Consider the following 57,671-nt stretch of genomic DNA (forward strand, 5'->3'; position numbering starts at 1 on the left):
AAATAAGTTTTTCGGTTTAGATACGAAAGAAGATTGTATTTGGTTTTACGGTTTTTATGGAGTAGCTGTAAGTATTTTATTATTTATGGTGTTCACATCAAATATTTTCGATACTCTCTTCGCGTAAGAAATATGCTATATGGACATTGCCACCGAATACATATATAAGGAAGAAAGGTAATTTTTTAGAGCGGAGTTGATAGCGATGGCGCTGTTCCCTATAGAGCGCAACTATATTGGATACGGAAGTTCACGACCAGGAATTCCTCTTTCAAAGGTAAGATTTATTGTTAGTCATGATACCGGGAATCCTGGTAGCAATGCGATAGGAAATCGGGATTACTTTAATGAAATACAGCCGAAAGCTTCAGCGCATACATTTATAGATGACAAAACAATATTAGAAATTATTCCGATAAATGAAGTGGCATATCATGTTAGGTATAATGCACCGACTGATAATGATTTGTATGGTTATGATGCGAATAAGGTTGCTATTGGAGTTGAACTTTGTTATGGGGGAGAGATTAACTTTTGGGAAGCGTATAACCGTTTTACATGGTATCACGCTTATTTATGTCAAAATTTCGGTTTGAATCCGAAAAAAGATATTGTGTCACATAAAACACTTGATCCTACTCGGGAAATTGACCCTGAAAATGTATTAGGGCAACAAGGAATAAAATTTCAGCAGTTTTTAGCAGATGTCTATCGGATGTATGTTTCGTTTAGATGACAAATATAAGAAAAATGAATACAATAAAGATAGGTGCCTACTGCTGTAAGTAGGTTTTTTCTTGTTTATATAAATAGAGTAGAGGCAGAAGACTAGGAGTGAATCGAGTATGCAAAAAGAAACAGCTATTATTATTGGAGGCGGCCCATGTGGATTAGCAGCGGCAATTTCGCTACAAAAGGTAGGGATAAATCCATTAGTAATTGAAAAAGGAAACATTGTAAATGCAATTTATAATTATCCAACCCATCAAACATTTTTCTCTTCTAGTGAAAAATTAGAAATTGGTGAAGTTGCTTTCATTACAGAGAACCGTAAACCAGTTCGTAATCAAGCACTTGCATATTATCGTGAAGTAGTAAAACGTAAGTCGGTGCGTGTAAATGCATTTGAACGCGTGGAACAAGTCCAAAAAGATGGTGATGTTTTTAAAGTTGAAACGACGAAGCGTGACGGAAGTAAAAAAATATATGTGGCGAAGTACATTGTTGTAGCGACTGGATATTATGATAATCCGAATTATATGAATGTACCTGGCGAGCAGCTAGAAAAAGTAGCGCATTATTTCAAAGAAGGGCATCCTTATTTTGATCGAGATGTCGTTGTAATAGGTGGTAAAAATTCAAGTGTAGATGCGGCGTTAGAACTTGTTAAATCGGGTGCACGTGTAACGGTGTTATACCGTGGTGGGGAATACTCACCGAGTATTAAGCCATGGATTTTGCCGGAATTTGAGGCATTAGTACGAAATGGAACAATTCAAATGCATTTTCATGCGCATGTAAAAGAAATTACGGAACATACGTTAACATATACAGTAGAGGGTAAGGCGCATACAATTCAAAACGATTTTGTATTTGCTATGACTGGTTACCATCCGGATCACAGCTTCTTAACAAAAATGGGAGTTCGGATTGATGAAGAAACAGGGCGCCCGATTTATACAGAAGACAGTATGGAAACAAACGCTGAAAATATTTTTATTGCAGGTGTAATTGCTGCGGGAAATAATGCAAATGAAATATTTATCGAAAACGGAAGATTCCATGGAGATGCGATTGCGCAAACCATTGCATCAAGACAATAAAAAGAAGCTGTCGAAAACCTCGACAGCTTCTTTTTATTCGTGCATAAACATGTTTTGGATTGTTTCGTGAGAATTTGTATTCTCTAGTGCGACTAGTAATTTAATTCGTGCTTTTTGAGCGTTTAAGCCATATGTGAAAACAATGCCCATATCTTTTAATTGTTTTCCGCCACCTTCATAAGAGTATACGTCTTGAACGATACCGTTGAAGCAACGAGAAACTAATACAACCGGAATTCCTTTGTCTATTAATCGTCCTAGACTAGGGAGTGTTCTTGGAGGTAAATTACCTTGTCCGAGCGCTTCGATAACAATTCCGTCTACTGGTAGTGATTCGATTGCTGATAATAATGTATCATCCATACCTGCGTATGCTTTTAGAACGACAACGTTTTTAGAGATTTGTCGTATTGTATATGTTTCGTGATGCACTAAAGCATGATGGAAAACAACACCACGTTTCGTTACCATACCGATTGGTCCGTATTGCGGGCTTTGGAATGTCGCAACATTACTTGTATGTGTTTTTGTTACATTTGTTGCGCAATGTATTTCATCATTTAATACAACTAGAACGCCCTTTTCAGCAGCTTCATTACTACTAGCAACTTTTACAGCGGATAAGAAGTTGTATAGACCATCAGCACCTAATTCGTTACTAGAACGCATTGCCCCTGTCACAACGATTGGAATAGTTGCTTGCACTGTTAAATCAAGAAAATAAGCTGTCTCTTCTAATGTATCCGTACCATGCGTAATGACTACGCCATGAATATCGTCTTGTTTTGCTCTTTCGTCAATGATGACTTGTAGTTGTAGCATTTCGCTAGGAGTCATATGAGGAGATGGAAGATGGAACACATCTTCAACAATTAAATCAACATCGCCTTCTAAATCAGGAATAAATTTCAAAAGAGGATTTTTTTCGCCTGGTTGTACGACCCCAGTTTCTTTATCTTCCTCCATTGCAATTGTTCCACCTGTGTGTAAAACTAGGATTCTTTTCAATGCTTATACCCCTTTCGAGTTAAAAAATACATTTAGAACATAACATGTTTTGAGTAAATTCGACAATGAAAATGTATAAAAGTACGCTTAGAAAATGACAATAAACTTAATTACTTCATGTGCGTTGCGCGAAGTGGCTATTAGGTGGAGTTTTATTTATATAAATTTATGAAATTAGATGCGTGAGTATAGAGGGGAAAGGAGCGAGTGTTTTGAAAAAAGTGGAGAAAATATTTATTCGTATATTGCTAATTCAATTTATTTGTCTTTCTGTTGTACAGCTACTCTTTATACATAAATCTTCAGTGAAATATTTATCAAAAATTGTTTATTACGAAGGTGTCGTCACGAAAAATAAGACGGAAATTTTAAAGGTGAATAAGTAGTTTTCATTTTCTTCTATGATGGATTATGCTACAATAATTGAGGATTTAATGACGTGAAGCAAACGAGAAGAAGCAGGGGGCGAATACCTGCTTTTCGTTTTGTATTATAAGTAAAAAATGAGGTGTTACAATGGATAAACGAATTTCGATTGCTATAGATGGTCCAGCGGCTGCTGGAAAGAGTACAGTTGCAAAAGTTGTTGCAAAAAAACTTTCATATGTTTACATTGATACAGGTGCAATGTACCGTACTATTACATATGCAGCCCTTGAACAAAAAGTGGATATTGAAAATGAAGAAAAGTTAATGGAAGTTGTAAAAAATGTGAATATTGAATTTCAGCAAGGAGAAAATACGCAACTTGTATTTTTAAATGGACAAGATGTTTCTGAGGTTATTCGTACGCCTGATGTGACGAATCGAGTATCTATAGTGGCAAAACATCGTCTTGTTCGTGAAGAAATGGTACGTCGCCAACAAGAATTAGCTAAAAAAGGCGGTGTAGTAATGGATGGCCGTGACATTGGTACACATGTACTACCAGATGCTGAAGTGAAAATCTTTATGCTTGCTTCTGTAGAAGAAAGAGCGGAAAGAAGACATTTAGAAAATATGAATAAAGGTTTCGATTCTAATTTAGAGCAGTTAAAAGAAGAAATTGCTCAGCGTGATAAATTAGATTCAGAGCGTGAAGTGTCTCCTCTAAAAAAAGCCGATGATGCATTGGAATTAGATACAACTTCTTTATCAATTGAAGAAGTTGTCCAAAAAATTATGGGGATTGTTTCAGGGGTGTTTGCAAAATAAAGAAAGAGGATAATCCTCTTTCTTTTTTGTTTGTTTAGAATTGTAAAGGATAAGTGAATTATGAGTCGCTTGTCTTGACAAATGAGTCGATTTATAAGAAGTTAGTTAGAGAGGAATAAAACTGTCAGAATATATTCGCTATTATATTTCAAAACATACTTTATTCAAGACGATTTTGCTGTATACTATTTATATAGGTTTAATAGATTTTCTTGTAAAATGTATTGAAAATGAGTATGTGATGATAAATTCTTATAACATGCAAATGAAAACATTAGTTTTCATTTCGTATATACATAAAAATGCTTTGTCAATTCTGTAGGGAGGTATTTCCATGGTAGAAAAAATGAATGAAGAAGTTATGAATTCAAAAGAATTACAAGTTGGTGACGTTGTTACAGGTTCTGTAACGAAAGTTGAAGAGAAACAAGTTCTTGTAAATATTGGATACAAAACAGATGGTGTGATTCCAATTAGTGAATTAGCTAACGTTCATATTGAAAAAGCAAGCGATGTTGTAGAATTAGATCAAACTCTTGAATTGAAAATTATTAAATTAGAAGATGATGATCTTGTATTATCTAAGAGAGCTGTTGATGCAGAAAAAGCTTGGGTAGAATTACAAGAGAAATTTACTTCAGGTCATGTATTTGATGTTACTGTAAAGGATATCGTGAATGGTGGTTTAGTTGTGGATCTTGGTGTTCGTGGCTTTATTCCAGCTTCACTTGTAGAAGTGCATTATGTAGAAGATTTTACTGAATATAAAGGGAAAGCGTTAGCGGTGAAAATTGTTGAATTAGACCGTGAAAAAAATCGTGTTATCCTTTCGCATAAAGCGGTAGTAGAACAAGAACTAGATTCTAAGAAAAAAGAAGCGATTTCTTCGTTGAAAGAAGGGGATATCGTAGAGGGAACAGTACAACGATTAACTGATTTTGGTGCATTCGTAAATGTAGGCGGTGTGGACGGTTTAGTTCACATTTCACAAATTTCACACGAACGTGTGGAACAACCTTCTGAAGTATTAGAGCAAGGTCAAAAGGTAAAGGTGAAAGTGTTATCTGTTGATGCAGATACACAGCGTATTTCTTTATCAATTAAGGCGGCTCAGCCAGGACCTTGGGAAAATGTTGCTAGTGAAATAAAAGCTGGAGATATTCGCGAGGGAGTGGTAAAACGTCTTGTTACATTCGGTGCATTCGTTGAAATTTTACCTGGCGTTGAAGGTCTTGTGCATGTATCTCAAATTGCAAATCGTCATGTGAAAAATCCAAATGAAGTACTAGAAATGGGACAGGAAGTAACGGTTAAAGTACTTGAAGTACACGTGGCAGAAAAACGTATTTCTTTAAGCATAAAAGAAGCGCTTGAAGAAAATAATGTAGTAGAAGATTATAGCCAATACGAGCCGAATTCTGATTCTGCAACGTTCCAATTAAGTGATATTATCGGTGAACAACTGAAAAAATTAAAGAAATAAAGAGGGGTACAAGTGGTAAGGGCAAAACGTAAATTAGATCATATTGAATACGCTCTTTCTACTGGACAGTCTCGTACACATGGCTTTCATGACATTGAGTTTGTGCATCAAAGCTTGCCAAACTCAAGTGTTGATAGTGTAACATGTGAAACAAAAATCGGCGAACTTTCACTAAGTTCGCCGATTTTTATCAATGCGATGACTGGTGGTGGTGGAGAGCAAACGTTACATATTAATGAGCAATTAGCATATGTAGCGAAACATCACAAACTTGCAATGGCTGTAGGTTCGCAAATGGCAGCGTTAAAAGATGAAAGTGAGGCGGCCTCTTATAAGATCATCAGAAAGGTAAACCCAAATGGTATTTTCTTTGCTAATTTGGGTAGTGAGGCAACTGTTGAACAGGCAGAGCGTGCCGTTGATATGATTGAAGCAAACGCACTGCAAATTCATTTAAATGTTATACAAGAGTTAACGATGCCTGAAGGAGACCGTGATTTTACGGGGGTACTTCAGCGAATTGAGCAAATTGTTTTAAAGAGCAAAGTTCCTGTCATTGTAAAAGAAGTAGGTTTTGGGATGAGTAAGGAAACGGTGCAACAGTTAGTAAATATAGGGGTTACAGCGGTTGATATCGGCGGACAAGGTGGTACGAACTTTGCTGCTGTTGAAAACGAAAGAAGACAGCGAATGCTTTCTTATTTTAATAACTGGGGCATACAAACAGCTACCTCGATCATTGAAGCATCCTCTACAAATAATAACCTCTCTCTTATTGCATCTGGAGGCATACAAACAGCGCTTGATGTCGCAAAAGCAATCGCATTAGGGGCGAATACAACGGCGTTTGCTGGATACTTTTTACGTATTTTAATGCAGGACGGTGTCGAGAAGTTAATTGATGAAATCGATCTATTCCATACGGATTTGAAATTTATCATGACGGCACTTGGTGCGAAGACGATAGAAGCTTTACAATCTGTACCTCTTGTTGTAAAAGGTGAAACATATCATTGGTTAATGCAGCGTGGTATTGATACTGCGCGTTATAGTAGGAGATAAAAAAATCAACCGCTTGGTTGGTTTTTTTCTTTTTATAAAATGAAGAGGTCAAAAATAAAAGTATTATTATTTCTGAGAATGAGGTAAAGAAAGATTTAATCGCGTATGCTGGACTTATTGAAAGTGGTGCAAATGAAAGGAAAAGTGTTGCCGAGGAATTAATCGCGTATTTTATAGATGCGAATCAAGATGAAGCATATAAAGGTTTAACTGCTTATATAGAATTGTGTAACGAGAGAAAGGATTTTAAATCGGTAACATTAGACGTTAAGATAGATGATACTAAAGAGATCGAAGATAAACAGTATGAATTAACGTATTCAATGATGTATAAAACGAATTATACGAATGGGAAAGCAGAACGAGTGCTAACTTTTCAATATAACTGGTTAGCGATAAAACAAGATAAGAGATTGCTATTTAATGGTCAAAAAAAACAGAAAAAACTTACGATAATTTAGGAGAGGAGGATGTTAACAAAAAAGGAGAAAATATATCTTCAAATAGTAAAAATACAATAGGACGTATTACGTATAATAGTGAAGATGTTAATATCCATGCACGGAATATAAGAGAAGATACAGCGATTTTTGGATATAATCAAAAAGTTGAAATTTCACTAACTTCAAATGTAAGAGAAGGGGGTTCTAGTTCAACAACAGTACAATCGACAATTAAAACGGCGAATATTGCAATCGCAGTCGGGAATAAATTGTATAGGAATCCATTGGTGAATGCAGGAAGTGGAATGGAAGCGCTAATTTTTCCGAGGGAATTAGGAGGAGACAAAAATAACCCATCGGAAGATTTGTATGTAAGTTATTATTTTAATATACCAAATGAAGTGAGTTTAAGTGATGCTTAAGTGGTATTACTTTCTGATCAAGGAAATACCATTGCGAGTAGGAAAATTAAAGAAGAAAAAGAAGATATTACAGGCGTAAAAAAGATATTGAACGAAAGTTAAAAGAAATAGGGGAGTCGCATTATGTACGTGTAGAAGTGAAGAGTAAAGATTCATCTCTTCATACGTATTATGTTGTTACATATCCTAAAAAACAACAGACATAGTTACGATTGATGCCACGTCAAGTAATCGAGTTTATAATGCGAAAACAAAAGAATTATATTATGAATAGAATTTATTAAAATAATTACGCAAAAAGACGGTTTCATACAACGCTGAAACCGTCTTTTTGTATTTTTAGTGCTGATTCTGCTTTCGAGCTTGCTCCGGTGTATCAAGACTTGTTGCACCTGGATATTGAAGTGATTGGTCGCGATCCGATTCAACACGGCGTGACTCTCTTAGTTTTCGTTCTTGGCGATCTTTACCCATAATGAATAGCACCTCCTTACTTAAAAGTGTTGCTGTTATGAGAAAAACTATGCACAAAGAAAAGAAGGATTAAGTTTTATAAAAAGTTCCCATAATGGAAAACATAGGAGGTGTAACGATGGATGGGAGTTCTTTTTATTTTGTGGCTTGGATAGGCTGGATTGTCGTGACGTTTTTTATGAAAAAGGAATCTATTCGCTGGAAGTTAAGTGCTGCTATATTGCTGTTTATTATTTGTTCTCCATTAAATGTAACGATCGCTTCTTTCACGGTATCAGTAAATGCTCTTTTACTTTGTTTTATCTCTTTTGTAGGAATCGTGCAATATTCTATTTGGAAAAAATTACATACCTTACTTTCGGCACTTATTATTGCAATGTTATATACAAGTTTTCATTTGTTAGAAGTATATGATCCGATTTGGATCGTGGTTGATAGGTTGTTTTTGTTAAGTAGTGCTCTTGTGTATGCATCGGTTTTATTACATGGGGATCGCATATTACGATTATGCTCCTTATATATAGGGATGTTACAAGGGGAATTGCTAGTGACACTTATTTTTCGGAAACTAAATTTTCCCTATGATTACGGTAGTTTAGCATTTTTTGATATCGTCGCCGTTTCTACATTATTTATGGCAATTTTATTTTGGATTGCAAAAGCATCAGTATACATGGAACAGTTTAAGCGGAAAACACGTAAAAGAAAGACGAGGGTAATACATGACTGAATATACACCAGCCATTTTATGTGGCGTAATTGCAGGGACAGTAACCAGGGTGTTAATGCTTCGCACAGATACGAGGCAATATCCGACGAGGCTTCATGGAAAAATTATTCATATTGCGATGGGTTTAATTGCAGCGGCTTTAGGAGCGATTGCTATCCCGTCTATTTTGAAAAAAGATTTTTCTGCAATTACATTTCTTACATTAGCAGCGACGCAATTTCGTGATGTGCGCAACATGGAAAGAAATACACTTCAACAATTAGATGGATATGAGCTCGTACCGCGTGGCAATACATACATTGAAGGAATTGCATTAGTATTTGAAAGTCGTAACTATTTGGCGATGTTAACGTCGTTTGTGACAACGTTTGCGTATATAGGATTCCATTCGTGGATTGCCGGGATAATAACTGGTATAATAGCATTTTTTATCTCGAAAATACTAATGTCTGGTAAAAGGCTCCATGATCTTGTAGAGATTGAGCATGTTCCACTCCATTTTGAAGGGGCGGGACTTTATATTGATAATATTTATATTATGAATATTGGATTGCCAGCAAGGCAAGAAGAAATTATGAAATATGGAATGGGCTTTATTTTAAAGCCGAAATCGATCGATGCGATGGTTACAATCGCGAATTTAGGACAACGTCAAGCTATTTTACATGATGTTTCTGTTGCTTTAGGGGTATATAAAGATTCTGGTACACCGGCACTTGTGCCGTTAGCGAAGCGTGATTTAGAGGATGGGAGAGTCGGGATTTTTGTTCTTCCGCAAGATCAAGATGCAGAGAAAGCGATAGGGGTAATTGGAAATGTCCCAACATTAGAGAGTGCTGTTCATATGTCATCGGAAGCTCCGAAGGGAAGGGGAGATAAGAGATGATGTTAGAAAGTGTTATTCTCGCAGTTATTACAACAACGCCGGGAAAATTTGCGGGTGGTGCCCCTTTATTTGTTTGTGAGTCGACAGAGGAACTAGAATTTGTTGCAAATAATTTAGAAGCCATTTTAGATGGTATTGCGCATCGCTTACAAGAGAATGTATATATTATTGTGAAACATTAGCAACGTGTGGTATAATGTGAGGTGTTTTGATACGTTGAGAAATATTCTGGAATGCAAATCCCTTCTTGCACAAAGAAGGGTTTTTTACATAATAAACAGAAGCAAGATGAAAGGATGAAAGTATATGCCGAAACCAGTAATAGCGATAGTAGGCCGCCCGAACGTAGGGAAATCTACTATTTTTAATAGAATTGTTGGAGAAAGAGTTTCAATCGTAGAAGATATTCCAGGTGTAACACGAGACCGTATTTATAGTGCGGGAGAATGGTTAAATCATGAATTTAACATTATTGATACAGGTGGAATTGATATTGGAGACGAGCCGTTCTTGACACAAATTCGTCAACAAGCGGAAGTAGCGATTGATGAAGCAGATGTTATCATTTTTATGACAAATGGTCGCGATGGTGTAACTGCAGCTGATGAAGAAGTTGCTAAAATTTTATATCGTTCGAACAAACCTGTTGTACTTGCGGTAAATAAGGTTGATAATCCAGAAATGCGTAGTGATATTTATGATTTTTATGCATTAGGATTTGGCGAGCCATTCCCAATTTCAGGTACGCACGGTTTAGGACTAGGTGATTTGTTAGATGAGGCTGCGAATCATTTTCCAAAGATTGAAGAAGAAGCGTATGACGATGAAACAATCCGTTTCTCTTTAATTGGACGTCCAAACGTAGGGAAATCATCACTTGTAAATGCACTTCTTGGTCAAGAACGTGTAATTGTAAGTAATGTAGCGGGAACGACACGTGATGCTGTCGATACACCATATAGTAAAGATGGTCAAGATTATGTAATCATCGATACAGCTGGTATGCGTAAAAAAGGAAAAGTATACGAAAGTACAGAAAAGTATAGTGTACTTCGTGCACTTAGAGCGATAGAACGTTCTGACGTTGTCTTAGTCGTTTTAGACGGAGAAGAAGGAATTATTGAGCAAGATAAAAAAATCGCTGGATATGCTCATGATTCAGGACGAGCTGTTATTATCGTCGTAAACAAATGGGATGCAGTTAAGAAAGATGAGAAAACAATGAAAGCATTTGAAGAAAACATTCGTGCTCATTTCCAATTTTTAGATTATGCGCCGATTGTATTCTTATCTGCGAAAACGAAAAAACGTACACAAACATTATTACCGGTTATTAATGAAGTAAATGAAAGCCATAGTATCCGTGTACAAACGAATGTATTAAATGATGTAATTATGGATGCGGTAGCGATGAATCCAACGCCGACTCATAATGGTAGCCGTCTGAAAATCTTCTATGCGACACAGGTTGCGGTAAAACCACCAACATTTGTTGTGTTTGTAAACGATACAGAATTAATGCACTTTTCATATGAGCGCTTCTTAAAGAATCGTTTACGTGAAGCGTTCGGTTTTGTAGGAACGCCGATTCACATTATCGCTAGAGCAAGAGACTAATGGAGAGGATGTGATTTTATGACAAAAATCACAGTAATTGGAGCAGGTAGCTGGGGAACAGCGTTAGCGATGGTATTAGCTGACAATGGGCATGATGTACGTATTTGGGGAAACCGTTCTGAACTCATGGATGAAATTAATACAAAGCATGAGAACAGTAGATATCTTCCAGGGATTACATTGCCAAGCACAATCGTAGCCTACTCTTCTTTAGAAGAAGCATTAGTAGATGTAAACACAGTACTGCTAGTAGTACCGACGAAAGCGTACAGAGACGTATTGCAAGAGATGAAAGAAATTGTTACAGAACCAATTACTTGGATTCATGCAAGTAAAGGAATCGAACCAGGCACGTCAAAACGTATTTCGGAAATGATTGAGGAAGAAATTCCAGAGAACTTGATCAAAGATGTTGTTGTACTGTCTGGACCGAGCCATGCTGAAGAGGTAGGTTTACGTCAAGCGACAACTGTCACGTCCGCAGCTAAACGTATGGAAGCGGCTGAGGGAGTACAGGATTTGTTTATGAATAGCTATTTCCGTGTATATACAAATCCAGATATCGTTGGAGTTGAACTTGGTGGTGCTTTAAAAAATATTATTGCACTAGCTGCCGGAATAACTGACGGACTTGGATTAGGTGATAATGCGAAAGCGGCATTAATGACACGTGGTTTAACGGAAATTGCTCGTTTAGGAAGAAAGATGGGCGGAAATCCACTTACATTTGCTGGCTTAACTGGTATGGGTGACTTAATTGTAACTTGTACAAGTGTGCATAGCCGAAATTGGCGTGCAGGAAATATGCTTGGAAAAGGACACTCTTTAGAAGAAGTGTTAGAAAGCATGGGTATGGTTGTTGAAGGTGTACGAACAACGAAAGCTGCCCATGAGCTGGCAGAGAAAATGGAAGTTGAAATGCCGATTACAGCGGCTTTATATGACGTGTTGTTCAATGAGAATAATGTAAAATATGCAGTAGGCTCATTGATGGGACGTGTTCGAAAACATGAAGTTGAAGCGATACCTGATTTGTTATAAAAAAAGCGGTAGAAGTACATTTCGTACTTCTACCGTTTTTTTATTTTTTATGGGTCTTTTCACCAATTTTTCATTTTTGCATAGGATGAAGAGTAACTTGAGGAGAGGGTGAAAAGAATGGATAACAACATTTTTAGTAACATTGAAAAAGAAGCGAAAGTGAACAAAGAAGATATTTTTAAATTAGCGTCGTCTGTTCAAAATGCGAACTTACGTGATGAGAAAGTGCTTCGCCAATTGATTCATCAAGTTGCTCTAATGGCAGGACGTGAAGTGCCAAAAGAGCAAGAGGATCAAATTGTAAAAGCAATCATTAACAATAATATGCCAGCGGATTTTAGCTCGTTAAGTAAAATGTTTAAAAAGTAAAATATGAGAAACAAAGAGTTTAGAGAATGCATATGATAGTCATGAAAGAATGGGAATAGAGCTGTTAAGGGCATATTTGGTCAACCGAAGCGCGAAATAACGTGCTTCGGTTTTATTATTTTATTTAAATTTTGTTAATTCACGGTAAAATGCAGATTTCTATTTGTTTAAAGATTTTAATTTGTTAAAATAGTATAAAAATAGTTAAAAAGTAAAGGGGTGTATATATGTCGGAAGGGCTTATAAAAATGTGGTTTGCTTTAGGTTCAATTGGATTTATGTTTCTTGCGGTAAGTTTTATTTTATTAAGTAGGCATAAAATGAAGAATAAATTTTTGAAAGGGATTACAGCGTTAGTAGCGTACACCCTCATGATTGTATCTGGAATTGTTATTTTTCTTGTTGTATTTAGTGGTCCTATTGAGCAATAGAGGATGTGTAGTTGATAAATGTTACAAAAGGAACAGTCCATACTAGCATGAAAAGGTGATTGTCAGTGAAAAAAATCTATATTATTTTAATATTTTGTTGCATAAGCATTTTAACAGGGTGTATGTATCCAAAAGAAAATATGAAACAAAATGCTATTCCTTATGAAGATCAGTTACAAGTTGTACAAAAAGCCATTACTACATATAGGGAACAAACTGATGGTTTATTACCAATTAAGACACGTGATATGAGTACACCGATTTATCAGAAGTATCCAATTGACTTTCAAAAAATTGCTCCTCGATACATACAAGAGGCACCAGGGAATGCATATGAAAGTGGTGGCGTATATCAATATGTATTAATAGATGTTGAAACAAATCCAACAGTAAAGTTAATTGATGTTAGGATGGCGGAACAAATTCAAGAAGTGACATTAAAGCTTAAGATGTATCGTGATGAACATCAATATCCACCTTTTAAAAAAGTAATTACAGATGGTGTTTATGAATTGGATTTCAAAAAACTAGGATATAAAGATGTACCACAAGTGACAAGTCCATATTCTGGAAAGGGACTTCCTCTTGTAATCAATGAAAAAGGTGAAGTGTTCGTTGATTATAGAATTGACTTATATGAAGCGTTGAAAAAAAATGAAGGGCAATTTAAGGAAGGGGAAGATATTCGGAATATACTATCGAAAGATTCCCCATTTGTTCCTGCATATTCTTTACCGTATACAGTAAAGGACGGAGAACCAATTTTTTTTAAATCATAAGTCATGAACCTTTCTTTTAGCGAATAAGTTCTAGAAGAAAGGTTTTTTATGTTATACAACTTGCGATGCAAACAAAAGGTATTTTTTAAATAGTCATATGAAATTGGACAAAATTATATGATATATTGTCCGGATTTCTAGAATACCATTATATTATATCAGATATTATAGGCAACGTTAGAGAAGGTATTAGTTGACTATAAATGTGGAATTATTCCCAAAAATTTCGAGGGAGGGAATCACTTGGAAAAGGTAGACATTTTTAAAGATATTGCGGAACGCACAGGCGGTGATATTTATTTTGGAGTTGTAGGAGCTGTTCGAACAGGGAAATCAACGTTTATTAAAAAATTTATGGAACTTGTTGTTATTCCAAATATTGAAAATGAGTCAGACCGTCAAAGAGCGCAGGATGAACTGCCTCAAAGTGCTGCTGGTCGTACAATTATGACGACGGAACCGAAGTTTGTTCCAAACCAAGCGGTTTCTATCGAAGTAGATGAAGGTCTTGAAGTGAATATTCGATTAGTAGATTGTGTTGGATATACAGTTCCAGGAGCAAAAGGCTATGAGGATGAGAACGGCCCGCGCATGATTAATACTCCTTGGTATGAAGAGCCTATTCCATTCCATGAAGCTGCAGAAATTGGAACGCGTAAAGTAATTCAAGAGCACTCAACAATTGGTGTAGTTATTACAACAGATGGAACGATTGGTGAAATTCCAAGGAGAGATTATATAGAGGCAGAAGAACGCGTTGTAAATGAGTTAAAAGAAGTAGGAAAGCCTTTCATTATGATTATCAACACAGTGCAGCCATACCATCCAGATACAGAGCAGTTACGTCAAAGTTTATCTGAAGAATATGATATCCCAGTAATTGCAATGAGTGTTGAGAGTTTAAGAGAAACAGATGTGTATAATGTACTTCGAGAAGCACTATTTGAGTTCCCGGTTTTAGAAGTGAATGTAAACCTTCCAAGCTGGGTTATGGTGCTAAATGAAGGACATTGGTTACGCCAAAGTTATCAAGAAGCAGTTCAAGAGACTGTGAAGGATATAAAACGTCTTCGTGATGTGGATCGTGTCGTTTGGCAGTTTAGTCAATATGAATTTATTGATCGAGCAAGTTTAGCTGGCATTGATATGGGGCAAGGGGTAGCGGAGATTGATTTATATGCACCAGATGAATTATATGATCAAATTTTAAAAGAAGTAGTAGGAGTGGAGATTCGAGGGAAAGATCATTTATTGAAACTTATGCTCGATTTATCTCATGCGAAAACAGAATATGATCAAGTGGCAGATGCTTTACGTATGGTAAAACAAACAGGATATGGAGTAGCGGCGCCTGCGTTAGCTGATATGAGTTTAGATGAACCGGAAATTATTCGTCACGGTTCAAGATTCGGTGTTAAATTAAAGGCTGTTGCCCCGTCTATTCATATGATTAAAGTGGATGTAGAATCAACATTTGAACCGATTATTGGTACTGAAAAACAAAGTGAAGAACTAGTTCGTTATTTGATGCAGGACTTTGAAGATGATCCGCTATCAATCTGGAATTCTGATATATTTGGGCGCTCTCTCAGCTCCATTGTTAGAGAAGGAATTCAAGCGAAGTTATCTCTAATGCCAGAAAACGCTCGATATAAGTTGAAAGAAACGCTAGAAAGAATTATTAATGAAGGATCTGGTGGATTAATTGCGATTATATTATAAGAAAAAAATCCCTCTAATTGTAGAGGGATTTTCTTTCTTTTTGATTATGTAATAGAAAAATAAACAGTCATTATCTAATACTTTGTTGTAATTTGTCAAGTTTCATCAGATTTTCACATTTTAAGAGTAACAATTTCCTTAAAAATATTGAATTATAAAGGAGAATCGTATAATATAGGCGTTGATAATGATTTATCTACATCTTTGTAGTATAGAATTTGCAAAAATTGCCTACAAATGAAAGTAAGACTCATTTTATGATCATTATACAGTCTTATCTTTGGGAGGAGGTGAATGGCATGAACAAGACAGATTTAATCAATGCTGTTGCAGAAGCAAGTTCCCTTTCTAAAAAGGACGCAACAAAAGCAGTGGACGCTGTTTTTGATTCTATCTTAGAAGCTTTAAAACAAGGTGATAAAGTACAACTAATCGGATTCGGTAACTTCGAAGTTCGTGAGCGTGCGGCTCGTAAAGGTCGTAACCCACAAACAGGTGAGGAGATTGAAATCGCTGCAAGTAAAGTACCTGCATTCAAACCTGGTAAAGCGTTAAAAGATGCGGTTAAATAATCCTTACATATTAACAGGGAAGAAGAGTTTCCTTTTTGGAAACTCTTCTTTTTGCTTTTAAAAACATAAATATGCTAGAATGTGTTCGTATCACTTTTAGGTTTTTCGGGAGGGCTAGCGGATGGCAAAAGTTAATTTAGAGCAAATTGAACATGCAGTACGTCTTATTTTAGAGGCAATCGGAGATGACCCAAATCGTGAAGGAGTACTTGATACACCGAAACGTGTTGCGAAAATGTACGCAGAAGTATTCTCGGGCATGCATGAGGATCCAAAAGAGCATTTACATAAAGTGTTCGGAGAAGATCACGAAGAGCTTGTACTAGTAAAAGATATACCATTTTATTCGATGTGTGAGCATCATCTTGTTCCGTTCTATGGAGTTGCTCACGTTGCATATATTCCGCAAGGTGGAAAAGTAACGGGGCTAAGTAAATTAGCTCGTACTGTAGACACAATTGCACGTCGTCCACAATTACAGGAACGTATTACATCAACAGTAGCGAATTCTATTATGGAAGTATTAGAGCCGCATGGTGTAATGGTAATCGTAGAAGCAGAGCATATGTGCATGACAATGCGTGGTGTGAAAAAACCTGGTGCGAAAACAGTGACAACAGCAGTACGTGGCGTGTTAGAAAAAGATGCAGCAGCACGCAATGAGATTTTATCGTTTATTAAGACGAAGTAAAGAAAAGCGGGAAACTGCTTTTCTTTTTTTTTTATGTAAATAAATGATATAGTTTTAGTATGAAAGAGAAAGAATATAAAGGTTACGTGTTACATCCTCCTTTTCTGAAAATGAATGTTTGTAGTTGTTAGAGAAGAAGATAACTCGTATGAATGAAAGCTGTTACTTAATTCGGTGGCAGTTTGGCAGAAGTAGCCAAGTTTTGATTATAGAAAATAGAATGTATGTGTTATAATAAGTTTTATGAATTAGAAAACAAGGGTGATTTTTTGTGTGTGACATCTACGGAGGGTATGCGGATATTAAAGAGAATTTGATGGAGAAATTACGCCATCCTTATTTTATAAACTATATTGAAGAACCATTTATTGATGAAGAAAAAATAGCGCTGTTATATGGCGCATTAAAGAGCGCAAATTTACATAAAGAACAAATTGATCATTATGTAGTAACGATTATGCTTGTACAAATTGCTCTTGATACACATGAAAAAGTATCAAATAAAGCAAATGAAGAGACGAGTGGTTTCCATAAGCGTCGTCAATTGACAGTTCTTGCGGGTGATTATTATAGTGGGCTATACTATTACTTATTGTCAATGAATTGTGATATTGTCTTAATTCGTGCACTTGCTGAAGGAATTAAGGAGATTAATGAACATAAAATTATGTTATATCAAAAAGCACATGTGACGATTGAAGACATAATGGAAAGTATAGTAATGATTGAATCTGCACTTTTGCAAAAAACATGTGATCATTTTCATTTATCCAATTGGAAACCATATATAACTTATGCGTTAGGAAAAAATCGTCTTCAAAAAGAGTGTCAATTGTATGCTGATGAACAAAATTCACCTGTTTTTCAAGCAGTTCAAGCAATCTCATTGGATGATGATAAAAATGTAAAAAAAGTTATTAATGAATGGCTTATGGAAATGAGAAAGCAGGAAAATAATTTTTTAGAAAATCATACAGAAATTAGTGAGATAATTTCTACGTTAAGAGATAAATCAAGAACATAAGCAATTTTACATTGGAAGAAGGTACGAGCATGCAACAATCAAAAGAAGAAAGAGTACATGACGTATTTGAAAAAATTTCTGATAAATACGATGTTATGAATTCTGTAATTAGTTTTCAAAGGCATAAGGCATGGCGCAAAGAGACAATGCGAATTATGGATGTAAAACCTGGGAGTAAAGCACTCGATGTGTGCTGCGGGACGGCAGATTGGACAATTGCGCTAGCGGGAGCTGTAGGAGAAAATGGAAAGGTTTACGGTTTAGACTTTAGCGAAAATATGCTAGCTGTCGGTAAACAAAAAGTAGAAGCTTTAGAGTTAAAGCAAGTAGAACTTATGCATGGAAATGCAATGGAGCTTCCTTTTGAAGATAATACGTTTGATTATGTAACGATTGGCTTTGGTTTACGTAATGTTCCGGATTACATGCAAGTATTGAAAGAAATGACGCGTGTAGTAAAGCCTGGTGGAAAAGTAATTTGTTTAGAAACATCTCAACCAACAATGATAGGTTTTCGTCAAGGGTATATCTTATACTTTAAATATATCATGCCGTTATTTGGAAAGATGTTTGCAAAAAGTTATAAAGAATATTCATGGCTTCAGGAATCTGCTAGTACTTTCCCAGGAATGAAAGAGCTAGCGAATATGTTTGAAAAAGCTGGGCTGGAACATGTGCAAGTGAAACCATTTACTTTTGGTGTAGCAGCTATGCATTTAGGTTTTAAACCAGAATCAAAATAGAAAAAAGACGTTTTAGGTTAAGGTGAACAATATGAAGTTACAACTTATGTACTCTTTTTTACGATCGGATATTAATGTAATAGAAAAAGAATTGAAGAAGACGGTTGCATCCGAGCAACCGTTAGTAGAAGAAGCTGCATTACAGCTTATCGAAGCTGGTGGGAAGCGAATTCGCCCTGTTTTTGTTTTGCTGGCTGGAAAATTTGGTGATTATAAGCTAGATGCAATTAAGCATGTGGCAGTTGCATTAGAACTTATTCATATGGCTTCTCTTGTTCACGATGATGTTATTGATGCCGCGTTTTTACGACGCGGTAGTGCAACAGTGAATGCGAAATGGGGAGATCGTATTGCAATGTATACAGGAGACTACTTGTTTGCGAAGTCTCTTGAATGTATAACGAACATAGAAATTCCAGAGGCACATCAGGCGCTGTCTCATACAATTTTAGAAGTTTGTAAAGGCGAAATTGAACAAATTAAAGATAAATATAACTATGATCAAAATTTAAGAACGTATTTAAGAAGGATAAAACGAAAAACAGCATTGTTAATTGCCGCAAGTTGTCAGTTGGGAGCGATTGCTGCTGGTGCCAATCGTGATACAGTAAATCGTCTATTTTGGTATGGATATTTTGTTGGTATGTCTTATCAAATTATTGATGATATTTTAGATTTCGTATCGACAGAAGAGAAGCTTGGAAAGCCTGCTGGTGGCGATTTATTGCAAGGGAATATTACATTACCTGCTTTATATGCCATGGAAGATCCGGTGCTTCGTGCGAAAATTACATCTGTGCACGAAAATACAACATCAATTGAGATGAAAGAAATTATTGATGATATTAAAGCGAGCGAAGCTATTGATAAAGCATTTTCGTTTAGTGAACGTTATTTACATAAAGCATTAGAAATAATAAAACCACTCCCGCGTGGGCAGGCAAAGTATGCATTACAAAATGTTGCAAAGTATATTGGAAAACGAAAATTTTAGTGTTTTTTCTAAAAAATAAAATAATCTCTCTATTTCAAAACTATTGCACAATTGTGATAAGGGTGTTAATATGTGTGTGGGGATATACAATTACATACATAATTCAGAAGTGGAGAGATTTTTTATGGAAAAAACATTTCTAATGGTAAAACCAGACGGTGTACAACGTGCCTTCATTGGGGAAATTGTAGCTCGTTTTGAGAAAAAGGGCTTTCAATTGGCTGGTGCAAAATTAATGCAAGTCACTCCGGAAATTGCTGGACAACACTACGGTGAGCATAAAGAAAAGCCTTTCTTTGGTGAATTAGTAGACTTTATTACATCTGGACCTGTATTCGCAATGGTATGGCAAGGTGAAGGTGTAGTAGATACAGCTCGCAATATGATGGGTAAAACAAGACCACATGAAGCTGCTCCTGGAACAATTCGTGGAGATTTCGGTGTAACTGTTGCGAAAAACATTATCCACGGTTCTGATTCTTTAGAAAGTGCAGAGCGCGAGATTGCTATTTTCTTTAAGGAAGAAGAATTAGTAGACTACTCAAAATTAATGAATCAATGGATTTACTAATTATTTTAAAATAATTTGTAAACGCTTTAATAACTGTGATAATAGTAAAAAGTGCAAGAAGAATAGGGGTATTCTTCTTGCACTTTTTTTATTTTGATTTGTTACGAAGCTAGAGCTGTTATGATATATTGGTATGTAAAGTAAAAGGTTTACCGTTATGAAAATGATAGAATGATTACAAGTAGGATAAAGCAAGTAGTTGATTTTCTATATAATTTCAATGTTTTCTTATAGAATGATGAAAGGCACAATTGCTACTTTATGTAGCGGGATAAATACATATACGAAAAGAGGAATAACGTATGCGATATATTACAGCTGGTGAATCCCACGGTCCACAACTTACGACAATTGTAGAAGGTGTTCCGGCAGGGTTATCTTTAGTAGCGAATGATATAAATGAAGAATTAGCTAGAAGGCAAAAAGGATACGGACGCGGTAGACGCATGCAAATTGAAAAAGACCAAGTGCAAATCGTAAGCGGTGTTAGGCATGGGAAGTCGATGGGCTCTCCGATTGCGCTCGTTGTTGAAAATCGTGATTTCACCCATTGGACAAAGGTTATGGGTGCAGAACCGTTAACTGAACAAGAAGAGAAAGAAATGAAAAGACAAGTTACGAAGCCGAGACCTGGACATGCTGATTTAAATGGTGCGATTAAATATGGTCATAGAGACATGAGAAATGTATTGGAACGTTCCTCTGCACGTGAAACGACAGTTCGTGTTGCAGCTGGTGCAGTAGCGAAAAAAATATTAGCAGAGTTAGGAATACAAGTTGCAGGACATGTTGTCGAAATTGGTGGTGTGCAGGCAGAAAATATTACATATAACTCTATTGCGGAATTACAAAGTATTACAGAGGCATCTCCTGTACGTTGTTTAGATGAAGAAGCAGGTAAAAAGATGATGCAAGCAATTGATGATGCAAAGGCAAATGGTGATTCTATCGGTGGCATTGTTGAAGTAGTTGTAGAAGGAATGCCAATTGGGGTAGGTAGCTATGTACATTATGATAGAAAATTAGATGCGAAATTAGCAGCGGCAATTATGAGTATTAATGCTTTTAAAGGTGTTGAAGTTGGAATTGGTTTTGAAGCAGCGCATAGACCTGGAAGTGAAGTGCATGATGAAATTCTTTGGGATGAAGTGCAAGGATACAGAAGAAGAACGAACAATGCGGGTGGATTAGAAGGTGGTATGACAACTGGTATGCCGGTTGTTGTGCGCGGTGTGATGAAACCGATACCGACATTATATAAACCTCTTCAAAGTGTCGATATTGACACGAAAGAATCTTTCACAGCGAGTATTGAGCGCTCAGATAGTTGTGCTGTTCCAGCAGCTAGCGTTGTTGCAGAGGCGGTTGTGGCCTGGGAGTTAGCGACAGCCTTAATTGAACAATTTGGATCAGATCGTATGGATCTTATACGTGAAAATATTGAGAAACATAATGAATATGCGAGGGGATTTTAATGGAGAACATACATATTCAAACGAAGTCAAAAGAATATGATGTACATGTTGGAAAAGAGGCGTTGTCACATATAACAACGCTTATTCAAAATATGAAACCGGCTGTATCTAATATAATGATTATTTCCGATGAAGCTGTTGCATCATTACATTTAGAGACAGTTGTGGATGCCTTGCAAGTAGAGCAAAAAGTGTTTTCGTTCGTTGTTCCGAGTGGTGAAAAAGAGAAGTCTTTTGAGAACTTTTATGCAGCACATACGTCTGCTCTTGAAAACAAATTAGATCGAAACTCTTTAATCATTGCACTTGGAGGCGGAATGATAGGAGATTTAGCTGGCTTTGTTGCTGCATCATTCATGCGTGGCATTCGCTTTGTACAAGTTCCGACGACTTTATTAGCTCACGATAGTGCAGTAGGCGGGAAAGTGGCAATTAATCATCCGCTAGGAAAAAATATGATAGGAGCGTTTCATCAGCCAGAAGCGGTTGTATATCATACACCATTTTTACATTCACTTCCTGAAAAAGAGTGGCGCTCAGGTTATGCAGAAGTGATAAAGCATGCTCTTATTGGTGATGTAGAGTTGTATCATTGGTTAAAAGAAGAAGTGCAGACACTAGCTGACCTTCGTGATGAAAAGTTAATTCACATATTAACGAAGGCGATTTCTGTGAAAGCGAATATTGTGGCGCAAGACGAAACAGAAAAAGGTGTACGTGCTCATTTGAATTTTGGGCATACGTTAGGACATGCTCTTGAAAAAGAGTTGGGATATGGAAATATTACTCACGGTGACGGAGTAGCGATTGGAATGTTATTTGCTTTATTTTTAAGTGAGCAAGTGTATAAAGTTGATCTTACTTATGAAGAAATGAAGAAATGGTTCTTGAAATACGGCTATCCAAAAATGCAAAGCGATTTAAATGTAGAGCGTCTCGTTCAATTGATGAAACAAGATAAAAAAGCAAATGCTGGAACAATTCATATGGTGCTTATGCAGGAATACGGGGTAGTGAATGTCGTATCTATTTCAGATGAGACTGTTCATATTGCGTTAGAGGCATTTCAAAAAGATATGGCCTAAAAGATTATTGCATAGGTATGAAATGCTTATTTAAAGGTATTCTCGTAATGATGACGGTTATGATAAAAGATTACAGTAAGGAACTATAAACCACATTGTAATCCGATTGAATAAAATGACTGGGGGAATAGAAATGAGAGTAAAAGAGCAATTGTTAACTTTGAGAGCATATGTACCTGGGAAAAATATTGAAGAAGTAAAAAGAGAATATGGATTATCAAAAATTGTGAAGTTAGCATCGAATGAAAATCCATTTGGCTGTTCAGCACGTGTGACAGAAGCGTTAACTTCGTTAGCGAATCAATATGCTCTCTATCCAGACGGAGCAGCTTTTGAGCTTCGTGAAAAAGTAGCAGAGCATTTAGGTGTAAAAGCGGAACAACTTTTATTTGGTAGTGGGCTAGATGAAGTCATTCAAATGATTAGTCGTGCTTTGCTACATAATGGAACGAATGTTGTAATGGCGAATCCTACGTTCTCACAATATCATCACCATGCTGTTATTGAAGGAGCGGAAGTTCGTGAAGTACCACTTGCAGATGGCATTCACGATTTAGATGCAATGTTACAGCAAGTAGATGAGAAAACAAAGATTGTATGGATTTGTAACCCGAATAACCCGACAGGTACATATGTAGAAAAACAAAAATTACTTTCATTTTTAGAATCAGTTCCAAAGTCAGTGCTCGTTATTATGGATGAAGCATATTATGAATATGCGGGGGCAGAAGATTATCCGCAAACATTGCCTCTTCTTGAAAAGTATGAAAATCTTATGGTGCTGCGCACATTCTCAAAAGCGTATGGTTTAGCTGCTTTTCGTATCGGATATGCGATTGGTGATGCAAAGCTTATAGGACAGTTAGAGGTAGCGAGGCTACCGTTTAACACATCAACTATCGCACAAGCGGTAGCGGTAGCTGCAATAGAGGATCAACAATTTTTACAAGAGTGCGTAAAGAAAAATACCGAAGGGTTAAATCAATATTATGCATTTTGTAAGGAATATAACGTATTCTATTATCCATCTCAAACGAATTTTATTTTCTTGAAACTCGGTATACCTGGTAATGAAGCTTTTGAACGATTAATGAAAAAAGGATATATCGTTCGTTCTGGTGCAGCATTTGGTATACATGATGGTATTCGTATTACTGTTGGGCTTAAAGAAGAAAATGATGAAATTATTGAATTGCTTACGGAACTTGTAAAAGAACAAGTGAAGAAAGAGGAAACGTATTCTTAATAAATAGTGAAGGCTCCTATTACAGGAGTCTTTTTTATTTGAACTGTAATAAGGGGAGTTGTTTGCACGTTCCAGAAAGAAAACGTTACAATAGAGGTAGACGTATAAGAAGAACTGCTATACATATAAGTTATTTAAAATGTGAGGAGGATACAGTTTGAAACTAGTAGGACGAAAAAATAGTTTGAATGGAGAAATTGTTGTTCCAGGAGATAAATCTATTTCACACCGTGCTGTTATGTTTGGGGCAATAGCGGAAGGAACGACAAGAGTATCTAATTTTTTATTAGGAGAAGATTGTTTAAGTACAATTGCATGTTTTCAAAAACTAGGTGTTAAGATTGAACAGAGTGGTAACGATGTCACGATTTATGGTAAAGGGTTAGAAAATTTACAAGAACCAAAAGAAGTATTAGATGTAGGGAATTCAGGTACGACTATTCGTCTTATGCTTGGTATTTTATCTAATACGCCGTTCCATAGTACTATAATTGGTGATGAATCAATTGGAAAACGTCCTATGAAACGTGTTACAGACCCGCTTAGCAAGATGCATGCTCAAATTGATGGTAGAGAAAATGGACAGTATACCCCTTTATCTATTCGTGGCGGAAGAGTGAAAGGTATACACTATCATGCACCGGTAGCAAGTGCACAAGTGAAATCAGCAGTTTTACTTGCAGGTTTGCAAGGAGAAGGTGTAACTACAGTAACAGAGCCTATGCAGTCTCGTGATCATACTGAAAGAATGTTACGTGCATTCGGTTGTACAGTAGAGGTTAATGAACGGACCGTATCATTACAAGGTGGACAACAACTTAAAGGGACAGAAATAAAAGTCCCAGGAGATATTTCTTCCGCAGCATTTTTCTTAGTAGCTGGTGCAATTGTCCAAAATAGTAAGCTTGTATTGAAAAATGTCGGATTAAATCCAACGAGAACAGGGATTTTAGATGTTTTAACAAAGATGGGTGCACGTATTTCTATCGATAATATTAGAAATGAAGAGTTTGAACCATGTGGGGATATTACGATTGAAACATCGAAGCTAAAAGGAATAGAAATTGGCGGATCTCTTATTCCGAGATTAATTGATGAAATTCCCGTAATCGCTTTATTAGCGACGCAGGCTGAAGGAATTACTGTTATTAAAGATGCTGAAGAGTTAAAAGTGAAAGAAACAAATCGTATCGATACAGTTGTAGATGAACTAGGGAAATTAGGTGCGAAAATTGAAGCTACGCCAGATGGTATGATTATATATGGTAAGCAAGATTTAAAAGGAAATACTGTTAATAGTCACGGCGATCATCGTATAGGGATGATGCTTGCAATCGCGTCCTGTATTGTAAATGGAGAAGTTAAAATAGAAAATAGTGATGCGGTCGCTGTATCTTATCCGAACTTTTTTGAACAATTGGCTGCGCTATAAGAGAAAATGCATGAAGAAGCATACTCATTCTAAAGGTTGCGTTCTTACACCTAGTTGCTTATGATAAATGAACAGAAGAGAATATTTTTTAGAGTTAAAGGAGACGTTTATGCAAAAGTTTGAACAAGCTGTTTCGTATATTGAAAATGGTGAAGCAGAAAAAGGATTACAATTATTAAAAGAACAACTACAAGTTGCTAATGATGAAGAGAAGTATGATATCGCTCGTTACTATCATACACTTGGGTTTATGGATGAGGCGTTAGCAATTATTGAAGATTTACGCTTGTTATATCCAGAAGAAAGTGAATTTACGTTATTTTTAGCAGAGTTATATATTGATTTAGATAAAGAAGATGAAGCTATTGAAGTGCTTCATGATATTCCAGAAAATGATGATCTATATGTTCAATCGCTATTACTTGTTGCGGATTTATTCCAAATGCAAGGTTTTGATGATGTAGCAGAACATAAGCTATTAAAAGCGAAAGAAATAATGCCAGACGAGCCTGTTATTACGTTTGGGTTAGCAGAATTGTATAGTAGTAAAGGAGAAGAGCAAAAGGCAATCACTTATTATGAGTCGTTACTAGCAGAACATAAAGTAATGGGTGGTGTTGTTATTGCACTTCGTCTAGCAGAAACTTTAAGTGCTATTGGGAACTGGGAAGAGGCAATCTCATATTATGAAGCAGGGTTAGAGGAGCAAAAAGATATTCACTCATTATTTGGATATGCCTTCACATTATATCAAGGGGAAGAATATCAAAGAGCAATTGGTGCTTGGCAAGAATTAAAAGAAGTAGACCCTGAGTACGCATCGTTATACATGTATTTAGCGAAAAGCTATGAAAAAGAAGGTATGCTTCAAGAAAGCTATGAAACACTTCACGAAGGAATTAAAGTAGATGAGCTTTCTGTTCCTTTCTATGTAGAATTAGCAAATATTGCAGCGAAATTAGGGAAAATAGCGGAGGCAGAAGAAGTGCTTCAAAAAGCGCTTGAGCTAGATCCGGGACATTTAGGTGCGACATTAAAATATGCGTATATTTTAAAAGAACAAGAGAAATATGAAGAGCTAATTGCAGTTGTAGAGCGAACTATTGATAGCGGAGAGCCTGATACACAGCTACTTTGGGATCTTGCATTTGCAAAAAAACAATTAGAAATGTATTCTGATGCATTAAAACACTATGAAAGTGCATATACTTCTTTTAAGAATCATCCAGATTTCTTGGAAGAGTACGGTTATTTCTTGTTAGAAGAAGGAATGCGAAAAGAGGCGAAAGAAGTATTTACTCAGTTAATACAACTAGACCCGACACAAATTCATATTGAAGAATTGTTATATAATTTAGAGGATTTTTCATAAGTTGGAAGGAAACTGAATGCCGCTTCTTGAATCTAAAAAGAAAAGAGAAAGACAGAGGAGGGACTTAAGCGCTATGAATACCCCTGTTTCTGTAAACGAGAAGAAGGATTTTGTCAAATGGTTTTTGAATAATTACCAACTGAAACAGCGTGAATGTGTATGGATTTTGAATTATCTAATGAGTCACGATCAATTAATGCATAAAGTCCACTTCGTAGAACATGCAAAATTTTGTCCACGTGGCTTAGTAATGTCAGCAAATTGTGTGAAAGATACACCGTTTCACTTTTTTAAACAAAATGTAATGACAACAGATGCAGAAAAGTCGTTTCATGATATTCGTTTGAATCGAGATGAGGATATTTATATTCAACTTAATTTTAAATCGTCGTTCCAAAATGCAAATTATGTAGCTGTGTTAGAAGAAAATCCATATTTGCCAAAGCATATTGAAGTGAATGAAAAAGATCGTTTACTTGCAGAGCGATTTTTAGAAGAAAGTGTATTCTCATTTAGAAGAGAGCGTCTTTTGAAACAAATTGATGAAGCACTGGATAAGCAAGATAAGGAAGCATTTCACAAGTTAACAGCGGAGTTAAAAACTTTATAGAATTTATTTGGATTATACAATTTTTACAAATTTCAGATTCTTTTAAGAAAAACTACCTATTATTAGGTAGTTTTTCTTTTTTTACCTCTTTTAGTATGGTTTAATATATATAAAGTGAAAGTTCTGTTATTTTAAGTGGAGGAGGGGAGAAAAGTGAAATGGATTGTAAAAGATGTGGAACAGTTTGAGCAAGCAAGGGAGTATGTAGATACAGGGATTATACCACTTGTGTCAATTTCGGCAGCAAAAGAAATGAAAATGGTTGTAGAACAAGGTGAGTTTATTGAGGCTTTGAGTATGGAGTTGGAAAGGGAATATAAAGGAAGAGTTCTTTTACTACCCGCATTTACGTATTTAGTAGAAAGCCAAAAGAATGAAAAAGACCGTTTGCAAGAATGGACAGACCATTTGCAAAGGCAAGGTTTTAAGCATATTGCCTATGTGACAAGTGATTTTTCATGGAAAGAAGATATGCAAGAGTTACAAGGGGATTTATTTTGGTTTCCCTCATTGGCGTTAGAACAATTTAGTGATCAAGCGAAGAGAGAAGTCATTCACGCTCATATAAAAAATATAATGGTAATGTTAGAAGAAAAATGGGGAAAGTAATAATAAACAGAAAGTTCTTATTATTATGAGTAGTATGATATTGACCTGTGCATGAGGGTATTATATCATGATAGTGTCCTAGTTTTTATTTTTTATATTATTTTTCACGAGGGGACAATTTCTGATAGAGGGGGGAAATTTTCGTGAGCGAGAAAGAACATCGTGTGTCAAGAAGACAGTTTTTAAATTACACACTTACAGGGGTAGGAGGCTTTATGGCAGCGGGTATTTTAATGCCGATGACGCGATTTGCGCTTGATCCGGTGTTAAGAAAAGAAGCAGGAACGGAGATGGTTGTTGTTGCACAAGTAAAGGATATTACAACAGAGCCGAAGCGTTTCGACTTTAAGGTGAAGCAGGTTGATGGTTGGTACAAGTCTGAAGAACCAAAATCAGCTTGGGTTCATAAAGATGAAAGCGGAGACATTGTTGCGTTCTCTCCAGTATGTAAACATTTAGGATGTACAGTTAACTGGAATTCGGACAAAGCACATCCGAATCAATTCTTTTGCCCGTGTCACGGGGGCCGTTATACAAAAGATGGGATTAACATTAAAGGCACACCGCCCCTTGCTCCGCTTGATGTGTACGAGTCTAAAGTGAAAGATGGAACGCTGTATTTAGGAAAAGCGAAGCCAAGAGGGGGTGGAAAGTAGATGCTAAATAAAATTTATGATTGGGTAGATGAACGATTAGATATTACACCAATATGGCGCGATATCGCTGATCATGAAGTACCTGAACATGTAAACCCGGCACATCACTTTTCTGCATTCGTCTATTGCTTTGGAGGACTTACCTTTTTCGTTACTGTAATTCAAATTTTATCTGGAATGTTTTTGACGATGTATTATGTGCCGGATATTAAAAATGCTTGGGAATCGGTTTACTATTTACAAAATGAAGTTGCTTACGGGCAAATTGTTCGTGGTATGCACCACTGGGGTGCGAGTCTCGTAATTGTAATGATGTTTTTACATACACTCAGAGTTTTCTTCCAAGGTGCGTATAAAAAGCCTCGTGAGTTAAACTGGATTGTTGGTGTTCTTATTTTCTTTGTTATGTTAGGTCTTGGCTTTACCGGATATTTATTACCGTGGGATATGAAAGCGTTATTTGCTACGAAAGTAGGGATTCAAATTGCAGAGCAAACGCCGCTCATTGGTCCTTATATTAAAACATTACTCGCTGGTCATTCCGAAATTGTTGGCGCTCAAACATTAACTCGCTTCTTTGCTATTCACGTCTTCTTCTTACCAGCAGCACTTCTAGGTTTAATGGCCTTCCACTTCATCATGATTCGCAAACAAGGTATTTCCGGTCCGCTATAAGAGATTGCTAAATTAAAGGGGAAAGAACTAAAGGAGGGAGATTATGCATCGCGGCAAAGGGATGAAGTTTGTAGGAGATTCTCGGGTACCAGTAGCTCGGAAACCAAATATTCCAAAAGACTATTCTGAATACCCAGGAAAAACAGAAGCATTTTGGCCGAATTTCTTGTTAAAAGAATGGATGGTTGGTGCAGTTTTTTTAATCGGTTATTTATGTTTAACAGTGGCACATCCGTCACCGCTTGAGAGAATGGCGGATCCAACAGATGCAGGATATATACCACTTCCAGATTGGTATTTCTTATTCTTGTATCAGTTATTAAAGTATTCTTATGCTTCAGGTTCATTTACTGTAATTGGAGCATTTATTATGCCAGGGATTGCGTTTGGAGCATTACTGTTAGCTCCATTTCTTGATCGAGGTCCAGAAAGACGCCCATTGAAGCGTCCTGTAGCAACTGGATTTATGCTTTTAGCAATTGCATCGATTATCTTTTTAACTTGGGAATCTGTAGCACACCACGACTGGGAAGCTGCTAAAAAACAAGGTGCAATTGTAAAAACAACACAAGTTGATAAAAATGATGACGGCTACAAATTAATGCAAAAAAATACTTGTTTAACATGTCATGGTGACAATTTACAAGGTGGTGCAGCAGCACCAGCTCTACAAAACTTAACTTTAAAACCAGAAGAAATCGCTAAAATTGCGAAAGATGGTAAAGGCGCAATGCCTAAAGGTGTATTTAAAGGAACGGATGAAGAGGTGAAAAAGCTTTCGGAATTCGTTGCAAAATATAATAAAAAATAATAGAAAAGCTGACTGCAAATTTTGTAGTCAGCTTTTCTATTTAGTTAGAGGAAGTTTGTTATAATAGAGTAGGATTTAGTGAATGAATTACTTTGCTTGAAAGGTGTTGGACATACAGATTGGTTTACGTGTATGCAATGTTAAGACAGCGCTCAGTGTTATTATTTTTATTGATTGTTAACATATTAGGCACAATTTACGGGTTTATATGGTATGGAAATCAATTAAAAGAAACGTCTCTAATATTTTGGCCGTTTGTGCCAGATAGCCCGATGGCAAGTCTCTTTTTTGTATTTGTTTTAATTGCCTTTTTGAAAAATAAAAACTGGGGATTAATAGAGGCGTTGGCGATTGTTTCTTTAATAAAATATGGCATATGGGCTGTTGTTGTAAATGGAATTATGATTTATGTAAAAGGTCCTATTGGTATTATGGGCTACATGTTAATGCTTTCTCATTTTGCAATGGCTGTGCAGGGAGTACTATACGCTCCGTTTTATCGGATAAAAAAATGGCATTTCGTTGTAGCTGGGATATGGACGTTACATAATGATGCAATCGATTATTTATTTTGGCAAATGCCGAGATATGGAATTATGCATTTGTTTGTAGAGGAGATAGGCTATTTTACGTTTTGGTTAAGTATTGCTGTACTATGTATTACATATTATTATTGCTTACGTGAGCATCGAAAACAGTTTTCTTTATGATGTTAAAATCTAGGGGGAAAAAATGAAGGAAAATAAGATTGGTATAAAAATATTGGATCGGATGATCACTTTAGTTGTTTCATATAGCATAGCATTTTCTATTTTCGCTCTCGCGACAATGGCAGTGGTATATGGAAAGTGGCTATATTATTTTGAAATTGATTTTTTAAACATTCCAGATTTAGCGGATATGACAAAGGATGAAATTAAGAGAAACTATGATGTGCTTATTACATATTTATCTCCGTTTTATGAAGGGGCATTACAATTGCCGACATTAGATATGTCTACAAATGGACGAATTCATTTTGTAGATGTTAAAAACATTTTAGTGAAGATTCAATATATAATGTATGGAACGATTGTAATTGCTGTATTAGGAGGAGCGTATTTATTAAAAAAGAAAAAAGAAAAGTTTTTACTTCACGGATCGATTCTTACAATTATTTTTCCGATAGCTCTTACGTTACCAATTGCCATTAATTTTGAAAAGAGTTTCGTATTATTTCATAAGCTTTTATTTAGCAATGATTATTGGATGTTTGATATTGAAACAGATCCGATTATTTTAATGCTACCAGAAGAATTCTTTATGCATGCTGCATGTGCTATTTTAATATTCATTTTATGTGGTAGTATACTTTTTTATGGTATATATAAATATTTAGTGAGAAAGAAAAAGGTTTCAAAGGAAAAATTCTCTGTGTAAAGAGAATTTTTTTTGTTTCCATAGAGATAATATATTTTTCGGTTTTGTTCTGTTCTATTCTTGTCCAACTCTACATATTTTGTACTAGTAGTTATAGGGGGGACCGGGATGAAGAGAACATTAATTGGACTGATAGCATTTCTAATTTTAATGTTTCCAGTACGGATATATGCTGAGGAGTGGAGTGAACTAACTGGATTGTTAGATGATTCTTTGCAGTTAGTTAAGCGGAATGAAGATGAAAAAGCAATACAAGTATTGAAACGTTTTTCGGAACAGTTTGTATTAAAGGGAAATGAAAAAAGTAAACCAATAAACCCAGATCAATTTAGAGTGATCTCCTTAGCGTATGACAAGGCGATTCAATCTCTCTCGGAGGAAAATGTTGTAGGAAAGCAGACCAAAGTTGATAATATGTTAGCACTACAACTCGCTGTTGATGCACATGTATCGAAATATCAGCCGCTTTGGATGGAAAGAGAAAGAAAGATAATGGATGCTTTTTCTCAAGTGGAAAAAGCGATGAAAAAAGAGGATGATGGACAGTTCCAACAGACGCTAAATACATTTTTAAATGAATTTAATATTATTTATCCGAGTTTAATGATTGCCCTGCCAGAAAACGAAGCGCAGCGGGTAAACGCGCATTTATCTTATTTGGATGAATTTCGTAACGTTATGTTAAAAACGAAAGGTGGACAAATGCAACTAGGAATTATTAAAGGTGATTTGCAAAAAATATTTCATACAGTAAAAAAAGATGAGATTGCTCCCTCTCTCATTTGGTTTATGACAATTACTGGGGGACTTATTCTATTTACTTTAACGTATGTGGGATGGAGAAAATATAAAGGGGAAAGAGAGAAGCGGAAAAGTAACTTGCATTCTAAAAATAGATAATGCGTATAAATAAAGATGCGGATTGTAAGGTTTATTTATTGACAATGATGGAAGAAAAAAATAGAATGAGAAGTACTATAATTAAAACTTCAATGGAGGTTTATGATGTTTTATTTAATTTACTTCGCGATCATTTTGATCATACCGTTGTATGCACAGTCAAAAGTACGTAGTGCCTATAGCAAGTATTCACAAGTTTATTCAACATCAGGTATGACAGGAGCGGAAGTGGCTCGGAAAATTTTAGATGAAAATGGATTGTATAATGTAGCTGTAGAAGAAACGCCAGGTCATTTATCAGATCATTACGATCCAACTGCAAAGACAGTTCGATTATCAACAGATAACTATTATGGACATTCAGTTGCTGGTACAGCAGTAGCAGCACACGAAGTAGGACACGCAATTCAAGATGCGAAAGATTATAACTTCATGCGTGTACGCCATTCGTTAGTGCCAGTTGCTAATTTTGGTTCAAATATGTCTTGGATTTTCGTCCTAATCGGTGTATTTGCACAAATGTCTGGTTTATTGTTACTAGGAATTATTTTAATGGCAGCAGGTGTGATTTTCCAACTTGTTACATTACCAGTTGAGTTTGATGCATCAAAACGCGCAATGCAACAAATTGAAGCACTAGGTATCGTATCGACAGATGAATACGGTCAAGCTCGTAAAGTATTAAATGCGGCAGCATTAACATATGTAGCGGCAGCTGCTGTGGCAGTATTTGAATTATTACGTCTCGTATTAATTTATACTGGTATGCAGCGTAGCGACGATTAAAGACTATCAATTTTGATAGTCTTTTTTTGTTTTGTGGATTGAATCTTATAATACGCTATAAATGGAAATAATAGAGATAATGAGAGGTCTAGAACTAGTAATAATAAATATAAGTGTGTAGTGGTGAAAGAAGGTGACAGAAATAATATATCCAGATCATTTAGTAAAACAAGTGAAGGAGCGTAGCGTTTCGTATCAATTAGAAGGTTTTTTAAGTGGACAAGGCCCTGAAAACCCGAAATTAATGATTGTTGGAGAAGCACCTGGTGAAACAGAAATTTATAATGGCATACCGTTTAGCGGAAAAGCCGGAAAACATTTAATGGAGTTTTTAGAACGTATTCACATCAAAAGGGAAGAAGTGTACATTACGAGTGCGGTTCGAAGTAGACCGTTTAAGTGGCGCGAGAAAAGAGAGCGAAATGGCGAATTAATACAGAAAAAGTATAATAGAACACCGAATCAAGGCGAAATACTTGCACACGCTCCGTTGTTAGATTTTGAATTGGCACATATGGATCCGCCAGTTATCGTTACACTTGGTAATGTTGCGTTAAAACGTTTAGCCGGAAAGAATAAAAAGATTACGGATATTCATGGGCAACTATTAAAGCAGCCGATTCAAAAACTAAAAGATATAGATCATGCAGGGTTTATATGGACTGAAAAAGAATATAAAATTTTTCCTACCTTTCATCCGGCTTCAATTTTTTATAATCGTAGTTTATTGGAGTTAATTTATGAGGATTTAGAGAAGCTGAAGCAATATATAGCAATAAAAAACTAGAAAAGCCATGTGGCTTTTCTAGTTATGTTTAATTATGTAACGGGTTTTTATTTTCATCTAATGTAAATCCTTCGCCGACGACATCGTGTACATCGCTTACAGCAACAAACGCGTGAGGGTCTACAGAAGTAATGATATTTTTTAATTTCACGATTTCATTTTTAGCTACAACACAATATAGTACATTTCGTTCAACTTTTGTATAGGATCCAACAGCTTTTAAAAAGGTTGCTCCGCGCTCCATTTCTGATAAAATTTTTGCAGCAATTTCATCGTTCTTATCAGAAATAATAGTTGCTCCTTTTGCTGCATAGGCTCCTTCTTGCATAAAATCAATGACCTTAGCCCCGATGAAAACAGCAACTAACGTATACATACCTTCACGGTATGATAAATATGTAAGAATAGAGACGACAATAACGACTGCATCAAACATAAACATCGTTTTTCCCATACTCCAGCCAACATATTTGTGAGCTAGCCTTGCGATAATATCAACACCGCCAGTAGTCCCGCCGTATTTAAATATAATTCCAAGGCCGATACCGATAAATGCCCCGGCGAATAAAGCAGCAAGTGTCATATCATTTTGCAAGTTTAAATGTAAGTTGAGTACTTCGTAGCGCTGGAAAATCCATAGGAATAAAGACACGCTAAATGTACCTATTAATGTGTAGAAAAACGTCGTTCGTCCGAGCAACTTCCAACCGATGAAAAATATAGGGATATTTAAAATCAAGTTTGTATAAGAAGGGTCAAGCGAAAATAGAAAATATAATAATAGCGTAATGCCGGTAAATCCACCCTCTGCTAGGTGATTTTCAATATTGATATTCACAATACCGAAAGAAAAAATAGCGGAACCGATTAAAATGAAAATGATATTTCGAATCTTTAAGTTTGCTGTCATATAGAAATCCCCCTAATTATGTATGGATTTGCATTGCTCCGCTTAAACGGTAAAACATAATAAGTTATTTCTAGCTGCTAGTAAAAATAGTAAACGGCGTAAGAGGCCGATTGGTTCGGGCTAATCTTTTGCGAAAAAGCACGCAAAAGAAGTTTCACTTTATTATAGTCTATCCAAAAAAGGGTCGTAAATAGTGATATGAGAGAATAATATTTGTCAAATCGCGATGAATTGGCTAACATGAAAGAGGAAGGATTAGAGGTGAATAGTATGGAAACAAAAACGATGAAAGATATGCAGAAAGAAGTAGATGCATATATTGGTCAATTTAAAGAAGGTTATTTTAGTCCGCTTGCAATGGTGGCCCGTTTAACTGAAGAAATGGGAGAGCTTGCAAGAGAGGTTAATCATTATTATGGTGAGAAACCAAAGAAAACGACTGAGAAAGAACGAAGTATTGAAGAAGAGCTTGGAGATGTATTATTTGTTATGATTTGTATGGCAAATAGTTTAAATATTGATTTAGAAACAGCGCATAACATTGTAATGGATAAATTTAATACACGTGATAAAGATCGCTGGACACGTATTGATGAGGGAGAGAAAGAAGCATGAAAGAAATTAAAGTAATTATCGCCGGACCAAGAGGACGTATGGGACATGAAGCAGTCCTTCTTATGGAAAGAACGGAACATTTCAATTTAGTAGCAGCAATTGACTATAAACATGGCGGAGAGAAAATCTCTGATTTGCCTGGAATGCCTGCGTTAGATGCACCGATTTACGCAGATTTACATACTTGTTTAGATGAAGTGGAAGCAGATGTGTTGTTAGATTTAACAACGCCAGAAGTTGGGAAACAACACGTTACACTTGCAGTTGAGCGTGGACTACGTTCTGTTATTGGTACGACAGGATTTACAGAAGAAGAGCTTAAACATTTAACGGAAACTGCAAAAGAAAAAGAAGTAGGAACGATAATTGCTCCAAACTTTGCGATTGGTGCAGTACTTATGATGAAATTCTCTCAAATGGCAGCGAAGTACTTCCAAGATGTGGAAGTGATTGAGTTACATCACGATCAAAAGTTAGATGCACCATCTGGTACTGCTGTAAAAACAGTAGAATTAATTCGTCAAAACCGCGAGCCAAAGCAGCAAGGTCATCCAAATGAAATCGAACAACTAGAAGGTGCACGTGGTGCAAATGTGGATGGTATTCATATTCATAGCGTACGTTTACCAGGACTTATTGCGCATCAAGAAGTGTTATTTGGCGGAGATGGACAAATGTTAACAGTTCGTCATGATTCATTCAATCGTGCATCATTTATGTCAGGGGTAAAACTATCAATTGAAACAGTAATGAACCTTGATCATCTTGTGTACGGTTTAGAAAATATTATCGACTAAAGGGGAGACAACGGATGAAAATTGCCTTAATCGCACATGACCAAAAGAAAAATGATATGGTTTCGTTTGCATACGCATATAAACCAATTTTCGAGCAACATGAACTTTTTGCAACAGGAACGACAGGACTTCGAATTATGGAGGCAACTGGTTTAGTTGTAACAAGATATCAATCTGGTCCTCTTGGTGGCGATCAAGAAATTGGTGCAATGATTGCAAAAAATGATATGGATATGGTGATTTTTTTCCGGGATCCACTAACAGCGCAGCCACATGAACCGGATGTCAATGCGTTACTTCGTTTATGCGATGTATATGCCATTCCACTAGCAACCAATATGGCAAGTGCTGAAATGCTAATGCATGCATTAGAGCGGGGAGATTTAGATTACCGAAAGTTAAGAAAATGAGGGGAACAATTATGAGTGGATTACATATATTAGCGTTTGGTGCTCATGCCGATGATGTTGAAATCGGCATGGCAGGTACTATTGCAAAATATACGAAGCAAGGATATGAAGTAGGCATTTGCGATTTAACAGAAGCTGACCTTTCTTCAAATGGAACGGTAGAACTGAGGAAAGAAGAAGCGCAGGCTGCAGCTCGTATTATGGGAGTAAACACGAGAATTAATTTGGAGATGCCAGACCGTGGTTTGTATATGAAAGAAGAATATATACGTGAAATTGTAAAGGTTATTCGTACATATAAACCAACGCTAATTTTTGCACCATATTATGAAGATCGTCATCCAGACCATGCGAATTGCGCGAAACTTGTGGAAGAAGCTATCTTTTCAGCAGGAATTCGTAAATATATGCCTGAACTTCCGCCGCATCGTGTAGAGTCTTTTTATAATTATATGATTAATGGTTTTCATAAACCGAATTTTTGTATAGATATTAGTGAGTACCTTTCTAAAAAGGTCGAAGCGTTAGAAGCGTATGAAAGTCAGTTTTCAACAGGGAGTGATGGTGTTAAGACGCCATTAACTGACGGATACGTTGAAACTGTAATTGCTCGCGAGAAGATGTTTGGGAAAGAAGTGGGAGTGAAGTATGCCGAAGGGTTTATGAGTAAGAAGCCGCTTTTATTAAATGCTGATTTAATAGGGGGATGTAAATGAAATTGAAAATAGGTATTACATGTTATCCTTCTGTAGGTGGTTCTGGGGTTGTTGGAACGGAATTAGGAAAACAATTGGCGGAACGTGGGCATGAAATTCACTTTATTACATCGGGTGTACCATTTCGGTTGAATAAAGTGTATCCAAACATTTATTTTCATGAAGTAACAGTAAATCAATATTCGGTATTTCAATATCCACCTTACGATTTAGCATTAGCAAGTAAAATGGCCGAGGTTGCTCAAAGAGAAAATCTGGATATTTTACATGTGCATTATGCAATCCCTCATGCTATTTGTGCATATTTAGCAAAACAAATGATTGGGGAGCGTATTAAAATTGTTACAACCTTACATGGAACAGATATTACTGTGTTAGGTTCCGACCCTTCGTTAAATAATTTAATTCGATTTGGTATTGAACAATCTGATGTTGTTACCGCGGTATCGCATTCGCTAATCGAAGAAACGCATGAGGTTGTAAAACCAGATAAAGAGATTCAGACAGTATACAATTTTATTGATGAACGCGTATATTTTAAGCGTGATATGTATCAGTTAAAAAAGGAATATGGTATACAGGAAACTGAAAAAGTACTAATTCACATTTCAAACTTCCGAAAAGTTAAGCGAGTACAGGATGTTGTTCATTCATTCGCTAAAATTGTTAAGGAAGTGGATGGGAAGTTGCTTCTTGTTGGGGATGGACCAGAATTCTGTACGATTTTACAGTTAGTGAAAAATTTACAGATTGAAGATCGTGTCTTATTCCTAGGAAAGCAAGATAATGTTGCAGAGCTTCTTGCGATGAGCGATTTAATGTTACTTTTATCAGAAAAGGAAAGCTTTGGTCTTGTTTTATTAGAAGCAATGGCGTGTGGCGTGCCTTGTATCGGAACACGGGTTGGAGGTATTCCAGAGGTCATTCAACATGGTGAAACAGGATACATATGTGAAGTTGGAGATACAGACGGCATAGCTAAGCAAGCAATTCAACTACTAAAAAATGAAGAGCTTCACCGTAATATGGGAGAGCGAGCAATGAAATCTGTATATGAGCAGTTTCGTTCAGAAAAAATCGTTTCACAGTATGAGGCGATTTATTATGACATACTAAGGGATGACAAGAATGGAAAGATTTAAAAAAGCTAGTTCAATTATTGCGGCATTAAAACAGCATGGACATGAGGCTTACTTCGTTGGTGGAAGTGTACGTGATCTTATTATCGATAGACCGATTGGAGATATCGATATTGCAACATCAGCTTTACCAGAAGAAGTAATGGCTATTTTTCCAAGACATGTTCCGGTTGGTCTTGAGCATGGAACTGTAATTGTTGTAGAAGATGGTGAACCGTATGAGGTAACAACTTTTCGAACAGAGAGCGAATATGAAGATTTTCGGAGACCTAGTAGTGTTCAATTTGTCCGTTCATTAGAAGAGGATTTAAAACGACGTGATTTCACGATGAATGCAATTGCAATGACAGAAGAAGGCGAAATGATTGACTTATTTGCTGGGCAAGAAGCGATTCGTATGAAAGAAATTGCAACAGTTGGAAATGCTGCAGACCGTTTTCAAGAAGATGCACTGCGAATGATGCGTGGTATTCGATTCGTTAGTACGTTAGGTTTCTCTTTGGAAACAAAGACGAAACAAGCAATTGAAACGTATGGGCATTTGCTCGAACATATTGCAATTGAAAGAATTACAGTAGAATTTGAAAAATTGTTGACTGGTACATATTGTGCGAAGGGGCTTCACGAGTTAGTAGAAACGAAGTTATTTTATCATCTCCCATATTTACAAATGTCAGAAGAACGACTCTTAAAAGCTACGCAGTATAAATGGAATTCATTTGAAACAGACGTTGAGGCGTGGGCATTCTTCTTATATTGTATCGGAGAAGAACATCCCTCTGTCTTTTTACGTCAATGGAAGTTTTCAAATAAAAAAATAAAAGATATTGTAGCCGTTCTATTAGCAATCCGTTCTAGAAAGAAGGCGGAATGGAATGCGGTCTTTCTTTATAAAACTGGGATGCACATCGCAGTAATGGCAGAAAGAGTATATGAAGCGATAATAGAAAGTTATGATAGTTCAGCTGTTAAACAAGTGGAAACATTATTTGAGTCATTACCGATAAAGAGTCGCCAAGAAATGAATGTGACAGGAAATGATTTATTAATTTGGGCAGATAAAAAGCCAGGCCCTTGGGTTGCCGAAATGCTTCAAAAAATTGAAGAATCTATCGTAGAAGGAAACTTAGCTAACGAGAATGAGAATGTAAGGGAGTGGCTGCAAAGATGCAATCTACTATAAGAAAGCAGTTATTGCAAGTTTTTTCTGAAGCAGATGGTGAATTTGTATCTGGTCAAACACTTAGTGATAAACTTGGTTGTTCGAGAACCGCTGTATGGAAGCATATGGAGGATCTTCGTAATGAAGGGTATGAACTGGAAGCCGTGCGCCGTTTAGGTTATCGGATTGCTAGTAAACCAGATAAAGTAACTGCTAACGAGATTCAATTAGGATTACAAACAGAGCGTATCGGTAGAATAATTTATTTTGAAGAATCAGTTGAATCTACTCAGCATATTGCAGCAAGACTTGCTCATGAAGGAGCAGAAGAGGGAACAATTGTCGTTGCAGAAGAACAAACTGCAGGTAGAGGACGTTTAAGTAGAAAATGGTATTCTCCAAAAGGCACAGGGATTTGGATGAGTATTATTTTGCGTCCATCTATTCCAGTTCATCAGGCACCTCAACTTACTTTATTAGCAGCTGTTAGCGTAGCGCAAGCAATTGAAAAATGTGCCGGTGTAAATGTAGGTATAAAATGGCCAAATGACATATTAATTCAAGGGAAAAAAGCTGTCGGTATACTAACGGAAATGCAAGCTGATCCGGATAAAATTAATGCTATTATTATGGGGATTGGCATTAATGCAAATCAGAAACAAGAACATTTTGATGAGGAAATTCAGCAAATTGCAACTTCGTTAGCAATTGAGTCGGGTAAGCCGATTGTTCGTGCGGAACTTATGCAACAAATTTTCTTACAACTAGAGAAATTGTATGAAGAGTATTTAAGAAATGGCTTCTCTGTTATTAAAATTCTTTGGGAAAGTTACGCAGTGAGTATCGGAAAAGAAATTACAGCTCGAACGATGAAGGAAACGATTACTGGGATAGCAAAAGGGATTACGGACGATGGTGTATTGCTACTTGAGGATCATCAAGGACAAATGCATCACATTCATTCTGCTGATATAGAAATTAAGTAAAAGAAGTTCCAATTTGGAACTTCTTTTACTTATCGGACATTTGTAAACTTCACAGACCGTAATGAAAGTAGAAAATTATTTTTTCGAAAAAGTGTAGCAATTCCTTTTCTTAGTTTGCTATAATTAGTTCGAATATGGGCAGTATCAAAGCGAACTGCACCATTATTTAAAGCAGTATGAAAAAATAATAATTTGGATTCTGCCTTGATCCAATAACGGACTGGGACAGAGGGATGAATAATGCCGACTAACACACAACCCTTCTGCCCTTTTATGGCCAGAGGGGTTTTTTATATGATTTCGGCCATCTCCTCTCTCCTGCATAAAGGAGGAGTAGTTTTTGAAAACAAAAACAGATTTTTTGAAAATGAAAGAGCAAGGTGAGCCGATTACAATGCTAACGGCGTATGATTATCCATCTGCTAAATTAGCAGAAGAGGCTGAAGTTGATATGATTTTAGTTGGGGATTCTCTTGGGATGGTTGTACTTGGATATGATTCAACGGTTCCAGTAACAGTAGAGGATATGATCCATCATACGAAAGCTGTACACCGCGGAGCGAAAGAGACGTTTATTGTAACTGATATGCCATTTATGTCTTATCACGTATCATTGCAAGATACGATGATTAATGCACGCCGCATCGTTCAAGAGAGCGGGGCACATGCATTAAAAGTAGAAGGTGCTGGAGAAGTTATATCGACTATTCACTACTTAACGAATGCGGGAATTCCTGTCGTGGCACATTTAGGTTTAACTCCTCAATCTGTAGGAGTTCTAGGTGGGTATAAAGTACAAGGAAAAGATGCTGAAAGTGCAAAGAAATTAATAGAAGATGCAAAGAAATGTGAGGAAGCTGGTGCGATAGCGCTTGTGTTAGAGTGTGTGCCAATGCAGTTAGCAGAACTTATTTCAGAGCAATTAACAATTCCTACAATCGGAATTGGAGCAGGACGGAAAGTAGATGGGCAAGTACTTGTTTATCATGATCTTATCTCGTATGGCGTAAAACGTGTTCCGAAATTTGTGAAGCAATATACGTCTGTTCAAGAGGAGATTGTGCGAGGGATTTCGCAATACGTTGCTGAAGTAAAGACAGGGCAATTTCCTGAAGAAAAACATTCGTTCACAATGAAAGAGGAAGAATGCTTAGCGTTATACGGGGGAAAACAATAATGAAAATCATAACTACAGTGCAAGAGATGCAGCAAATTACGAGCGAACTTCGTGCAAGTGGAAAAAGTATTGGCTTTGTTCCAACGATGGGGTATTTACATGAAGGGCATGCTACTTTATTACGTAAGGCAAGAGGAGAAAATGAAATTGTAGTTTTAAGTGTATTTGTAAATCCATTGCAATTTGGACCAAATGAAGATTTAGATCGATACCCTCGTGATATTGATAGAGACGAAAGTGTAGCGAAAGAAAATGGTGTTGACTATTTATTTTATCCGAGTGTAGAAGAGATGTATCCAGCAGAACAAACAACAACAGTAGAGGTTGTGAAGCGTACGGACGTATTATGCGGCAAACAAAGACCTGGTCATTTTGCTGGTGTTGCTACTGTACTAATGAAACTATTTAATATTACAGCGCCAACTCGTGCTTATTTTGGTATGAAAGATGCACAGCAAGTTGCTGTAATTGAAGGGTTTGTAACTGATTTTAATATTCCAGTTACGATTGTACCAGTTGATATTGTAAGGGAAGAGAATGGATTAGCGAAAAGTTCTCGTAATGTGTATTTATCACAAGAAGAACGTGAAGAGGCTCCTCATTTATACCGCAGTCTATGTATAGCGAAGGAACGAATTGAGGCAGGCGAACACAATCCAGAAATCATTATGAATCTTGTGAAAGAGCATATTGAGAAGTATACGAAAGGCACTGTAGATTATGCTGATTTATATGCATATCCTTCATTGACAGCAATAGATAAAATTGAAGGACGAATCATTTTAGCAATTGCAGTTAAGTTTGAAAATGTACGATTAATTGACAATATAACATTAATGGGGAAATAGGGGGAGCAGCTATGTTTCGCACAATGATGAGAGCAAAGTTACATCGCGCAACTGTAACGGAAGCAAATTTAAATTATGTAGGTAGTATTACAATTGATGAAGATTTAATGGATGCGGTAAATATTATAGAAAATGAAAAAGTACAAATTGTAAATAATAACAATGGAGCTCGATTAGAGACATATGTTATTAAAGGAGAACGCGGTAGCGGCGTTGTTTGTTTAAACGGTGCAGCTGCAAGGCTTGTACAACCAGGTGATAAAGTTATTATTATTTGCTATGGTTTAGTGGCAGAAGAAAATGTTCATAAACAAGAACCGAAAATTGCAGTACTAGACGATCATAATCAAATTATTGAAATGTTAGGTGCTGAAAAAGCTGGCACGATATTATAAGTAGGAAAGCTATCTCTATTAAGGAGATAGCTTTTTTCTGTATCTTTTCATTAAGATGAGATAAAACGTGGTATAGTAACAATATATGAATTTTGTTGTTTGAAAGGTAAGAAATTGAGGTGTTACATATATGAGTAAGCGTTATGTCGTTGTTGATTTAGAGACGACAGGGAACTCCTGGAAAGATGGGAAGGATAAAATCACCCAAATTGCAGCTGTTGTAGTAGAAGATGGAGAGATATTAGAAATTTTCTCATCTTTTGTTAACCCGAAGAGAGAGATTCCCCTATTTATTACAGAATTAACAGGGATTGATGAAGATCTAGTAAAACAAGCCCCGTTATTCCGAGATGTAGCCCCGATGATTGTTGAGCTATTACAAGGTGCGGCTTTCGTTGCGCATAATGTTCACTTTGATTGGAATTTTTTAAATGAAGAATTAAGGCAGGCTGGATATACAGAAGTACATTGTCCTAAAATCGATACAGTTGAATTGGCGCAAATTCTTTTGCCGACAGCCGATAGTTATAAATTACGTGATTTAGCCAAGAAACATGAATTAGAGCACGATCAACCGCATCGTGCGGATAGTGATGCTCTTGCAACAGCGGAGTTGTTTTTACAATTTTTAAATGAAATTGAAAATTTACCACTTGTCACATTACAATCGCTTTATGAATTAAGTGATGTTTTCCAAAGTGATATAGCTGATGTGCTTTCTGAAAATATTTTAAAGAAAATGATGCATGGTAAAGAAGAGGCAGAGGGGTATGAAGTGTATCGAAATATTGCACTTCGAAAGCGGAATTATTCCTTAAGTCTAAGTGAAACATGCTCATCTAAATTTGATGCTTTCTTACATAAGACAATGGATAAACTTGAATTAAACATGCCAAAGTTTGAAAAAAGAGAAAGCCAACAGCTTATGATGAAGGAAATATATACAGCTTTAAGAGACTCCAGGTTTTCACTTATTGAGGCAGGAACAGGTACGGGGAAGACTCTTGCATATTTACTTCCAAGTATTTATTTTGCAAGGAAAAAAGAAGAACCTGTCATTATAAGTACACAAACTGTACAACTGCAACAACAAATACTTGAAAAAGAAATTCCGTTATTACAAAAAATAATGCCATTTTCATTTGAGGTGGCTCTTCTGAAAGGAAGAAAGCACTATCTTTGTTTACATAAATTTGAATATGCTTTGCAAGAGGAAGAGAAAAATTATGATATGGCGCTTACGAAGGCGAAAATTTTAGTGTGGTTACTGCAAACTGAAACTGGCGATCGTGATGAATTAAATATTCCTGAGGGCGGAAAATTGCTGTGGAATCGTATTTGCAGTGATGCATATAGTCCAGGCGGAATGCAAAGTAACTGGTTTAGTCGTTGTTTTTATCAGCGAGCGAAGAATAACGCATTATTTGCAGATATTGTTATTACAAATCATGCGTTATTATTTCAAGATTTTTCAAGTGAAGAGCCACTGTTTGCTTCATATGAACATATTATTTTTGATGAAGCTCATCATATTGAAGAAGCGGCTAGTAGAACATTAGGTGAACAGTTCTCATGTATGTATTTTCAATTAGTTCTATCTCGTCTTGGTACGCTAGAAACAGATGATGTGCTGTCCAAAGTATATAAAATGATGAAAAAATCAGAGCAAGCCTCTCGTTCGATTTTTCGTATGATGAGTCATAGTTTGAAGGAACTGAAGTTTGATGCTGATGAACTATTCCAAATGTTACGTGCTTTCATATTTAAACAAACAAAGCAAGAACAAGGAGCGAGTAATATGCCGCTCGTTTATCGATATAACACGGAAGTGGAGCACGGTAAGTTATGGGATAGTATTACTGAATTAACAAATCGTTTTGTATATGAGTTAAGAAAATTAGTGACTACACTTGAGAAACAAGTTGATATACTGCAAAGTAAATTAGAGTGGGAGATGCATGTTGTTACAGGTGAATTTATGCATCTAATTGAGTTGTTGAGAAAGATGGCACAAGCTTTACAATTACTCATATTAGAAAAAAATTCATACGTGACATGGATGGAGACCGAAACGAAGGGGACGATTCATTCAACAGTTTTATATGCGCAGCCTGTTCATATTGGTGAAAGATTTGCTGATGAATTTTTAACGCGAAAAAAGAGTGTTATTTTCACATCAGCAACGCTAACAGTTAACGATACATTCGACTATATAAAAGAGGAGCTAGGCTTACATGACTTTGCTCCAAATACATTAAAGGTTCCGTCGCCGTTTCATTTTGAAGAACAAATGAAATTAATGGTTTCAACGGATGTACCTTTTATTAAGCAAGTTAGTAATGAGGACTATATTGAATCCGTATCGGAACATATTGCAAAAATAGCGAAGACTACAAAAGGTAGAATGCTCGTTTTATTCACTTCGTATGAAATGTTAAAAGAAGCGTATACGCATTTGAAAAACGATGATGCATTAGAAGGATATTTATTGCTAACACAAAGTGTGAATAATAGAAGTCGAAGTCGCTTAATCCGTAAATTTCAGGAGTTTGACAAATCGATTTTGTTAGGAACAAGCAGTTTTTGGGAAGGGATAGATATTCCAGGAGATGCCTTGAGTTGTCTTGTTATTGTCCGTCTCCCATTCACACCTCCTCATCAGCCAATGATAGAAGCAAAAGGTGAGTGGCTAAAAAATCAAGGAGAAGACGTATTCGCTAAGTTAGCGCTCCCGCAAGCGATATTACGTTTCAAACAAGGATTTGGTCGTCTTATTAGAACAAATACAGATACAGGAACGGTATTTGTGTTAGATCGTCGCTTGACAAGCTCTTCCTATGGAAAACGATTCTTACAATCAATCCCGACTGTCCCACTCTATGAAGGACCGTTAGAAGAATTGTTAGAGCAATTAGAGGAACGGCCAAATAAATAAAAATTGGAAGAAAAATACGCCTGAAGTACATTTAAACTTCAGGCGTAAAAAATGTGGGTAGGAGGAATTTTATTTTTCTTACTTCTTGTATACAAAATGTATTGCTTTTCGGTTTGAAACCTTTTTTTGCTGTACATGTCCTGCTATAATAGATGGGTGATGAAGCAGGGGTTGTAAAGAATGTACTCTTATTGTAACCGCATTGCGTTCTTCTATAATTAGAAATTTTTGTGTAACGGAGGAGTTTTTTCATGGAGAAGAAAATTGAAGTACTATCAACGACGCGTATTAAATATTCGTCTGATTTGTATAAAATTGTTGATAGCTTGAATCGTACGTTAAAAGAGCAAGACCTCATGTTCGGATTAGCATTAGACGAAAAAGACAAAGAAACAGCTGTATTTACGATTTACAGAACGTAGTGATACAATGAAAAAGTGGATCTTTGCAATCATTATCGTTATCGTTGCTAGTGGAATATATGGGGCATATGTTTATAATAAAGCGATGGAAAATAAAATTCCAAAAGAATCAAAGGTTGTAGAAATTGCAAAAGAAAAGGCAAAACTTACAAAGGTAAAATCTGTTGATTATTTTAATGGAAAATCTTCATATACCGTCGTACAAGGTACAGATGAAAAAGGAGAACAAATCATTGTTTGGGTGCCTGAGAAAAAAGGAGATACTATAGTAAGAAAAAAGAGCGAAGGTATTTCTGAAAAAGAAGCTATACAAAGAACGGCTGAACAGGTCGATGATGGAAGTAAAGAATCAAAAAGCAAACCGAAAGAAATCTTAAAAGCAAAATTAGGCGTTGAAAATAATATACCATTATGGGAAGTTACATATATTGATGATGAAAATCGTTATAGTTACTACTATCTTGAATTTAAAGATGGCAAGTTTTTACGACGATATAGCATTGAAAAATAGATGTAGGGGGAACAGCAAATGAAATTAGCAAAGCGAGTAGCTGCTTTAACACCGTCTTCAACTTTAGAAATTACAGCAAAGGCACAAGCATTAAAAGCGGAAGGTCATGATGTAATTGCATTAGGGGCAGGAGAACCTGACTTTAATACGCCAGAACATATTATGGAAGCCGCACATAGAGCGATGTTAGAAGGACATACGAAATATACACCAACAGGTGGATTACAATCGTTAAAACAAGAAATCGTTAAGAAATTTACTCGCGATCAAGGGATAGCGTATGATCCATCTGAAATTATTGTATGTAATGGTGCCAAGCATGCATTATATACATTATTCCAAGTGTTACTTGATGAAGGAGATGAAGTTATCATCCCAACTCCTTATTGGGTAAGTTATCCTGAGCAAGTAAAGCTTGCTGGTGGTAAGCCAGTTTATGTAGAAGGTCTAGAAGACAATGAGTACAAAATTACAGCAAAGCAGCTGCGTGAGGCAATTACAGAGAAAACGAAAGCAGTTATTATTAATTCACCGAGCAATCCAACAGGAATGATTTACAGCAAAGAAGAATTACAACAGCTTGGAGAAGTATGTTTAGAACATGATATCTTAATCGTTTCTGATGAAATTTATGAAAAATTAATTTATGGTGATGCAGAATATACTTCAATTGCCCAGCTTTCTAATGCATTAAAAGAACAAACACTTATTATTAATGGTGTATCTAAATCTCATTCTATGACAGGGTGGCGTATTGGATATGCAGCAGGAAATAAGCAGCTTATTAAAGCGATGACGAACTTAGCGAGTCATAGTACGTCAAACCCTACTTCAATTGCTCAATACGGTGCAATTGCTGCATATGCAGGCTCACAAGAACCTGTAGAAACGATGCGTCAAGCATTTGAAGAAAGATTGAACATTATTTATGATAAATTAATTCAAATTCCTGGTTTCACTTGCATCAAACCACAAGGTGCATTTTACTTATTCCCAAATGTAAAAGAAGCTGTAGCGTTAACTGGATATGAGACAGTTGATGACTGGGCAAAGGCATTATTAGAAGAGGAAAAAGTGGCTCTTGTTCCAGGGACAGGATTTGGTGCACCAAATAACGTTCGACTATCGTATGCGACATCTCTTGAGCAAGTAGAGAAAGCATTGGAACGAATTCATACATTTATGAAAAGTAAAGTGCAGGCTTAATCGGCTGTTCCTTGTCTTAAACACAAAAAAACCTCCCTACATATAGGGAGGTTTTTTGACGAATTGTGGCAAAAAGAAATAGCTAAAGGTGTGTTATACTAGAGAGCGAGGTGTTTGGTGATGAAAAAGAAAATGATGTTACAATGGTTTGAACAGGGAAGCATAGCGATTCCTAAATTGCTTATGATGCATTATAAAAAGCTAGGTTTAAATGAAACGGAATTTATGGTGGTACTTCATGTACACACATTTTTAGAATCAGGTAATTCGTTCCCGACTCCTTCAGAGATTTCAGAACGGATGACGATAACAGAAATGAAATGTATGGAAGTGATTCAGACATTAATTCAAAAAGGTTTTTTAGCACTAGAAGGTGGACAAAGATCTGAAGCGATGATGTGTGAAAGTTATTCTTTACAACCACTATGGGAAAAAATATTGCACTTTTTAATGAATGAATCTATAGAAGAAGAGCAACAAGAAAAAAAACAAATTCAAGTAAATTTATATACAGTATTTGAAAAAGAATTTGGAAGACCACTTTCGCCGTTTGAATGTGAAACATTGGGAATGTGGGAAGATCAAGATCAACATCATCCGAATTTAATTCAAGCGGCTCTTCGGGAAGCTGTTATGAGTGGTAAACTTAATTTCAGGTATATTGATCGCATCTTATTTGAGTGGAAAAAGAATGGAATTAAAACGGTGGATCAAGCGCAAAATCAAGGCCAGAAATTTAGAGCGAATCAACAACGCACACAACAAACGACAAAACAAGAGACGAAATTTACTGGGAAAGTGCCTTTTTATAATTGGTTGGAGCAGTAATGTAGGAGGAAAGATATGTTGAACAAAACGCAAATTCGTTATTGTCTAGATACAATGGCGGATATGTATCCAGATGCGCATTGTGAATTAATTCATGATAATCCATTTGAACTTGTAATCGCAGTGGCATTATCTGCGCAATGCACAGATGTACTTGTAAATAAAGTGACGAAAAACTTATTTCAAAAATATAAAACACCAGAAGATTATTTAAGTGTGTCTTTAGAAGAATTACAACAAGATATACGTTCAATTGGATTGTATAGAAACAAGGCAAAAAACATTCAAAAATTATGTCAAATGTTACTTGATGATTATAACGGAAAAGTTCCAGAAGACCGTGACGAGCTGACGAACTTACCAGGTGTAGGGAGAAAGACAGCGAATGTAGTTGTTTCAGTTGCGTTTGGGATTCCAGCAATTGCTGTTGATACGCATGTAGAGAGAGTGAGTAAGCGCTTAGCGATTTGCAGATGGAAAGATTCAGTTTTAGAGGTGGAAAAAACGTTGATGAAGAAAATTCCAATGGATGAATGGGGAGTGACGCATCATCGTATGATATTCTTTGGACGTTATCATTGTAAAGCGCAACGTCCACAATGTGAAAAGTGCCCGCTATTAGATGTATGCCGTGAAGGGAAAAAGCGGATGAAGGGGAAATAAGGGATGGAGAGAGTTGTAGAAGTACCGAAAACGTTTCGATATTTACCATTTTTTGAAGAGGATGTAAAATCGATTACGTATCATACTGATCAATCTTTTGAAGAAATAATACAAAATATTTATTTTATATTTGATATAGAAAAGCAGTATGAGCCATGGAATGAACTTGAAAAAAGTATTCCAGCGGTGTTAAATACATGGAAAACGAAACAAGACGAAATTGCTACGCTATTTCGAAACAGAAAAAAACAAGAAGCTGAGGGACCGATGATTCTTTTTGCAGCTCACTTGCTATCGGTTGTATATTGGCTAAATGAGCAACCTGTTCATGGTTTGAATGAAATGCAAGTAAATATGAATAAATTAGAAGTACAACCTGTTAATTTTATGGAGCGATATTCATTTATTATCAAGAAACCGAGTAATTATCATTCTTATATTCAATTAGCACAGTTGTATATCGAAATAGAGAAGCTACATGTAAAGAAAATCATAACAAAAAAGAAGTCCATTTCTCGTTAGGAGAAATGGACTTCTTTTATTATGATTCTGTTGTAACAACATTTCCGTCTGCGTGCGGAGTAGTATCTCCTCCGCTATGCGGTTGTTCTTGTTGGTGATTCTGTTGTTCCTGTTGTTTACGCTCTTCTTCAGCTTTTTTTCTAGCTTCTTCCTCAGCTTTTTTCTGAGCCTCTTGTTGTTTACGCTGCTCTTCTTCAGCTTTCTTCTGAGCTTCTTCTTGTTGTTTGCGTTGTTGCTCTTGTTGTTGTTGTTGTTGTTGTTGTTGTTGTTCTTGTTGTTTACGTTGTTCTTCTTCAGCCTTTTTCTTAGCTTCTTCTTGTTTTACCTTATCTTCATTGGCCTTTTTCTGGGCGTCTTCTTCAGCTTTTTTCTTAGCGTCTTCTTCAGCCTTTTTCTTAGCCTCTTCCTCAGCTGTTTTCGCGTCTGGAGTTCCTCCAGGAGCGGTAAAGGATGCACCGACTGCAGGGCTTGTTCCAGTACCTTTTTTCGCTACTACAGAGAAGCTGTAAGTAACACCTGGTTTAATGCCTCCGAGGGTAGCTGTTGTACCACTTACTGATAAGCTACCACTAGTACCGTCAGTAGCTTTATAGCTTGCGGCATACGCATCAACCTCTGATGGTCCAGACCAGTTTAGTGTAACTGTGCTAGCACCATCGAAAGTGACATTAAGGCCACTAGGTGAATCTACTTTAATTTCTTTAATTGCATCTTTTTTCGCACCTTTTACGTATAACTCGCCGTTTATTTCTTGTACAGAAGAAGGACGTTCGAAACGAGATTTATCTGTAGCGAATTTGCTCATCATTACTTGGAACATTTGTTGCGCAATTCTAGTAGAACGATCGCCGATGTAATTTTCTGAGCTATCCTTTTCGTAACCAGTCCAAACAGCCATTGTATATTGTGGTGTATATCCTGCGAACCAACTATCTCGGTTGGCATCAGCTGGAATATCGTATTTTTTAATAACAGATTTATCAAAGTTTTGTGTTCCTGTTTTACCAGCAACATCAAAACCGGGAACATAAGCCGTTGGGCCAGTACCACCACTACCAGGTTTTACAACATCACGAAGAACGTCAGTAACCATGTAAGCTGTAGAGTCTTGCATTGCTCGTTTTTCTTTCGGTTTAAAGCTTTTCTTTTTCCCATCTGGGAAAATAACTTCTTTAACGAAATGAGGCTTATTGTACATACCGTCATTTCCAAATGCTGCATAAGCTCCAGCGACATCTAACGGAGAGCTTTCATTACTACCGATTGCAGTTGATTCAAAAACAGTATCATCTTTAAATGTCATGCCTAGACCTTTGGCGAATTCTTTTGACTTATCAAGCCCGACCGCTTGAGCTGTTTTTAAAGCAGGAATATTTAAAGATTTTTTTAGTGCGTCACGTAGGGACACATCTCCTTTATAACTGTTTGTAGCATTTTTAATTTTTGTACCATCAGAGTATGTGTACTCTGAGTCATTTAGTTGATGGTACGTAGACCATTGTAGATTTTCAATAGCTGGACCATAGTCAAAAATAGGTTTCATGGTTGAACCAACTTGGCGTTTTAAATCAACAGCCATATTATGACCTTTGAAAGTAGACTTACTTTCTTTTCGCCCAGCCCCAATTGCTCGAACTTCTCCAGACTGTGTATCCATAAATACAAATGACCCTTGGAATTGATCGTTTGGATACTTAATAAGATTGCCATCCATAATTTCGTCAGCGTAATCTTGAGCATTTCGATCAAGTGTTGTTTGGATCGTTAAACCATCTGAACCGATATTTACATCAGGATATTCTTTTTCAACTTCCTTTACAACAGCATCTAAAAATGCTTGATACTTCATTTCAGTTAGTTCTGATTTTTGAAGACCCTCAGTTACAGGGATTTTCATTGCGTTGTTCATTTCTTCTTTTGTTATATAACCATGTCGATTCATTAATGATAATACGACATTACGGCGATTTGTTGCTCGTTCAACATTTTCCGGTTTTGTTGGATCATAAATGTTAGGACCTTGGGGTAAACCAGCGAGCATTGCAGCTTCATGTAACTGTAATTGTTTTAAATCTTTGCGATAATATTTTTGAGCTGCTGATGCAATACCGTAAGAGCGGTTACCTAGATTAATCTTATTTAAGTACATTTCTAAAATCTCATGTTTAGAGTATTGTTGCTCTAATTTATAAGATAAGTACCATTCCTGCACTTTTCGTTTTGCGGTTTTTTCCATCGTTAGAAAATAGTTTTTAACTACTTGCTGTGTAATCGTACTACCACCTTGGGAACCGAAACCACCAGTGACATTCTCCATAACTGCTTTTGTAGTTCGTTTAAAATCAATTCCATTATGTTCATAGAAACGTGAATCCTCAGTTGCAAGGAATGCATTTTCCACTACTTTTGGAATTTGATCGTATGTAACATGGGTTCGTTTTTCCGCACCGTATTCATAGAAGAAATTTCCGTCCTTATCAAGAAACTTTGTTGATAAAGGATTGACAAGTTTTGATTTGTCTAATTTTGGAGCGTCCTTTACCATAACAAAGAAAGCCGAAACGCCAGCTACGAGACCGACGATACCAAGAAGTAGACAACCTATAAGGAATTTCTTGAAAAAGGAACCTTTTTTCTTTGGTTTTTCTTCTTTATTTGTTTCTTTCGTTTGATTTTTTACATGATTTCGTTCTGTACGAGAACGATAATTATCTGACATTATACTTTCTCCTACCTTTCATTCTCTCCCCCAAAAGTCGAAAAAAGAGCCTTAGTGATGACTCTATCACGAAAAATAAACCGTGTCTAGTACACGGATATAATCAATCCGAGGGTGATAACCGCATGATAATAAAGATCCATGCGCTTCTATTTCTTGTTTTGTAATCGATTTCCGTCCACCTGTATTTTGACGATTCCAAAATGCAATAATATGTTTTGAATCTAATAAATAAAGTTCATCAAAAAGTGTAAATTTAATAATAACAAATGCAATTCCGTTATGAGCGATTACTTGCTTCATATGTTCAATTTGATGAAGGTGGAAGTTTTGAAGGGGAAAACTGGTTTTATTTTTTGTTTCTTTCGCTTCAAAATCGATGTATTTCCCTTTGTATACACCGTTGTAATCTGTTGTAGAAGGTTGTTTGAAATACGCTTCTTTTACCACAGCAGCACTTCGAGCGGGGTAATCTACTTTTACAATTTGAAGAGGTGTAGGTTTTTTATGTACGCATGCAATATTATGGGTTAAGTAATATTGATTTGTGTCATTCAATTCCTCTTCAAGGGACATACCTCTATTACTATAAGTATGTTTTTTAACTGGTGTTTTATGAGGGTGTGAAGCTTGATCGTACCTTTTTCCATTTGGGTAACGAATGGTCATATTGTGTCCACTCCCAACTTGTTAAGAATTACTTACAAAGGTGATTATATCAAAAAATGAAAAAAGATGTGACCTTTTTCAAGAAAGGTATGGTACTTATTCATGTTTAGCTGGTACGATTACGAAAAAATTAAACAAAATCGCAATGATTATTTTTGCACAGAAGATGAAAAAGCTATAGTTAACAATATTAAGGAGAGAACAGATATAGCTAATGTAGATAATATTTCACGTACACAATCTTACCAAGAATATTATTTGAGAAATAAAGAAATTCGATGGTCTTTTTTAGCGAGTATGGTCTCAAGGAATGGAGGCTGGAACATGACAGATCTAGAAGGAAAGTGCTATTCTAATGTTCTATCTCCAACAGTAAAGAAACATTTATTTCTCACGTACGAAAAGGCTAATTGGCTTATTTTCTTAGATGCCTTCCCTCAACTATTACTATATGAGGAAAGTAAAAGGAGATGTGTACCTCTTTTCCATTTGTTACAATTTTTCAACACATCAATTTTTATGGAAAAAGAATGGATATATTTCTGGGAGAAAAGAGATGTAATAAGGCTAATGACGGCCCTTATTATAAATGAACAAAATATAATTCAAAAACCAGTAATTGAGAATACATATTTTCAAAAGCATGTATTTGATACCGCTTTGTTTAAATTTCAAGAAATATTTCATGTTAGTGCAGTTGTTTTTCCAACGGTGGAAGGGAGAATATATGGGTTTTCAGTTTATCAATTTGAAACGTTACAAAAACGTATAGAACTTGGGAAAAAACTAGCTTGGTTATTGTATCATCCAAAGTATAGGGATTTGTTTTATAAATTTACATTGCAAACTAGGCATACAGGATCGAGGATGGATTATGAATGCTACCTAAAGGGGACAAGAAAGTCAGGTACGCCGGCTCTAAGAGATGTGTATACGATTGTTACTCATGAAAAAATAATTGAAAAAGATTGGTTTAGTGAAGGGCTAGAAACGAATTCATTATTTTTATTTGAAAAACCTAAAGGGAAAATTAATATAACAGAATGGTATAGAAAGAAGCGAGAGCAAATACATACTCTTTCTATATTAAATAGTTTTGTCAAAAGAATAGATGAATTCATGATATAATTAAAAAGAAGTCCCGCCTTCATTTAGGAAGGCGGGACTTCTTAATTAAAAGTAATATGCTCTATAACAAATTACTTTTAATTCCGCTATTTGCGGGCATTACGGCTTTAACCTCAAAACTTAGCGAAAGCAAAGAGGTTGAGCTTAGGCCGGAAAATAGCTGTTTGAAAGAGTCACTCAGATTAAAGTGTCACTTTATGTAGCAGGGAAATTTGGACCATCAAGCTTTGGATTACCAGTCTCAGGTTTGTTTTGTTGTTTGTTTTGATTTTTCTTTTTTTCGTTTTTGTTTTTTGCCATCGTAATACACCTCCTTTTTGTATTGTTACCATTTCTATAAATGGCATGCAAAATGATTTCTTTGACGAATATCAACTAGTTTTGTCATGTGGGCAGGATTGATCGATAAATCGGCGAAATTACATGACAAAGGAAAGGCAAAGAAGGGGGCGTTTTATTTATGGCGATGGTTCAGAAGGAAGATGTTATGAAAAAAATGGATCAAATGTTAAGTTCTCTCGATTTGCTGGAAATGAATATTGGGATTAGAATAAGTCATGCGTTGAAGGATAAGCGTGAAAAAATATGCAATAAGATAGAAATAACAGAAATGCATATCGAGCATATGGAAAATAAATTAGTGCATCACGAAGAAAAAGGGAGTTGGGTAAAGACATTTCAAAACGTCGTAGTGAGTGCATAGTAAGGTGGGAATAAAATGGAGTATGAAGCATTAATCCAGTCCTCGGAAAAGTTAATGCAGTATAATGATGAAGCGAATGTGAAAAAAAGAGAAGTTGATGAGTATGATTTTTATAAGGATATGAAGCCATTTGTTGATACTGTAGATGAAGAGTTAGAGCTGTGGAAAGACTTAGCTTATAGGTGGATCAAGAAAGAAAGACCTAAGTATATACATGTACAACAAATTGATCAAGTGTACGATAATTTACAAACTAATGTACTACAATGCTTTGTAAATAAGGGAAAAGGTAAACGTTTCTTTGAAACTCATCAAGCTATTTCGTATACTTTGCAAAATATCATAGAGCAATGTAAGTAACAAGAGGGAAAAACCCTCTTGTTTTTTTTTATGCCTCTGTTACTGTTGTAGGTTTTGTTGCACCGTTTATTTCTAATTCTCGTATTAATGTTCGATAATCTGATATACATATTTTTCCTTCTAAATAACAATGTCTTGCAAAGTCTAACAGTTCATTCGAATTTTCTGTGCAATACCCTTTTTTTTGAGAAAACGCTTGTTTTAAATCCCCTAATACCATGTTGATTCCTCCCCCATGAGAATCTTCTTCCTTATTATCATAGCATGGAAGGGCTTTCTTTCTAATTTTTTTAAAAATTTAAACTTCCGACAAAAACAGACAGATACTCCTTCACACATTTTATTTTATAGGTACATATTCTATATGTAGAAACTTATGTGAAGGAGGAGAGAATGCATGTTTCAACAACCTAATGTATATCAGCAAGCAAACCCGTACGCGCAGCAAAATATGTACCAATATAATGAGGATACATATTTAAGATATAATATGTATCCTTTCGAACCTTATTATGGAAATCAAAATTATTATCAGCCATTTGAAGTGTCGTTTATGAATCAACCGCAACAAACGCATATGAGTCAGCCCCAGCAAATGTATACGAATCAACCGCAACAAACGCATATGAATCAGCCCCAGCAAATGTATACGGATCAACCGCAACAAACGCATATGAATCAGCCCCAGCAAATGTATACAGATCAACCGCAACAAATGTATATGAATTCACAATACTACATGCCACCAACTCAATATGTAAATCAACAGGCTATGTTTTATCCACCAAAACAACCATACCCAACAATGAATAAACAAAAGCAACAGCAACCAAGTCAGTTTTCTAGTTTTGTTTCACAATTTAAAACATCAGATGGTAGCTATGATGTGAATAAAATGATGAATACAGCTGGACAAATGATGAATGCGATGAATCAAGTGACGGGGATTGTTAAACAAGTCGGGGGGTTCTTTGGTAAATGATAGTAGGGTGTTGTCCGTAATGTATATGATGAATGAAATGCAGCACTAGACAAATTTCCGTGAAATAAATGGGTATATATAACAAGCGGCCTTACCTCCTTTCTCATATTGTAAAGTGTAGTCAGATTTTTTTAATGAGAGAGGAGAGAAAAACTATGCATCATTGTCATCCTTGCTTTGGGGGGCAGAAGCCAACAGGACCTATTTGTACAACTGCTCCTGTCATTCATCCGACGAAACAATGCGTAACACATTCTTTTTCAACAACGGTGGTGCCACACATTTTCCCAACGCATACAACACATGTACACCATCAACAAATTAAAAATCAAAGCTTCTTCCCACAAACAAACTCGAACGTAAATGTTGTGGACCCTGGTGATCCAGGATTTGTTGGTGGAATCGGCGGTGGAATTGGTGGTGGATATGGACCATGTGGTCATGGCCATCATCATCATCATTACCACGGGCATCAAATATCTCCATTTGGACCGGGACCGAATGTGTCTCCATTTGGACCAGGACCAAATGTATCTCCATTTGGACCAAATATGGGACCAAATGTTGGTGGAATGTTTAAAAAGTAAATGATATGTTAGAACTAGCAAAATGCTAGTTCTTTTTTTGTAATTGGAGTGTTGGTATGAAAGTTGTTGCTGTAACAGGATATAAGCCATTTGAACTTGGAATATTTAAAAATGATCATCCAGGAGTAGAATGTATAAAAAAGGCGTTGCATCGTAAATTAACGGCCTTTGTAGAAGAAGGTTTGGAGTGGGTTATTATAAGTGGCCAGTTAGGAGTCGAGTTATGGGCTGCTGAAGTTGTTTTTGAGATTCAAGTAGAGTATCCGGATTTGAAATTAGCGGTATTTACCCCTTTTTTAGAGCAAGAAGAAAATTGGAAGGAAGATAACCGTGAATATT

At 36.2% G+C, this 57,671-nt stretch carries 67 protein-coding genes (2 of these 67 cut by a window edge); 60 read left to right on the forward strand and 7 right to left on the reverse strand.

What is annotated here, in order from left to right:
• From MR109_RS08610 to MR109_RS08620, 3 genes are all read left to right on the forward strand, one after another.
• Positions 1–127, forward strand: partial view of a DUF3961 domain-containing protein gene (locus tag MR109_RS08610; RefSeq protein ID WP_242271770.1) — the 3' portion only. It extends 110 nt beyond the left edge of the window; the window shows 127 of its 237 coding nt (coding positions 111–237); its start codon lies beyond the left edge, outside the window; its stop codon occupies positions 125–127.
• Positions 128–205: 78 nt separating this feature from the next.
• On the forward strand, positions 206–736 hold the full coding sequence (locus MR109_RS08615) for a peptidoglycan recognition protein family protein (RefSeq protein WP_242271771.1): 531 nt from the start codon (positions 206–208) through the stop codon (positions 734–736).
• A gap of 109 nt (positions 737–845) precedes the next feature.
• Positions 846–1,823 (forward strand): YpdA family putative bacillithiol disulfide reductase, encoded by a 978-nt coding sequence (locus tag MR109_RS08620; RefSeq protein ID WP_048370447.1) that lies wholly within the window; start codon positions 846–848, stop codon positions 1,821–1,823.
• 33 nt (positions 1,824–1,856) lie between these two features.
• On the opposite strand, the gene ansA is transcribed toward MR109_RS08620, so the two are convergent.
• Positions 1,857–2,831 (reverse strand): asparaginase, encoded by a 975-nt coding sequence (gene ansA / locus MR109_RS08625; RefSeq protein WP_071721169.1) that lies wholly within the window; start codon positions 2,829–2,831, stop codon positions 1,857–1,859.
• A 212-nt stretch (positions 2,832–3,043) separates the two neighbouring features.
• On the opposite strand from ansA, the gene MR109_RS08630 reads away from it, so the two are divergent.
• The 4 genes from MR109_RS08630 to fni all read left to right on the forward strand — a co-directional run bounded on the left by MR109_RS08630 (position 3,044) and on the right by fni (position 6,570).
• On the forward strand, positions 3,044–3,217 hold the full coding sequence (locus MR109_RS08630) for a DUF5359 family protein (protein WP_082147772.1): 174 nt from the start codon (positions 3,044–3,046) through the stop codon (positions 3,215–3,217).
• Positions 3,218–3,347: 130 nt separating this feature from the next.
• A complete protein-coding gene (gene cmk / locus MR109_RS08635) occupies positions 3,348–4,025 on the forward strand; it encodes a (d)CMP kinase (RefSeq protein ID WP_002171142.1) in 678 nt (225 codons plus the stop codon).
• Between the two features lie 334 nt (positions 4,026–4,359).
• Positions 4,360–5,508: a 30S ribosomal protein S1 gene (gene rpsA / locus MR109_RS08640; protein WP_071721164.1), complete on the forward strand. Its 1,149-nt coding sequence runs from the start codon at positions 4,360–4,362 to the stop codon at positions 5,506–5,508.
• Positions 5,509–5,520: 12 nt separating this feature from the next.
• Positions 5,521–6,570 carry a type 2 isopentenyl-diphosphate Delta-isomerase gene (gene fni / locus MR109_RS08645; RefSeq protein WP_178940411.1) on the forward strand — a complete coding sequence of 350 codons (1,050 nt, stop codon included), beginning with the start codon at positions 5,521–5,523 and terminating at the stop codon, positions 6,568–6,570.
• A gap of 1,204 nt (positions 6,571–7,774) precedes the next feature.
• Here fni and MR109_RS08650 read toward each other — a convergent pair.
• The gene (locus tag MR109_RS08650; protein WP_000513901.1) at positions 7,775–7,909 is read right to left on the reverse strand and encodes a YpzI family protein; all 135 of its coding nucleotides are present in this window, start codon (positions 7,907–7,909) and stop codon (positions 7,775–7,777) included.
• A gap of 118 nt (positions 7,910–8,027) precedes the next feature.
• Here MR109_RS08650 and MR109_RS08655 point away from each other — a divergent pair, with 118 nt between their 5' ends.
• The 30 genes from MR109_RS08655 to MR109_RS08800 all read left to right on the forward strand — a co-directional run bounded on the left by MR109_RS08655 (position 8,028) and on the right by MR109_RS08800 (position 33,942).
• Entirely contained in the window at positions 8,028–8,639 is a 612-nt protein-coding gene (locus MR109_RS08655) for a YphA family membrane protein (RefSeq protein WP_242271774.1), read from the forward strand.
• On the forward strand, positions 8,632–9,525 hold the full coding sequence (locus tag MR109_RS08660; RefSeq protein WP_025147239.1) for a YIEGIA family protein: 894 nt from the start codon (positions 8,632–8,634) through the stop codon (positions 9,523–9,525). The genes MR109_RS08655 and MR109_RS08660 overlap by 8 nt, the downstream gene beginning before the upstream one ends.
• Positions 9,522–9,707: a capping complex subunit for YIEGIA gene (locus MR109_RS08665; protein WP_048370434.1), complete on the forward strand. Its 186-nt coding sequence runs from the start codon at positions 9,522–9,524 to the stop codon at positions 9,705–9,707. Before MR109_RS08660 ends, MR109_RS08665 begins: the two co-directional genes overlap by 4 nt.
• A 124-nt stretch (positions 9,708–9,831) precedes the next feature.
• Entirely contained in the window at positions 9,832–11,142 is a 1,311-nt protein-coding gene (gene der, locus MR109_RS08670; protein ID WP_025147238.1) for a ribosome biogenesis GTPase Der, read from the forward strand.
• An 18-nt stretch (positions 11,143–11,160) separates the two neighbouring features.
• Positions 11,161–12,183: an NAD(P)H-dependent glycerol-3-phosphate dehydrogenase gene (locus MR109_RS08675; RefSeq protein WP_025147237.1), complete on the forward strand. Its 1,023-nt coding sequence runs from the start codon at positions 11,161–11,163 to the stop codon at positions 12,181–12,183.
• Between the two features lie 117 nt (positions 12,184–12,300).
• Positions 12,301–12,552, forward strand: a complete 252-nt coding sequence (locus MR109_RS08680; RefSeq protein ID WP_002171154.1) for a stage VI sporulation protein F — start codon at positions 12,301–12,303, stop codon at positions 12,550–12,552.
• 227 nt (positions 12,553–12,779) lie between these two features.
• Entirely contained in the window at positions 12,780–12,983 is a 204-nt protein-coding gene (locus tag MR109_RS08685; protein ID WP_002171155.1) for a DUF2768 domain-containing protein, read from the forward strand.
• A gap of 65 nt (positions 12,984–13,048) precedes the next feature.
• On the forward strand, positions 13,049–13,762 hold the full coding sequence (locus MR109_RS08690; RefSeq protein ID WP_048370432.1) for a hypothetical protein: 714 nt from the start codon (positions 13,049–13,051) through the stop codon (positions 13,760–13,762).
• A gap of 243 nt (positions 13,763–14,005) precedes the next feature.
• Positions 14,006–15,484 (forward strand): stage IV sporulation protein A, encoded by a 1,479-nt coding sequence (spoIVA, locus tag MR109_RS08695; RefSeq protein WP_000416521.1) that lies wholly within the window; start codon positions 14,006–14,008, stop codon positions 15,482–15,484.
• Between the two features lie 299 nt (positions 15,485–15,783).
• Positions 15,784–16,056, forward strand: coding sequence for an HU family DNA-binding protein (locus tag MR109_RS08700; RefSeq protein ID WP_001043860.1), 273 nt, complete (start codon positions 15,784–15,786; stop codon positions 16,054–16,056).
• Between the two features lie 121 nt (positions 16,057–16,177).
• Positions 16,178–16,747 (forward strand): GTP cyclohydrolase I FolE, encoded by a 570-nt coding sequence (folE, locus tag MR109_RS08705; RefSeq protein WP_002171157.1) that lies wholly within the window; start codon positions 16,178–16,180, stop codon positions 16,745–16,747.
• Positions 16,748–17,018: 271 nt separating this feature from the next.
• Positions 17,019–17,771 carry a heptaprenyl diphosphate synthase component 1 gene (locus MR109_RS08710; RefSeq protein WP_242271776.1) on the forward strand — a complete coding sequence of 251 codons (753 nt, stop codon included), beginning with the start codon at positions 17,019–17,021 and terminating at the stop codon, positions 17,769–17,771.
• A 29-nt stretch (positions 17,772–17,800) separates the two neighbouring features.
• Positions 17,801–18,514 (forward strand): 2-heptaprenyl-1,4-naphthoquinone methyltransferase, encoded by a 714-nt coding sequence (gene menG, locus MR109_RS08715; RefSeq protein WP_025147233.1) that lies wholly within the window; start codon positions 17,801–17,803, stop codon positions 18,512–18,514.
• A gap of 31 nt (positions 18,515–18,545) precedes the next feature.
• Positions 18,546–19,508 carry a heptaprenyl diphosphate synthase component II gene (hepT, locus tag MR109_RS08720; RefSeq protein WP_025147232.1) on the forward strand — a complete coding sequence of 321 codons (963 nt, stop codon included), beginning with the start codon at positions 18,546–18,548 and terminating at the stop codon, positions 19,506–19,508.
• Positions 19,509–19,632: 124 nt separating this feature from the next.
• Positions 19,633–20,079: a nucleoside-diphosphate kinase gene (ndk, locus tag MR109_RS08725; RefSeq protein ID WP_242271778.1), complete on the forward strand. Its 447-nt coding sequence runs from the start codon at positions 19,633–19,635 to the stop codon at positions 20,077–20,079.
• Between the two features lie 302 nt (positions 20,080–20,381).
• Positions 20,382–21,554 (forward strand): chorismate synthase, encoded by a 1,173-nt coding sequence (aroC, locus tag MR109_RS08730; protein WP_002171162.1) that lies wholly within the window; start codon positions 20,382–20,384, stop codon positions 21,552–21,554.
• Positions 21,554–22,639, forward strand: coding sequence for a 3-dehydroquinate synthase (gene aroB, locus MR109_RS08735; protein ID WP_242271780.1), 1,086 nt, complete (start codon positions 21,554–21,556; stop codon positions 22,637–22,639). Before aroC ends, aroB begins: the two co-directional genes overlap by 1 nt.
• 133 nt (positions 22,640–22,772) lie before the next feature.
• Positions 22,773–23,885, forward strand: coding sequence for a histidinol-phosphate transaminase (gene hisC / locus MR109_RS08740; RefSeq protein WP_002171164.1), 1,113 nt, complete (start codon positions 22,773–22,775; stop codon positions 23,883–23,885).
• A 157-nt stretch (positions 23,886–24,042) separates the two neighbouring features.
• Positions 24,043–25,317: a 3-phosphoshikimate 1-carboxyvinyltransferase gene (gene aroA / locus MR109_RS08745; protein ID WP_098789173.1), complete on the forward strand. Its 1,275-nt coding sequence runs from the start codon at positions 24,043–24,045 to the stop codon at positions 25,315–25,317.
• 109 nt (positions 25,318–25,426) lie between these two features.
• Positions 25,427–26,689, forward strand: a complete 1,263-nt coding sequence (locus MR109_RS08750) for a tetratricopeptide repeat protein (protein ID WP_002171166.1) — start codon at positions 25,427–25,429, stop codon at positions 26,687–26,689.
• A 73-nt stretch (positions 26,690–26,762) separates the two neighbouring features.
• Positions 26,763–27,299, forward strand: coding sequence for a ReoY family proteolytic degradation factor (locus tag MR109_RS08755; protein ID WP_025147225.1), 537 nt, complete (start codon positions 26,763–26,765; stop codon positions 27,297–27,299).
• A gap of 153 nt (positions 27,300–27,452) precedes the next feature.
• Entirely contained in the window at positions 27,453–27,908 is a 456-nt protein-coding gene (locus MR109_RS08760) for a YpiF family protein (protein WP_002171168.1), read from the forward strand.
• Positions 27,909–28,051: 143 nt separating this feature from the next.
• Complete coding sequence (gene qcrA, locus MR109_RS08765) at positions 28,052–28,564, forward strand: menaquinol-cytochrome c reductase iron-sulfur subunit (RefSeq protein ID WP_242271782.1); 513 nt, start codon at positions 28,052–28,054, stop codon at positions 28,562–28,564.
• Positions 28,565–29,239, forward strand: a complete 675-nt coding sequence (qcrB, locus tag MR109_RS08770; RefSeq protein ID WP_000932700.1) for a menaquinol-cytochrome c reductase cytochrome b subunit — start codon at positions 28,565–28,567, stop codon at positions 29,237–29,239.
• A gap of 43 nt (positions 29,240–29,282) precedes the next feature.
• Positions 29,283–30,050 (forward strand): menaquinol-cytochrome c reductase cytochrome b/c subunit, encoded by a 768-nt coding sequence (gene qcrC, locus MR109_RS08775; protein WP_002171170.1) that lies wholly within the window; start codon positions 29,283–29,285, stop codon positions 30,048–30,050.
• A gap of 119 nt (positions 30,051–30,169) precedes the next feature.
• Positions 30,170–30,760 carry a lipoprotein heptaprenylglyceryl N-acetyltransferase LhaT gene (gene lhaT, locus MR109_RS08780; protein ID WP_116500496.1) on the forward strand — a complete coding sequence of 197 codons (591 nt, stop codon included), beginning with the start codon at positions 30,170–30,172 and terminating at the stop codon, positions 30,758–30,760.
• 22 nt (positions 30,761–30,782) lie between these two features.
• Complete coding sequence (gene lit / locus MR109_RS08785; protein ID WP_071721149.1) at positions 30,783–31,469, forward strand: lipoprotein intramolecular transacylase Lit; 687 nt, start codon at positions 30,783–30,785, stop codon at positions 31,467–31,469.
• A gap of 108 nt (positions 31,470–31,577) precedes the next feature.
• Entirely contained in the window at positions 31,578–32,369 is a 792-nt protein-coding gene (ypjB, locus tag MR109_RS08790) for a sporulation protein YpjB (RefSeq protein WP_242271784.1), read from the forward strand.
• A gap of 105 nt (positions 32,370–32,474) precedes the next feature.
• On the forward strand, positions 32,475–33,155 hold the full coding sequence (locus tag MR109_RS08795) for a zinc metallopeptidase (protein WP_002171174.1): 681 nt from the start codon (positions 32,475–32,477) through the stop codon (positions 33,153–33,155).
• A gap of 133 nt (positions 33,156–33,288) precedes the next feature.
• The gene (locus MR109_RS08800; RefSeq protein ID WP_242271785.1) at positions 33,289–33,942 is read left to right on the forward strand and encodes a uracil-DNA glycosylase; all 654 of its coding nucleotides are present in this window, start codon (positions 33,289–33,291) and stop codon (positions 33,940–33,942) included.
• A gap of 28 nt (positions 33,943–33,970) precedes the next feature.
• Here MR109_RS08800 and MR109_RS08805 read toward each other — a convergent pair whose 3' ends face one another.
• On the reverse strand, positions 33,971–34,852 hold the full coding sequence (locus tag MR109_RS08805) for a YitT family protein (protein WP_071721145.1): 882 nt from the start codon (positions 34,850–34,852) through the stop codon (positions 33,971–33,973).
• Between the two features lie 270 nt (positions 34,853–35,122).
• Between MR109_RS08805 and MR109_RS08810 the strand changes: the two genes are divergently transcribed.
• From MR109_RS08810 to MR109_RS08890, 17 genes are all read left to right on the forward strand, one after another.
• Positions 35,123–35,467 carry a nucleotide pyrophosphohydrolase gene (locus MR109_RS08810; RefSeq protein WP_050447062.1) on the forward strand — a complete coding sequence of 115 codons (345 nt, stop codon included), beginning with the start codon at positions 35,123–35,125 and terminating at the stop codon, positions 35,465–35,467.
• A complete protein-coding gene (gene dapB, locus MR109_RS08815) occupies positions 35,464–36,264 on the forward strand; it encodes a dihydrodipicolinate reductase (RefSeq protein WP_002171178.1) in 801 nt (266 codons plus the stop codon). The genes MR109_RS08810 and dapB overlap by 4 nt, the downstream gene beginning before the upstream one ends.
• A 14-nt stretch (positions 36,265–36,278) precedes the next feature.
• Positions 36,279–36,674 (forward strand): methylglyoxal synthase, encoded by a 396-nt coding sequence (locus MR109_RS08820; RefSeq protein ID WP_002171179.1) that lies wholly within the window; start codon positions 36,279–36,281, stop codon positions 36,672–36,674.
• Between the two features lie 11 nt (positions 36,675–36,685).
• Positions 36,686–37,390, forward strand: a complete 705-nt coding sequence (gene bshB1, locus MR109_RS08825) for a bacillithiol biosynthesis deacetylase BshB1 (RefSeq protein WP_098472976.1) — start codon at positions 36,686–36,688, stop codon at positions 37,388–37,390.
• Positions 37,387–38,532, forward strand: a complete 1,146-nt coding sequence (gene bshA / locus MR109_RS08830; protein WP_071721141.1) for an N-acetyl-alpha-D-glucosaminyl L-malate synthase BshA — start codon at positions 37,387–37,389, stop codon at positions 38,530–38,532. The genes bshB1 and bshA overlap by 4 nt, the downstream gene beginning before the upstream one ends.
• Positions 38,519–39,712: a CCA tRNA nucleotidyltransferase gene (locus MR109_RS08835; protein ID WP_071721140.1), complete on the forward strand. Its 1,194-nt coding sequence runs from the start codon at positions 38,519–38,521 to the stop codon at positions 39,710–39,712. Before bshA ends, MR109_RS08835 begins: the two co-directional genes overlap by 14 nt.
• Entirely contained in the window at positions 39,697–40,677 is a 981-nt protein-coding gene (locus MR109_RS08840; RefSeq protein ID WP_242271788.1) for a biotin--[acetyl-CoA-carboxylase] ligase, read from the forward strand. The genes MR109_RS08835 and MR109_RS08840 overlap by 16 nt, the downstream gene beginning before the upstream one ends.
• A gap of 340 nt (positions 40,678–41,017) precedes the next feature.
• Positions 41,018–41,854: a 3-methyl-2-oxobutanoate hydroxymethyltransferase gene (gene panB, locus MR109_RS08845; RefSeq protein ID WP_025147213.1), complete on the forward strand. Its 837-nt coding sequence runs from the start codon at positions 41,018–41,020 to the stop codon at positions 41,852–41,854.
• On the forward strand, positions 41,854–42,702 hold the full coding sequence (gene panC / locus MR109_RS08850) for a pantoate--beta-alanine ligase (RefSeq protein ID WP_242271790.1): 849 nt from the start codon (positions 41,854–41,856) through the stop codon (positions 42,700–42,702). Before panB ends, panC begins: the two co-directional genes overlap by 1 nt.
• 11 nt (positions 42,703–42,713) lie before the next feature.
• Positions 42,714–43,097, forward strand: a complete 384-nt coding sequence (gene panD, locus MR109_RS08855) for an aspartate 1-decarboxylase (RefSeq protein ID WP_002171187.1) — start codon at positions 42,714–42,716, stop codon at positions 43,095–43,097.
• Positions 43,098–43,227: 130 nt separating this feature from the next.
• Positions 43,228–46,032 (forward strand): ATP-dependent DNA helicase DinG, encoded by a 2,805-nt coding sequence (gene dinG, locus MR109_RS08860; RefSeq protein WP_242271792.1) that lies wholly within the window; start codon positions 43,228–43,230, stop codon positions 46,030–46,032.
• A gap of 251 nt (positions 46,033–46,283) precedes the next feature.
• The gene (locus tag MR109_RS08865; protein WP_000412179.1) at positions 46,284–46,454 is read left to right on the forward strand and encodes a YpmA family protein; all 171 of its coding nucleotides are present in this window, start codon (positions 46,284–46,286) and stop codon (positions 46,452–46,454) included.
• Between the two features lie 7 nt (positions 46,455–46,461).
• A complete protein-coding gene (locus tag MR109_RS08870) occupies positions 46,462–46,965 on the forward strand; it encodes a cell wall elongation regulator TseB-like domain-containing protein (RefSeq protein WP_002171189.1) in 504 nt (167 codons plus the stop codon).
• A gap of 18 nt (positions 46,966–46,983) precedes the next feature.
• The gene (gene aspB, locus MR109_RS08875) at positions 46,984–48,171 is read left to right on the forward strand and encodes an aspartate transaminase AspB (RefSeq protein ID WP_002171190.1); all 1,188 of its coding nucleotides are present in this window, start codon (positions 46,984–46,986) and stop codon (positions 48,169–48,171) included.
• A gap of 120 nt (positions 48,172–48,291) precedes the next feature.
• Positions 48,292–48,999, forward strand: a complete 708-nt coding sequence (gene dnaD / locus MR109_RS08880; RefSeq protein ID WP_002171191.1) for a DNA replication protein DnaD — start codon at positions 48,292–48,294, stop codon at positions 48,997–48,999.
• 15 nt (positions 49,000–49,014) lie between these two features.
• Entirely contained in the window at positions 49,015–49,662 is a 648-nt protein-coding gene (gene nth / locus MR109_RS08885; RefSeq protein WP_002171192.1) for an endonuclease III, read from the forward strand.
• Between the two features lie 3 nt (positions 49,663–49,665).
• Positions 49,666–50,184 carry a YpoC family protein gene (locus MR109_RS08890; protein ID WP_048370391.1) on the forward strand — a complete coding sequence of 173 codons (519 nt, stop codon included), beginning with the start codon at positions 49,666–49,668 and terminating at the stop codon, positions 50,182–50,184.
• A 19-nt stretch (positions 50,185–50,203) separates the two neighbouring features.
• Here MR109_RS08890 and MR109_RS08895 read toward each other — a convergent pair whose 3' ends face one another.
• Together MR109_RS08895 and recU are read right to left on the reverse strand one after the other, a co-directional pair.
• Positions 50,204–52,903: a PBP1A family penicillin-binding protein gene (locus MR109_RS08895; protein ID WP_242271795.1), complete on the reverse strand. Its 2,700-nt coding sequence runs from the start codon at positions 52,901–52,903 to the stop codon at positions 50,204–50,206.
• Positions 52,904–52,969: 66 nt separating this feature from the next.
• On the reverse strand, positions 52,970–53,572 hold the full coding sequence (recU, locus tag MR109_RS08900) for a Holliday junction resolvase RecU (RefSeq protein WP_002171195.1): 603 nt from the start codon (positions 53,570–53,572) through the stop codon (positions 52,970–52,972).
• A gap of 102 nt (positions 53,573–53,674) precedes the next feature.
• Between recU and MR109_RS08905 the strand changes: the two genes are divergently transcribed.
• Entirely contained in the window at positions 53,675–54,700 is a 1,026-nt protein-coding gene (locus MR109_RS08905; protein WP_071721129.1) for a DUF2515 domain-containing protein, read from the forward strand.
• Positions 54,701–54,895: 195 nt separating this feature from the next.
• Here MR109_RS08905 and MR109_RS30195 read toward each other — a convergent pair whose 3' ends face one another.
• Entirely contained in the window at positions 54,896–55,075 is a 180-nt protein-coding gene (locus tag MR109_RS30195) for a phage portal protein (RefSeq protein ID WP_081806572.1), read from the reverse strand.
• Positions 55,076–55,160: 85 nt separating this feature from the next.
• On the opposite strand from MR109_RS30195, the gene MR109_RS08910 reads away from it, so the two are divergent.
• A complete protein-coding gene (locus MR109_RS08910) occupies positions 55,161–55,403 on the forward strand; it encodes a hypothetical protein (protein WP_071721127.1) in 243 nt (80 codons plus the stop codon).
• A gap of 15 nt (positions 55,404–55,418) precedes the next feature.
• Complete coding sequence (locus MR109_RS08915) at positions 55,419–55,763, forward strand: YppE family protein (RefSeq protein WP_002171199.1); 345 nt, start codon at positions 55,419–55,421, stop codon at positions 55,761–55,763.
• 28 nt (positions 55,764–55,791) lie between these two features.
• On the opposite strand, the gene MR109_RS08920 is transcribed toward MR109_RS08915, so the two are convergent.
• Positions 55,792–55,983: a YppF family protein gene (locus MR109_RS08920; protein ID WP_002171200.1), complete on the reverse strand. Its 192-nt coding sequence runs from the start codon at positions 55,981–55,983 to the stop codon at positions 55,792–55,794.
• 177 nt (positions 55,984–56,160) lie between these two features.
• Between MR109_RS08920 and MR109_RS08925 the strand changes: the two genes are divergently transcribed.
• From MR109_RS08925 to MR109_RS08935, 3 genes are all read left to right on the forward strand, one after another.
• Positions 56,161–56,745 (forward strand): YppG family protein, encoded by a 585-nt coding sequence (locus MR109_RS08925; protein WP_242271796.1) that lies wholly within the window; start codon positions 56,161–56,163, stop codon positions 56,743–56,745.
• A 155-nt stretch (positions 56,746–56,900) separates the two neighbouring features.
• Entirely contained in the window at positions 56,901–57,332 is a 432-nt protein-coding gene (locus tag MR109_RS08930) for a CotD family spore coat protein (RefSeq protein ID WP_242271797.1), read from the forward strand.
• Between the two features lie 56 nt (positions 57,333–57,388).
• Positions 57,389–57,671: the 5' portion of an SLOG family protein gene (locus tag MR109_RS08935; RefSeq protein ID WP_242271798.1), read on the forward strand. The gene runs 272 nt beyond the window's last position; 283 of the gene's 555 nt are visible here — the first part of the coding sequence; its start codon is at positions 57,389–57,391; the stop codon falls past the right edge of the window.

It is taken from the genome of Bacillus cereus group sp. BfR-BA-01310, from assembly GCF_022664325.1.
In the GTDB taxonomy this organism is placed as follows: Bacteria; Bacillota; Bacilli; order Bacillales; family Bacillaceae_G; genus Bacillus_A; species Bacillus_A paramycoides.

What these genes read in the sequence shown, in the direction of transcription:
- MR109_RS08615 (WP_242271771.1), top strand. Translation starts at nt 206, where the DNA reads ATGGCGCTGTTCCCTATAGAGCGCAACTATATTGGATACGGAAGTTCA.
- MR109_RS08620 (WP_048370447.1), top strand. Translation starts at nt 846, where the DNA reads ATGCAAAAAGAAACAGCTATTATTATTGGAGGCGGCCCATGTGGATTA.
- cmk (WP_002171142.1), top strand. Translation starts at nt 3,348, where the DNA reads ATGGATAAACGAATTTCGATTGCTATAGATGGTCCAGCGGCTGCTGGA.
- rpsA (WP_071721164.1), top strand. Translation starts at nt 4,360, where the DNA reads ATGGTAGAAAAAATGAATGAAGAAGTTATGAATTCAAAAGAATTACAA.
- MR109_RS08650 (WP_000513901.1), bottom strand. Translation starts at nt 7,909, where the DNA reads ATGGGTAAAGATCGCCAAGAACGAAAACTAAGAGAGTCACGCCGTGTT.
- MR109_RS08655 (WP_242271774.1), top strand. Translation starts at nt 8,028, where the DNA reads ATGGATGGGAGTTCTTTTTATTTTGTGGCTTGGATAGGCTGGATTGTC.
- MR109_RS08660 (WP_025147239.1), top strand. Translation starts at nt 8,632, where the DNA reads ATGACTGAATATACACCAGCCATTTTATGTGGCGTAATTGCAGGGACA.
- MR109_RS08665 (WP_048370434.1), top strand. Translation starts at nt 9,522, where the DNA reads ATGATGTTAGAAAGTGTTATTCTCGCAGTTATTACAACAACGCCGGGA.
- der (WP_025147238.1), top strand. Translation starts at nt 9,832, where the DNA reads ATGCCGAAACCAGTAATAGCGATAGTAGGCCGCCCGAACGTAGGGAAA.
- MR109_RS08675 (WP_025147237.1), top strand. Translation starts at nt 11,161, where the DNA reads ATGACAAAAATCACAGTAATTGGAGCAGGTAGCTGGGGAACAGCGTTA.
- MR109_RS08680 (WP_002171154.1), top strand. Translation starts at nt 12,301, where the DNA reads ATGGATAACAACATTTTTAGTAACATTGAAAAAGAAGCGAAAGTGAAC.
- MR109_RS08685 (WP_002171155.1), top strand. Translation starts at nt 12,780, where the DNA reads ATGTCGGAAGGGCTTATAAAAATGTGGTTTGCTTTAGGTTCAATTGGA.
- MR109_RS08700 (WP_001043860.1), top strand. Translation starts at nt 15,784, where the DNA reads ATGAACAAGACAGATTTAATCAATGCTGTTGCAGAAGCAAGTTCCCTT.
- folE (WP_002171157.1), top strand. Translation starts at nt 16,178, where the DNA reads ATGGCAAAAGTTAATTTAGAGCAAATTGAACATGCAGTACGTCTTATT.
- menG (WP_025147233.1), top strand. Translation starts at nt 17,801, where the DNA reads ATGCAACAATCAAAAGAAGAAAGAGTACATGACGTATTTGAAAAAATT.
- hepT (WP_025147232.1), top strand. Translation starts at nt 18,546, where the DNA reads ATGAAGTTACAACTTATGTACTCTTTTTTACGATCGGATATTAATGTA.
- ndk (WP_242271778.1), top strand. Translation starts at nt 19,633, where the DNA reads ATGGAAAAAACATTTCTAATGGTAAAACCAGACGGTGTACAACGTGCC.
- aroC (WP_002171162.1), top strand. Translation starts at nt 20,382, where the DNA reads ATGCGATATATTACAGCTGGTGAATCCCACGGTCCACAACTTACGACA.
- aroB (WP_242271780.1), top strand. Translation starts at nt 21,554, where the DNA reads ATGGAGAACATACATATTCAAACGAAGTCAAAAGAATATGATGTACAT.
- hisC (WP_002171164.1), top strand. Translation starts at nt 22,773, where the DNA reads ATGAGAGTAAAAGAGCAATTGTTAACTTTGAGAGCATATGTACCTGGG.
- MR109_RS08750 (WP_002171166.1), top strand. Translation starts at nt 25,427, where the DNA reads ATGCAAAAGTTTGAACAAGCTGTTTCGTATATTGAAAATGGTGAAGCA.
- MR109_RS08755 (WP_025147225.1), top strand. Translation starts at nt 26,763, where the DNA reads ATGAATACCCCTGTTTCTGTAAACGAGAAGAAGGATTTTGTCAAATGG.
- qcrB (WP_000932700.1), top strand. Translation starts at nt 28,565, where the DNA reads ATGCTAAATAAAATTTATGATTGGGTAGATGAACGATTAGATATTACA.
- qcrC (WP_002171170.1), top strand. Translation starts at nt 29,283, where the DNA reads ATGCATCGCGGCAAAGGGATGAAGTTTGTAGGAGATTCTCGGGTACCA.
- lit (WP_071721149.1), top strand. Translation starts at nt 30,783, where the DNA reads ATGAAGGAAAATAAGATTGGTATAAAAATATTGGATCGGATGATCACT.
- ypjB (WP_242271784.1), top strand. Translation starts at nt 31,578, where the DNA reads ATGAAGAGAACATTAATTGGACTGATAGCATTTCTAATTTTAATGTTT.
- MR109_RS08795 (WP_002171174.1), top strand. Translation starts at nt 32,475, where the DNA reads ATGTTTTATTTAATTTACTTCGCGATCATTTTGATCATACCGTTGTAT.
- MR109_RS08805 (WP_071721145.1), bottom strand. Translation starts at nt 34,852, where the DNA reads ATGACAGCAAACTTAAAGATTCGAAATATCATTTTCATTTTAATCGGT.
- MR109_RS08810 (WP_050447062.1), top strand. Translation starts at nt 35,123, where the DNA reads ATGGAAACAAAAACGATGAAAGATATGCAGAAAGAAGTAGATGCATAT.
- dapB (WP_002171178.1), top strand. Translation starts at nt 35,464, where the DNA reads ATGAAAGAAATTAAAGTAATTATCGCCGGACCAAGAGGACGTATGGGA.
- MR109_RS08820 (WP_002171179.1), top strand. Translation starts at nt 36,279, where the DNA reads ATGAAAATTGCCTTAATCGCACATGACCAAAAGAAAAATGATATGGTT.
- bshB1 (WP_098472976.1), top strand. Translation starts at nt 36,686, where the DNA reads ATGAGTGGATTACATATATTAGCGTTTGGTGCTCATGCCGATGATGTT.
- bshA (WP_071721141.1), top strand. Translation starts at nt 37,387, where the DNA reads ATGAAATTGAAAATAGGTATTACATGTTATCCTTCTGTAGGTGGTTCT.
- MR109_RS08835 (WP_071721140.1), top strand. Translation starts at nt 38,519, where the DNA reads ATGGAAAGATTTAAAAAAGCTAGTTCAATTATTGCGGCATTAAAACAG.
- MR109_RS08840 (WP_242271788.1), top strand. Translation starts at nt 39,697, where the DNA reads ATGCAATCTACTATAAGAAAGCAGTTATTGCAAGTTTTTTCTGAAGCA.
- panC (WP_242271790.1), top strand. Translation starts at nt 41,854, where the DNA reads ATGAAAATCATAACTACAGTGCAAGAGATGCAGCAAATTACGAGCGAA.
- panD (WP_002171187.1), top strand. Translation starts at nt 42,714, where the DNA reads ATGTTTCGCACAATGATGAGAGCAAAGTTACATCGCGCAACTGTAACG.
- dinG (WP_242271792.1), top strand. Translation starts at nt 43,228, where the DNA reads ATGAGTAAGCGTTATGTCGTTGTTGATTTAGAGACGACAGGGAACTCC.
- MR109_RS08865 (WP_000412179.1), top strand. Translation starts at nt 46,284, where the DNA reads ATGGAGAAGAAAATTGAAGTACTATCAACGACGCGTATTAAATATTCG.
- MR109_RS08870 (WP_002171189.1), top strand. Translation starts at nt 46,462, where the DNA reads ATGAAAAAGTGGATCTTTGCAATCATTATCGTTATCGTTGCTAGTGGA.
- aspB (WP_002171190.1), top strand. Translation starts at nt 46,984, where the DNA reads ATGAAATTAGCAAAGCGAGTAGCTGCTTTAACACCGTCTTCAACTTTA.
- dnaD (WP_002171191.1), top strand. Translation starts at nt 48,292, where the DNA reads ATGAAAAAGAAAATGATGTTACAATGGTTTGAACAGGGAAGCATAGCG.
- nth (WP_002171192.1), top strand. Translation starts at nt 49,015, where the DNA reads ATGTTGAACAAAACGCAAATTCGTTATTGTCTAGATACAATGGCGGAT.
- MR109_RS08890 (WP_048370391.1), top strand. Translation starts at nt 49,666, where the DNA reads ATGGAGAGAGTTGTAGAAGTACCGAAAACGTTTCGATATTTACCATTT.
- MR109_RS08895 (WP_242271795.1), bottom strand. Translation starts at nt 52,903, where the DNA reads ATGTCAGATAATTATCGTTCTCGTACAGAACGAAATCATGTAAAAAAT.
- recU (WP_002171195.1), bottom strand. Translation starts at nt 53,572, where the DNA reads ATGACCATTCGTTACCCAAATGGAAAAAGGTACGATCAAGCTTCACAC.
- MR109_RS08905 (WP_071721129.1), top strand. Translation starts at nt 53,675, where the DNA reads ATGTTTAGCTGGTACGATTACGAAAAAATTAAACAAAATCGCAATGAT.
- MR109_RS08910 (WP_071721127.1), top strand. Translation starts at nt 55,161, where the DNA reads ATGGCGATGGTTCAGAAGGAAGATGTTATGAAAAAAATGGATCAAATG.
- MR109_RS08915 (WP_002171199.1), top strand. Translation starts at nt 55,419, where the DNA reads ATGGAGTATGAAGCATTAATCCAGTCCTCGGAAAAGTTAATGCAGTAT.
- MR109_RS08920 (WP_002171200.1), bottom strand. Translation starts at nt 55,983, where the DNA reads ATGGTATTAGGGGATTTAAAACAAGCGTTTTCTCAAAAAAAAGGGTAT.
- MR109_RS08925 (WP_242271796.1), top strand. Translation starts at nt 56,161, where the DNA reads ATGTTTCAACAACCTAATGTATATCAGCAAGCAAACCCGTACGCGCAG.
- MR109_RS08930 (WP_242271797.1), top strand. Translation starts at nt 56,901, where the DNA reads ATGCATCATTGTCATCCTTGCTTTGGGGGGCAGAAGCCAACAGGACCT.